52 protein-coding genes, 1 tRNA gene and 1 pseudogene are annotated in these 48631 nt (G+C 70.4%); 41 read left to right on the top strand and 13 right to left on the bottom strand.

All coding sequences use genetic code 11. The features are described from left to right. Positions 1-80 precede the first annotated feature (80 nt). On the top strand, positions 81-758 hold the full coding sequence (gene pdxH / locus ACFYYW_RS46580; protein WP_352322283.1) for a pyridoxamine 5'-phosphate oxidase: 678 nt from the start codon (positions 81-83) through the stop codon (positions 756-758). Between the two features lie 10 nt (positions 759-768). After that, positions 769-2055, top strand: coding sequence for an MFS transporter (locus tag ACFYYW_RS46585; protein WP_387660389.1), 1287 nt, complete (start codon positions 769-771; stop codon positions 2053-2055). Here ACFYYW_RS46585 and ACFYYW_RS46590 read toward each other — a convergent pair. Beyond that, positions 2001-2624, bottom strand: coding sequence for a UdgX family uracil-DNA binding protein (locus ACFYYW_RS46590; RefSeq protein ID WP_387660392.1), 624 nt, complete (start codon positions 2622-2624; stop codon positions 2001-2003). The two genes, ACFYYW_RS46585 and ACFYYW_RS46590, sit on opposite strands and share 55 nt — an antisense overlap. Positions 2625-2726: 102 nt before the next feature. Between ACFYYW_RS46590 and ACFYYW_RS46595 the strand changes: the two genes are divergently transcribed. The 3 genes from ACFYYW_RS46595 to ACFYYW_RS46605 all read left to right on the top strand — a co-directional run bounded on the left by ACFYYW_RS46595 (position 2727) and on the right by ACFYYW_RS46605 (position 6577). Continuing rightward, positions 2727-3431, top strand: a complete 705-nt coding sequence (locus ACFYYW_RS46595; RefSeq protein ID WP_352322278.1) for a metal-dependent transcriptional regulator — start codon at positions 2727-2729, stop codon at positions 3429-3431. Between the two features lie 123 nt (positions 3432-3554). Continuing rightward, positions 3555-5777, top strand: coding sequence for a SpoIIE family protein phosphatase (locus ACFYYW_RS46600; RefSeq protein WP_364413955.1), 2223 nt, complete (start codon positions 3555-3557; stop codon positions 5775-5777). Then, complete coding sequence (locus ACFYYW_RS46605) at positions 5774-6577, top strand: alpha/beta fold hydrolase (RefSeq protein WP_387660396.1); 804 nt, start codon at positions 5774-5776, stop codon at positions 6575-6577. The genes ACFYYW_RS46600 and ACFYYW_RS46605 overlap by 4 nt, the downstream gene beginning before the upstream one ends. Here the strand turns inward: ACFYYW_RS46605 and ACFYYW_RS46610 are convergent. Beyond that, positions 6574-6936, bottom strand: a complete 363-nt coding sequence (locus ACFYYW_RS46610; protein WP_387660399.1) for a MarR family winged helix-turn-helix transcriptional regulator — start codon at positions 6934-6936, stop codon at positions 6574-6576. The two genes, ACFYYW_RS46605 and ACFYYW_RS46610, sit on opposite strands and share 4 nt — an antisense overlap. A gap of 20 nt (positions 6937-6956) precedes the next feature. Here ACFYYW_RS46610 and ACFYYW_RS46615 point away from each other — a divergent pair, with 20 nt between their 5' ends. Then, a complete protein-coding gene (locus ACFYYW_RS46615) occupies positions 6957-7385 on the top strand; it encodes a MarR family winged helix-turn-helix transcriptional regulator (RefSeq protein ID WP_387660402.1) in 429 nt (142 codons plus the stop codon). A gap of 12 nt (positions 7386-7397) precedes the next feature. On the opposite strand, the gene ACFYYW_RS46620 is transcribed toward ACFYYW_RS46615, so the two are convergent. Then, a complete protein-coding gene (locus ACFYYW_RS46620; RefSeq protein WP_352355363.1) occupies positions 7398-7559 on the bottom strand; it encodes a hypothetical protein in 162 nt (53 codons plus the stop codon). A gap of 43 nt (positions 7560-7602) precedes the next feature. Next, complete coding sequence (locus tag ACFYYW_RS46625; protein WP_352322268.1) at positions 7603-8748, bottom strand: acyl-CoA dehydrogenase family protein; 1146 nt, start codon at positions 8746-8748, stop codon at positions 7603-7605. 211 nt (positions 8749-8959) lie between these two features. Between ACFYYW_RS46625 and ACFYYW_RS46630 the strand changes: the two genes are divergently transcribed. The 6 genes from ACFYYW_RS46630 (at position 8960) to ACFYYW_RS46655 (ending at position 15255) form a co-directional block, all read left to right on the top strand. Next, positions 8960-10384 (top strand): hypothetical protein, encoded by a 1425-nt coding sequence (locus tag ACFYYW_RS46630; protein ID WP_387660405.1) that lies wholly within the window; start codon positions 8960-8962, stop codon positions 10382-10384. Further along, the gene (locus tag ACFYYW_RS46635; RefSeq protein WP_352322264.1) at positions 10384-11163 is read left to right on the top strand and encodes a class F sortase; all 780 of its coding nucleotides are present in this window, start codon (positions 10384-10386) and stop codon (positions 11161-11163) included. The genes ACFYYW_RS46630 and ACFYYW_RS46635 overlap by 1 nt, the downstream gene beginning before the upstream one ends. A gap of 190 nt (positions 11164-11353) precedes the next feature. Next, entirely contained in the window at positions 11354-12616 is a 1263-nt protein-coding gene (locus ACFYYW_RS46640) for a hypothetical protein (protein WP_387660409.1), read from the top strand. Positions 12617-12621: 5 nt separating this feature from the next. After that, positions 12622-13362, top strand: coding sequence for a class F sortase (locus tag ACFYYW_RS46645; RefSeq protein ID WP_364413963.1), 741 nt, complete (start codon positions 12622-12624; stop codon positions 13360-13362). Between the two features lie 15 nt (positions 13363-13377). After that, positions 13378-14037 carry a hypothetical protein gene (locus tag ACFYYW_RS46650; protein WP_387660413.1) on the top strand — a complete coding sequence of 220 codons (660 nt, stop codon included), beginning with the start codon at positions 13378-13380 and terminating at the stop codon, positions 14035-14037. A gap of 72 nt (positions 14038-14109) precedes the next feature. Beyond that, the gene (locus ACFYYW_RS46655; RefSeq protein WP_364388276.1) at positions 14110-15255 is read left to right on the top strand and encodes an acetyl-CoA C-acetyltransferase; all 1146 of its coding nucleotides are present in this window, start codon (positions 14110-14112) and stop codon (positions 15253-15255) included. An 85-nt stretch (positions 15256-15340) separates the two neighbouring features. On the opposite strand, the gene ACFYYW_RS46660 is transcribed toward ACFYYW_RS46655, so the two are convergent. The 5 genes from ACFYYW_RS46660 to ACFYYW_RS46680 all read right to left on the bottom strand — a co-directional run bounded on the left by ACFYYW_RS46660 (position 15341) and on the right by ACFYYW_RS46680 (position 18726). Next, positions 15341-15472 carry a hypothetical protein gene (locus tag ACFYYW_RS46660; protein WP_352328612.1) on the bottom strand — a complete coding sequence of 44 codons (132 nt, stop codon included), beginning with the start codon at positions 15470-15472 and terminating at the stop codon, positions 15341-15343. Between the two features lie 240 nt (positions 15473-15712). Then, a complete protein-coding gene (locus ACFYYW_RS46665; protein ID WP_387660418.1) occupies positions 15713-16303 on the bottom strand; it encodes a TetR/AcrR family transcriptional regulator in 591 nt (196 codons plus the stop codon). Then, entirely contained in the window at positions 16300-16731 is a 432-nt protein-coding gene (locus tag ACFYYW_RS46670) for a hypothetical protein (RefSeq protein WP_387660421.1), read from the bottom strand. Before ACFYYW_RS46670 ends, ACFYYW_RS46665 begins: the two co-directional genes overlap by 4 nt. Further along, entirely contained in the window at positions 16728-18185 is a 1458-nt protein-coding gene (locus ACFYYW_RS46675; protein WP_387660424.1) for a serine hydrolase domain-containing protein, read from the bottom strand. The genes ACFYYW_RS46670 and ACFYYW_RS46675 overlap by 4 nt, the downstream gene beginning before the upstream one ends. Positions 18186-18255: 70 nt before the next feature. Beyond that, positions 18256-18726: an Lrp/AsnC family transcriptional regulator gene (locus ACFYYW_RS46680; RefSeq protein WP_352328604.1), complete on the bottom strand. Its 471-nt coding sequence runs from the start codon at positions 18724-18726 to the stop codon at positions 18256-18258. 80 nt (positions 18727-18806) lie between these two features. Between ACFYYW_RS46680 and ACFYYW_RS46685 the strand changes: the two genes are divergently transcribed. The 5 genes from ACFYYW_RS46685 (at position 18807) to ACFYYW_RS46705 (ending at position 25237) form a co-directional block, all read left to right on the top strand. After that, complete coding sequence (locus ACFYYW_RS46685; RefSeq protein WP_387660427.1) at positions 18807-20054, top strand: APC family permease; 1248 nt, start codon at positions 18807-18809, stop codon at positions 20052-20054. Next, positions 20047-21918, top strand: a complete 1872-nt coding sequence (locus ACFYYW_RS46690; protein WP_387660430.1) for an acyl-CoA dehydrogenase family protein — start codon at positions 20047-20049, stop codon at positions 21916-21918. Before ACFYYW_RS46685 ends, ACFYYW_RS46690 begins: the two co-directional genes overlap by 8 nt. A gap of 208 nt (positions 21919-22126) precedes the next feature. Then, entirely contained in the window at positions 22127-23395 is a 1269-nt protein-coding gene (locus tag ACFYYW_RS46695) for an extracellular solute-binding protein (protein ID WP_352328598.1), read from the top strand. Positions 23396-23468: 73 nt separating this feature from the next. After that, positions 23469-24353: a sugar ABC transporter permease gene (locus ACFYYW_RS46700; RefSeq protein ID WP_364413979.1), complete on the top strand. Its 885-nt coding sequence runs from the start codon at positions 23469-23471 to the stop codon at positions 24351-24353. Then, entirely contained in the window at positions 24353-25237 is an 885-nt protein-coding gene (locus ACFYYW_RS46705; RefSeq protein WP_387660435.1) for a carbohydrate ABC transporter permease, read from the top strand. Before ACFYYW_RS46700 ends, ACFYYW_RS46705 begins: the two co-directional genes overlap by 1 nt. Before the next feature lie 55 nt (positions 25238-25292). Here the strand turns inward: ACFYYW_RS46705 and ACFYYW_RS46710 are convergent, their stop codons facing one another. Beyond that, on the bottom strand, positions 25293-26030 hold the full coding sequence (locus ACFYYW_RS46710) for a methyltransferase domain-containing protein (RefSeq protein WP_352330011.1): 738 nt from the start codon (positions 26028-26030) through the stop codon (positions 25293-25295). Positions 26031-26146: 116 nt separating this feature from the next. Between ACFYYW_RS46710 and ACFYYW_RS46715 the strand changes: the two genes are divergently transcribed. After that, positions 26147-26692 carry an RNA polymerase sigma factor gene (locus ACFYYW_RS46715; RefSeq protein WP_387660438.1) on the top strand — a complete coding sequence of 182 codons (546 nt, stop codon included), beginning with the start codon at positions 26147-26149 and terminating at the stop codon, positions 26690-26692. Continuing rightward, complete coding sequence (locus tag ACFYYW_RS46720) at positions 26679-27419, top strand: hypothetical protein (protein WP_387660440.1); 741 nt, start codon at positions 26679-26681, stop codon at positions 27417-27419. The genes ACFYYW_RS46715 and ACFYYW_RS46720 overlap by 14 nt, the downstream gene beginning before the upstream one ends. On the opposite strand, the gene ACFYYW_RS46725 is transcribed toward ACFYYW_RS46720, so the two are convergent. Further along, a complete protein-coding gene (locus ACFYYW_RS46725; protein WP_352330006.1) occupies positions 27408-28430 on the bottom strand; it encodes an adenosine deaminase in 1023 nt (340 codons plus the stop codon). The two genes, ACFYYW_RS46720 and ACFYYW_RS46725, sit on opposite strands and share 12 nt — an antisense overlap. 106 nt (positions 28431-28536) lie before the next feature. Here ACFYYW_RS46725 and ACFYYW_RS46730 point away from each other — a divergent pair, with 106 nt between their 5' ends. Together ACFYYW_RS46730 and ACFYYW_RS46735 are read left to right on the top strand one after the other, a co-directional pair. After that, positions 28537-29121, top strand: coding sequence for a hypothetical protein (locus ACFYYW_RS46730; protein ID WP_387660443.1), 585 nt, complete (start codon positions 28537-28539; stop codon positions 29119-29121). A 41-nt stretch (positions 29122-29162) separates the two neighbouring features. After that, a complete protein-coding gene (locus ACFYYW_RS46735; RefSeq protein WP_387660445.1) occupies positions 29163-29681 on the top strand; it encodes a hypothetical protein in 519 nt (172 codons plus the stop codon). Between the two features lie 163 nt (positions 29682-29844). Here the strand turns inward: ACFYYW_RS46735 and ACFYYW_RS46740 are convergent, their stop codons facing one another. Beyond that, complete coding sequence (locus tag ACFYYW_RS46740) at positions 29845-31062, bottom strand: pyridoxal phosphate-dependent aminotransferase (protein WP_364413989.1); 1218 nt, start codon at positions 31060-31062, stop codon at positions 29845-29847. Positions 31063-31211: 149 nt separating this feature from the next. On the opposite strand from ACFYYW_RS46740, the gene ACFYYW_RS46745 reads away from it, so the two are divergent. The 8 genes from ACFYYW_RS46745 to rplL all read left to right on the top strand — a co-directional run bounded on the left by ACFYYW_RS46745 (position 31212) and on the right by rplL (position 36228). Further along, positions 31212-31284, top strand: a tRNA-Trp gene (locus ACFYYW_RS46745). A 77-nt stretch (positions 31285-31361) separates the two neighbouring features. Further along, the gene (gene secE / locus ACFYYW_RS46750) at positions 31362-31607 is read left to right on the top strand and encodes a preprotein translocase subunit SecE (RefSeq protein ID WP_125642950.1); all 246 of its coding nucleotides are present in this window, start codon (positions 31362-31364) and stop codon (positions 31605-31607) included. Between the two features lie 60 nt (positions 31608-31667). Beyond that, positions 31668-32480, top strand: a complete 813-nt coding sequence (gene nusG / locus ACFYYW_RS46755) for a transcription termination/antitermination protein NusG (protein ID WP_387660449.1) — start codon at positions 31668-31670, stop codon at positions 32478-32480. 117 nt (positions 32481-32597) lie between these two features. Continuing rightward, a complete protein-coding gene (gene rplK, locus ACFYYW_RS46760) occupies positions 32598-33029 on the top strand; it encodes a 50S ribosomal protein L11 (protein WP_125642947.1) in 432 nt (143 codons plus the stop codon). 61 nt (positions 33030-33090) lie between these two features. Beyond that, entirely contained in the window at positions 33091-33810 is a 720-nt protein-coding gene (gene rplA, locus ACFYYW_RS46765; protein WP_352325431.1) for a 50S ribosomal protein L1, read from the top strand. Positions 33811-34171: 361 nt separating this feature from the next. Then, positions 34172-34999, top strand: coding sequence for a DUF1396 domain-containing protein (locus tag ACFYYW_RS46770; protein ID WP_387660453.1), 828 nt, complete (start codon positions 34172-34174; stop codon positions 34997-34999). 239 nt (positions 35000-35238) lie between these two features. After that, complete coding sequence (gene rplJ / locus ACFYYW_RS46775; RefSeq protein ID WP_125642941.1) at positions 35239-35763, top strand: 50S ribosomal protein L10; 525 nt, start codon at positions 35239-35241, stop codon at positions 35761-35763. Between the two features lie 72 nt (positions 35764-35835). Further along, positions 35836-36228, top strand: a complete 393-nt coding sequence (rplL, locus tag ACFYYW_RS46780) for a 50S ribosomal protein L7/L12 (protein ID WP_352325429.1) — start codon at positions 35836-35838, stop codon at positions 36226-36228. 117 nt (positions 36229-36345) lie between these two features. Here rplL and ACFYYW_RS46785 read toward each other — a convergent pair whose 3' ends face one another. Then, positions 36346-36759 (bottom strand): nuclear transport factor 2 family protein, encoded by a 414-nt coding sequence (locus ACFYYW_RS46785; protein WP_352325428.1) that lies wholly within the window; start codon positions 36757-36759, stop codon positions 36346-36348. Positions 36760-36851: 92 nt separating this feature from the next. Between ACFYYW_RS46785 and ACFYYW_RS46790 the strand changes: the two genes are divergently transcribed. The 12 genes and pseudogenes from ACFYYW_RS46790 to ACFYYW_RS46845 form a co-directional block, all read left to right on the top strand. Continuing rightward, the gene (locus tag ACFYYW_RS46790; protein WP_387660457.1) at positions 36852-37415 is read left to right on the top strand and encodes a TetR/AcrR family transcriptional regulator; all 564 of its coding nucleotides are present in this window, start codon (positions 36852-36854) and stop codon (positions 37413-37415) included. 130 nt (positions 37416-37545) lie between these two features. Continuing rightward, positions 37546-38547 (top strand): ABC transporter ATP-binding protein, encoded by a 1002-nt coding sequence (locus tag ACFYYW_RS46795; RefSeq protein ID WP_352325426.1) that lies wholly within the window; start codon positions 37546-37548, stop codon positions 38545-38547. Positions 38548-38618: 71 nt separating this feature from the next. Beyond that, positions 38619-39365 (top strand): MlaE family ABC transporter permease, encoded by a 747-nt coding sequence (locus ACFYYW_RS46800; protein ID WP_387660460.1) that lies wholly within the window; start codon positions 38619-38621, stop codon positions 39363-39365. Continuing rightward, positions 39362-40144: an MlaE family ABC transporter permease gene (locus tag ACFYYW_RS46805; protein ID WP_387660463.1), complete on the top strand. Its 783-nt coding sequence runs from the start codon at positions 39362-39364 to the stop codon at positions 40142-40144. Before ACFYYW_RS46800 ends, ACFYYW_RS46805 begins: the two co-directional genes overlap by 4 nt. Further along, complete coding sequence (locus tag ACFYYW_RS46810; protein WP_387660465.1) at positions 40141-41196, top strand: MCE family protein; 1056 nt, start codon at positions 40141-40143, stop codon at positions 41194-41196. The genes ACFYYW_RS46805 and ACFYYW_RS46810 overlap by 4 nt, the downstream gene beginning before the upstream one ends. Next, positions 41193-42185 carry an MCE family protein gene (locus tag ACFYYW_RS46815; protein WP_387660468.1) on the top strand — a complete coding sequence of 331 codons (993 nt, stop codon included), beginning with the start codon at positions 41193-41195 and terminating at the stop codon, positions 42183-42185. The genes ACFYYW_RS46810 and ACFYYW_RS46815 overlap by 4 nt, the downstream gene beginning before the upstream one ends. After that, positions 42176-43165: an MCE family protein gene (locus ACFYYW_RS46820; protein WP_387660471.1), complete on the top strand. Its 990-nt coding sequence runs from the start codon at positions 42176-42178 to the stop codon at positions 43163-43165. Before ACFYYW_RS46815 ends, ACFYYW_RS46820 begins: the two co-directional genes overlap by 10 nt. Next, on the top strand, positions 43162-44142 hold the full coding sequence (locus tag ACFYYW_RS46825) for an MCE family protein (RefSeq protein WP_387660473.1): 981 nt from the start codon (positions 43162-43164) through the stop codon (positions 44140-44142). Before ACFYYW_RS46820 ends, ACFYYW_RS46825 begins: the two co-directional genes overlap by 4 nt. Continuing rightward, positions 44139-45299: an MlaD family protein gene (locus tag ACFYYW_RS46830; RefSeq protein ID WP_387660476.1), complete on the top strand. Its 1161-nt coding sequence runs from the start codon at positions 44139-44141 to the stop codon at positions 45297-45299. Before ACFYYW_RS46825 ends, ACFYYW_RS46830 begins: the two co-directional genes overlap by 4 nt. Positions 45300-45305: 6 nt before the next feature. Continuing rightward, positions 45306-45806, top strand: coding sequence for a hypothetical protein (locus ACFYYW_RS46835; RefSeq protein ID WP_387660478.1), 501 nt, complete (start codon positions 45306-45308; stop codon positions 45804-45806). Further along, positions 45803-46300, top strand: coding sequence for a hypothetical protein (locus tag ACFYYW_RS46840; protein ID WP_352325416.1), 498 nt, complete (start codon positions 45803-45805; stop codon positions 46298-46300). Before ACFYYW_RS46835 ends, ACFYYW_RS46840 begins: the two co-directional genes overlap by 4 nt. Positions 46301-46736: 436 nt before the next feature. After that, positions 46737-48631, top strand: a pseudogene (locus ACFYYW_RS46845) (DNA-directed RNA polymerase subunit beta); the annotation flags it as partial.

A 48631-nucleotide genomic window follows, 5' to 3' on the forward strand; every position in this document is an offset into this window, starting at 1 on the left:
CTGGTAGGGAGCCTGCTGTGGGCACGTGTCCCGCGACCTGCGTCAGGCCGCCGAACGCGCCCTAGCGTGGGATCTGCCACATGAGCGCGCAAGAATACCGTCTCGTGGATGCCACCCCGCGCCCGCCCCTGCTGGCGGCGCTACGCCGAACGTACGAGGGCGAGCCGTTGCTCGAGACCGACCTCGCGTCCGACCCCGTCGCGCAGTTCACCGTCTGGTTCCAGGACGCGCTCGACGCCGGCCTGCCCGAACCCAACGCCATGGTCCTCGCCACCGCCTCCGCGGGCGGCCGGCCGAGCGCCAGGACGGTCCTGCTCAAGGGCTACGACGAGAACGGCTTCGTCTTCTACACCAACTACGAGTCCCGCAAAGGCCGCGACCTGGCCGAGAACGGACGCGCCTCGCTGCTGTTCCCCTGGCACGCCATCCGCCGCCAGATCCGCATCGAGGGCACCGTCGCCCGCATCTCCCACCAGGAGTCGGCCGACTACTACAACTCCCGCCCGTACGGCTCCCGCATCGGGGCCTGGGCCTCGCGGCAGTCGGCGGTCGTGCGCTCGCGCGAGGAGCTCGACGAGCGCTACGAGGAGCTGGCCGCCCGCTGGCCGGAGGATCCGCCGGTGCCCGACTTCTGGGGAGGCTTCCGGGTGACCCCGACCGAGGTGGAGTTCTGGCAGGGACAGCTCGACCGGATGCACGACAGGCTGCGCTACCGGCGTACCCGACCCGGTTGGGCTTTGGAGAGACTTGCACCATAAATTGCCTTAGGTGGCATTCGGGGAACTGGTCAAACGTCATCTTGTGGACACCAGGCCGCTGGCCGTGCCCGCGTACCGGCGGATCTGGTCCGGCCAGGCCGTCTCGAACGTGGGCGTCGCCGTCACCGTCGTGGCGGTCGGCCAGCAGGTCTACGACCTGACCCACTCCTCGCTGTGGGTGGGCCTGCTCGGCATGGCCAACCTCGTCCCGCTGCTGGTCTTCGGGCTGTGGGGCGGGGCCGTGGCCGACGCCTTCGACCGGCGCAGGCTGCTCGTCATCGGCTCGCTCATCACCTGGGCGGCCACCCTGGTCATCCTGGCGCAGGCCCTGCTCGGGCTGGGCAACGTGTACCTGATCTTCGCGGCGACGGCGGTCAACGCGACCGGGTTCGCGATCACCGGCCCGACCAGGGGCTCGGTGATCCCGCGCATCCTCGACCCCGAGCTGGTCCCGGCCGCCAACGCGCTCAACTCGCTGGTCTACAGCCTCGGCGCGGTCGTCGGCCCGATGCTCGGCGGCGTGCTGCTGGCCACCGGCGGCGACCACCCGAACTACGCCGCCGCCTACGCGGTGGACGCCCTGCTGTTCAGCGGCGGCCTCTACGCGGCCCTCAGGCTGCCCGCCCTGCCCCCGCTGGGCGAGGTGACACGTCCGGGGGCCCGGGCGGTCTGGGAGGGGCTCAGCTTCATCGCCAGGAGCCCGGTGCTGCTGATGTCGTTCGTCGTGGACATCATCGCGATGGTGTTCGCCATGCCGCGCGCCCTCTACCCCGAACTGGCCGCCGATCGGTTCGGCGGCTCGATGACCGCGCTCGGCTGGGTGACCTCCGCCATGGCGATCGGCTCGGTCGCCGGCGCGCTGTTCTCCGGCTGGGTGGGCCGGATCTCGCGGCAGGGCGTCGCGCTCGTGCTGGCCATCGCCATGTGGGGGCTCGCCGTCGCCGCCGCGGGGCTGGTGCGCGAGTTGTGGCTGGTCGTGGCGTTCATGGCGGTCGGCGGCGTGGCCGACGTCATCTCGTCGGTGTGGCGGCAGTCGATCCTGCAGCTCTACGCCCCCGACGAGATGCGCGGGCGGATGCAGGGCGTGTTCATGGTGGTCGTGGCGGGCGGCCCGCGCCTCGGCGACCTGCGGGCCGGGGCGACCGCGACCGCCTTCGGGCTCACCGGCGCCTGGGTGGGCGGGGGACTGGCGTGCGCGGTCACCGTGCTCGTCGTCGGCCTGTCGGTGGCCGGGTTCCGCAATTACCGCTCCGACACCCGCGCCGCGGCCTTGAGGTCGGAGACGAAGCCCGCGTAGGCCGCGTCCCGGTCGGGCGCGCGCAGCACCGCCGAGGGGTGGATCGTGGCCACCGCGAGCGCGTCGCCGAGCGGCACCGGCTCGCCTCTGTGCTCGGTCAGCCGGAACGTCCTGCCCAGCAGCGACCTGGCCGCCGTCGCGCCGAGCACCACGACCACGTCGGGACGCACCAGCTCCAGCTCCGCGCCGAGCCACGGACGGCACGCCTCGATCTCGGCGACCGTCGGCTTCTGATGAATCCTTCTCTTCCCCCTGGGAGTGAAGGAGAAATGTTTGACGGCGTTCGTCAGATAAACCGCGTCCCGTTCGATTCCCGCTTCCTCCAGGCCCCGGTCCAGCACGCGCCCCGAAGGCCCCACGAACGGATGCCCCTCGCGGTCCTCGCGATCTCCCGGCTGCTCGCCCACCAGCATGAAACGGGCCTGCTCGGGGCCCTCGCCGAACACCGTCCGGGTGGCCTTCGCGTACAGGTCGCAGCCCTCGCAGCGGGCGGCCGCCGTCCGCAGGGAGCCGAGGTCGCGCCGGGCGGGAAGGAACTCGGCCGCTCCGTTGTTGCCGTCCTTAACCATCGTCGGTCGTTCTCCCAATAGGGTTCCTGAAGACTTCTGTGCCCGTAGCGGACGGGCTCAGTCCCCGCCACGACCGGCGTAGCATTTCAGTTGGGAGGAGCCTTGACCGCACACGGCCTGATCGACACGACGGAGATGTATCTCCGCACGATTTACGAGCTCGAAGAGGAGGGCATCGTCCCCCTTCGCGCCCGCATCGCGGAGCGCCTCCAGCAGAGCGGCCCCACCGTGAGCCAGACCGTCGCCCGCATGGAGCGCGACGGCCTCGTCCGCGTCGAGGGCGACCGGCACCTGTCGATGACCGACCTGGGCCGCACGCTGGCCACCCGGGTGATGCGCAAGCACCGCCTGGCCGAATGCCTGCTCACCCAGGTCATCGGCCTTCCCTGGGAAGAGGTGCACATCGAGGCGTGCCGGTGGGAGCACGTCATGTCCGAGTCGGTCGAGGCGCGGCTGGTGACGCTGCTCGACAACCCCACGGTCTGCCCGCACGGAAACCCCATCCCGGGGCTGGCCGAGCTGGGGGCGCAGGAGGTGACCGAGGGCGCGGCCAACGTCCTGACCTCGATGTCCGAGGCCGCCGGGCCGCGTGACATCCCGGTCGTGGTGCGCCGGATCAGCGAACAAGTGCAAAGCGATCCTGCTGTGATGCTTAAACTCAAGCAAGTTGGGATACAACCCGGACGCGAGGTGACGCTCGCGGCGAGCGACGACGGTGTGCGGGTGACAGGTGACGGTGACGCGAACGACACTCCCGCGGAGCTTCCGCGTGACGTTGCCGCGCACGTTTTTGTCTCCAAGCGCTGACGCGCGCGCAGCCACTTGGTTGAATCCCTCTCGGGAGGCCCTCCACTCTCCCCTGGCCAAGACAGTTGCAGGAGCACCCGTGGTCCGCTGTGCGCACAAGCCACCCCAAGGAGTGGTCTCCGGATGAAGCGATGGGGGGATCTGTCACAAGAAACGGCTGATCACCTTGGTGCCGGGTCCGTTTTGGACCATGCCGAAATGGCAGTGGTCGTGACAGACCGCTTCAGCAATCTCCTCTACTGGAATCCCTTCGCCGAGCAGCTGTTCGGCCGTCCCGGCAACGCGCCGGCGCGTGACGCGTCCGTCCTGTCCCTCGGGATCATGGAGAAGGACCACCCGCTGGCGATCGAGCTGGCCAAGCACGTGCTCAAGGGCGGCGTGTGGGAGGGCACGTTCGACGTCAGGCGCGGCGACGGCACGATCGTCTACGTCCGCGCCCAGGCCGTGCCGCTGCGCCACCCGTCCGGGTCGGTCACCGGCATCGTCATCCTGGCCCGCGAGGCCCTGCGCAGCAACGAACGCGAGAAAGACCGTTTCGGGCTCCTGGAACGCATCGGCGAGCGGCTGGCCGGCTCCCTCTACGTCGAGGAGACGCTCAAGCGCGTCGCCGAGATGCTCGTGCCGCAGTTCGCCGACCACTGCTTCATCGAGCTCATGGAGGGCGACCGGCTGGTCCGCCGGGTCTCGGAGCACGTCCAGGGCTGGACCCCGCCCGCGGGCACCTGGAAGCCGGTGGGCGCGGAGATCCGCTACCCCTCCGGCCACTACGCCGACACCGCCCTGCGCCGCCAGGAGACCATCCTGGTCGAGGACTTCTCCACCACCAGCTACCCGTCGCCGCACGAGGGCAGCGCGCGCCTGGCCGGCGAGATCGGCATGACCTCGGCCATCGTCGCCCCCCTGCTGGTGCGCGGCGAGACGCTGGGCCTGATGTACCTCGGCCTGTCCAACCTGACCGACCGGCGCAGCCCCCACTACGACGCCTTCGACCGCGACTTCGTGGGCGCCATCGCCACCCGCGTGGCCCTCGCGATCGACAACGCGCTGCTGTTCGAGGAGGAGCGCCACACCGCCGAGTCGTTCCAGAAGCACCTGCTGCCCAGGGCGCTGCCCCAGCTCGACGGCCTCGACATCGCGGTGCGCTACTACCCGGCGGCCCCGCTCGCCTCCCACGGCCAGGGCATCCAGACCCAGGTCGGCGGCGACTGGTACGACGTGATCCCGCTCTCGGCCGGCCGGGTCGGCATCGTGATCGGCGACGTCGAGGGCAGGGGCGCCAAGGCCGCGGCCATCATGGGCCAGCTCAGGGCGGCGCTGCGGGCCTTCGCACAAGACGACAAGTCGCCCGCCGACATCCTGGCCAGGCTCGACGAGTGGACCCGCATCATCGCCACCCCCGAGCAGGACGACAACGGCGCCGACGTCAGCATCCCGCCCATCGTCACCTGCCAGTACCTCGTCTACGACGCCTGGTCCCGGCAGCTGTCCTTCGCCAACGCCGGGCACGCGCCGCCGCTGCTGGTGGTCGACGGCCAGTGCCTGGAGATGGACATCGAGGAGGTCGGCCAGCCGCTCGGCGTCCGCGCCAAGGGCCTGCACGCCGACCTGGTCTACAAGGAGGAGACCCGCACCCTCCCGCCGGGCGCGGCGCTGCTGCTCTACACCGACGGCCTGGTCGACCGGCGTCCGGGCCGCGACGGCAGGATGCCGAGCGAGGAGGAGACGCTCGGCGTGCTGTGCGAGAAGCTCGCCAAGATGGCCGACGCCGACGTCGAGCGCATCGCCGACGCCGCCACCATCGCGGTGCCCGGCGAGATCGACGACGACATGGCGATCCTGGTCGTCCGCTCCAGCGACGTCGACCTCGACGTCGAGGAGCGCACCTTCCCGGCCCAGCCGATCATGGTCGGCGAGGCGCGCCGCATGGCTTCCGAGGCCTTCTCCGGCTGGAACGTGCCCGAGGAACGCGCCGAGCTGGCCTGCCTGCTGGTCTCCGAGGTCGTCACCAACGTGGTGCTGCACGCCTCCACCGCCAACTCCCCGCGCCGGGAGCTGGTCGTCGAGGGGCCGCCGCTGCCGTTCGAGGAGTCCTGGGACATGCCGGGCTTCGAGGAGGAGCCGGTCGGCGACAAGGAGTTCACGCTGCGGCTGCGCAGGGGCGAGGAGTCGGTCTGGGTCGAGGTGTTCGACCAGGATCTCCGCCTGCCCCGCATCCGCAGCGCCGGGGAGAACGACGAAGGCGGCCGCGGCCTCTACCTGGTCGACCAGCTGGCCAAGCGCTGGGGATCCCGTCCCACCAGGGAAGGCAAAGCGGTCTGGTTCGAGATTCCCACCCGGAGCAGGTGAGTGGTTCACTGGGCCGCATGGAGCTGGCCTTCGAACGCCGGGGCAGCGGCGAGCCGCTGATCCTCGTCCACGGCATCGGACACCACTGGCAGGCGTGGTTGCCGGTGATGGACCGGCTGGCCGCCGACCACACGGTGATCGCCGTCGACCTGCCCGGTTTCGGGGTGTCGCCGCGGCTGCCCGCGGGGACCCCGTACACCGCGGAGTCGCTGGCGGACGCGGTCGAGTCGTTCTGCGCGCTGCTCGGCATCCGGGAGCCGCACGTGGTGGGCAACTCGCTCGGCGGCTACATCGCGCTCGAACTGGCCTCGCGCGGCGTCGTGCGCGCGGCGACCGCGTTGTCGCCGGCCGGCTTCTGGTCGCGCTCCGAACTGCTCTACTGCCAGACGACGCTGAAGGCCCTGCGGAGCTCGGCGCGCGCGATGTCGCCAGAGCAGGCGGCCAGGGCGGCCGGCAACCCGTTCATGCGGGCGGTGTCCAGCGGGGTGCTGGTGGCCCGGCCGAGCCGGCTCGACCCCGCCGGGCTGGTCGCGGCCACGCAGGCGCTGGCGGGGGCGGCGGGCTTCGACGAGACGCTGGAGTCGTTCGGCGGCCTGATGCCGCCCGCCCCGCCGAAGTCGCCCATCACGATCGCCTGGGGTGAGCGCGACCGGTTGCTGCCGCGCCGCCAGGCCGTACGCGCGGCGCGCTGGTCGGGGCAGCGGGTCAGGCTGCTCAAGGGCTGCGGGCACGTGCCGATGAGCGACGATCCGGAGCTGGTCGCCCGGGTCGTGCTGGCGGCCGACCGCACGGCCTCCTAACGCTCGGCGTTGGCCGCCATGCGGCGCAGCACGTCGACGGCGGTCCGGTACTCCTGCGCGCTCACACCCTGCGTGACCTGCTGCCGGAACCGGGTGACGCGCTCGGAGACGGCCGTGTGCACGGCCCGGCCCTCGTCGGTCAGCCGCCCGTCCGCCAGCCATCCCCTCGACGTCAGGCTCTGTACGGCCTGCTCCACCCCCTCGAACGGCGCCAGCGCGGTGGCGCTCTCCCCTTGGGCGGTGGCGTGAAGAAGCTGCCACTCCCTGCGTGAGGCGCCGTACGCGGCCAGGGCTTGACCCATCGCGCTCTCCAGCAGGTTGTCGAGGTGCTTCACCCAATATCCGATAGGTCTGTCCATGCATGTATAATAGCAACTATATGTACGAAGACAAGGAAATTGCCGCGATCGAACGCGCGATGGTCGCGATCAGGCGCAGGCAGAGCAGGCGGGCGCTGGCCCGGCATCACGGCGCGGCGGGCCCCGAATACGAAGTGCTCGACGTGATCGAGGGCGCCGGCGGGCGGCTCACCGTGTCGGCGGTCGCCGAGGCGCTCAACGTCGACCAGCCGCGGGCGAGCCGGCTCGTGACGGCCGCCGTGACGGCGGGGCTGGTACGGCGGGAGGCCGACCAGGCCGACGGGCGGCGGGCGTGGCTCGTGCTGACGGACGCGGGCGCCGCCGCGCTCACGCAGGCCCGGCAGGCCCGGCAGGCGGCCTTCGCGTCGGCCACGGCCGACTGGTCGGCGGCCGAGCGGGCCGAGTTCGCCCGGCTGCTGACCAGGTTCGTGCAGGGGATGCTGGGGTGAGCCTCCCGGCGCTCAGCGCATCGTCTGGCCCCAGACGAGCAGCATGGCGATGACGAACACGATCATCACGCCCGCGTAGCCGACCGGGCCGAGCCGGAACGCCCTGCGCACGCGGTTGAGCCCCCAGGCGAACAGTAATGCCAGGAAAACGAGGAGGATCAGGCCGCCGTCCATGCTGACAGTATGCGGCGCGGCCCGGCCGGGCGCGCGCCCGCCGTCAGAATCCGAAGGACCGGCCGATGATCTCCTTCATGATCTCGGTGGTGCCGCCGTAGATGGTCTGGACGCGGCTGTCCAGCCACGCCTTGGCGACCGGGTACTCCATCATGTAGCCGTAGCCGCCGTGGAGCTGGAGGCAGCGGTCGATGACCTTGTTCTGCAGCTCGGTCGTCCACCACTTGGCCTTGGCGGCGTCCACGACCGTGAGCTGCCGGGCGTTGAGCGCCAGGATGCACTTGTCCACGTAGTGGCGGGCGATCTCCGTCTCGGTGGCCAGCTCGGCCAGGACGAAGCGGGTGTTCTGGAACGAACCGATGTTGCGGCCGAACGCCTGGCGGGTCTTGCAGTACTCGATCGTCTGCTCCAGCACCGTCTCGGCCGCGGCCACCGCCGCCACGGCGATCGACAGACGTTCCTGGGGCAGATTGTTCATCAGGTGGAAGAAGCCCTCGCCCTCGTTCGGGCCGAGGCGGTTGGCGACGGGCACGCGCACGTTCTCGAAGAACAGCTCGGCGGTGTCCTGGGCCTTCATGCCGACCTTGTCCAGGTTCCGGCCGCGGTTGAAGCCCTCCATGCCGCGCTCGACCACGATCAGCGTCGTGCCCCTGGCCCCCGCCTCCGGGTCGGTCTTGGCGACCACGACCACGAGGTCGGCGTTGACGCCGTTCGTGATGAACGTCTTCTGGCCGTTGACCACGTAGTGGTCGCCCTCGCGGACGGCGGTGGTCCTGATGCCCTGCAGGTCGCTGCCGGCGCCCGGCTCGGTCATCGCGATCGCGGTGATGAGCTCGCCGGAGGCGAATCCGGGCAGCCAGCGCTGCTTCTGCTCGTCGTCGGTGAGCTCGACGACGTACGGGGCCATGACGTCGTTGTGCAGCGAGAAGCCCAGGCCGGAGGCGCCGGTTCTGATGATCTCCTCGACGATCACCGCGTTGTAGCGGAAGTCGGTGATGCCGGATCCGCCGTACTCCTCGGGGACGCCGAAGCCGAACATGCCGATCTCGCCGGCCTTCTTCCAGACCTCGCGGGGCACGATGCCGTCCTTCTCCCACTGGGCGTGGTGCGGCACGACCTCGCGGGCCATGAACTCGCGCACGGTTTCCCTGAAGAGCAGGTGCTCCTCGTCGAAGAGGTCTCGCTGCATCGATTCGCCTCCCAGCAGGTGTCGTGCACGACAGAATACGATTCTGTTACCCGGAGGTATACCCGCTTTCGCGGTGGGTGAGGCGGCAGGGGGCACGGCAGGGGACACGGCTTCATCACAAGTGCTGGAACTTGGGGGAAACCGCCTGCGTTGCGGGTGTTTTCGACTCTAAGATCTACCCTCGGTCTATTTGTGATGATCGGAGTGTCCCGTGAGTCGGTGGCGCAAGTCGTTGCTCGCCGCGTCGATCGCATCGGTGGCGGCCGTCGGGGTCGTCGCGTTGCCCGGCGTCCCGGCCTCGGCCGCACCGGCCGACCTGGACGTGCAGTACGAATGCGTTCCCTCCGGGGCCGACAGCATCGTGCGGCACGGGCCGGTACGTCTGAACACCCATCTCACCTTCGCCACCGACCTGGTGGTCGGCGACCCGCTCAACTTCACCTGGAAGCTCGACTACGCCGACCACGGACGGCTCCAGTCGCCCGGCTACTTCGCCCCGGGCGCCAACGTGCACGCCACCGGCAACGTCGAGCTGACCAGCAGCTGGCAGGGCATCCTGCAGCCGAAGGGCTCGGTCGAGCAGAAGGGCAAGCTGCGCCCCGACGGCGAACTGTCGCTGCCCGAGTCCCTGAACGACCCCGGCCTGATCGACAAGGTCGGGACCATCAAGGTCACGCCCAAGGACATCGAGCTCGACTTCACCCCGCCGGACGGCACGGTCGTCGCCAACGACGGCAACGAGAGCGACAACCCGACCGACATGAAGGTCAACTACGGCCCCGGCTGGACCTCGATCGACGACCGTCCGGGCTCCGAGAACCACGTGCACAACGACCTGCACGAGACCAACGACCTCGGCGCCTGGGCCGAGCTGAGCTTCACGGGCACCGGCGTGGAGTACATCGGGCCGCACGACAAGGACGCCGGCCCGGTGGACATCTACATCGACGGCAGCAAGGTGGCCACGGAGGACCCCTCGCGCTCCGACGACGACCTGCCCGTCAACGACGACCTCGACGGCGGCTTCACGATCTGGAAGTCGCCGGAGCTGAAGTACGGCAAGCACACCATCAGGATCGTGAACGCCTCCAGCAAGCCTGCCTGGCTCGACGCGTTCAAGGTGTCCACCAACACCGCCAAGATCCCGACGGGCTACCACGGCGCGAAGTGCAAGCTCGTCGGCGGGCCGGTCTCGGTGACGGTGACCGTACGGGACAAGTCGGGACCGACGAACAGCCAGACCCCCACCACCCCCGACCCGTCGAAGACCCCCACCACGAGCTCCACGCCGACGCGGACCCCGACCGGCACGTCCACCGCCACCAGCACCCCCACGCGTCACCACTCCCAGCCCACGCCGACCAACGGGCTCGGGCACGTGGTCGTGGTGCCGGCGGTCACGGGGACGAGCACGAGCACGGCCACGCCCACCGCGACCGGCCCGACGGCGACCGCGTACGTCAGGGCGCAGGTGGCCAAGATCCCCAAGGGCGGGGTGGACACCGGTGAGGCGCCCGACGAGCCGGACCGGCCGTACGGGCTGATGGCCAGTGGGGCGATGTTGCTCATGGGCAGCGCGGGCGGCGGGCTCGTCCTGCGCCGCCGCCGGGCCGCGCACGCGGGAGGAACGAAGTGATGGCCGAGCAGAAGACTCCGATGCAGCGGGCGATGCCCGGGCTGCTGATCGCCGGTTCGCTGGCCGGCGTCGGCGCGATCATGGTGGGCCTGCTCTCCGTGGCGCCCAAGGTGGACGACGGCTCCGGCACGCTGGCCGCCGCCGACCGGCCGACCGCCGTGCAGATCGAGAACGCGGGCGCGTTCGTGCTGCCCGCGACCGTCGGACCGGGCGGCAAGGGCGCGACGCTGACCCCGGCCCGGCCGGACGCGCCGCCGCCGCTGGCCGCGGCTCCGACCGTGCCGCCGATCCCCAAGGCCAGGACGAAGGCCGCCAAGGCCAAGGCGAAGCCCAGCCGGATCAAGATTCCCAAGATCAAGGTGAACGCCCCCATCGGCGGCGTCACCGTGGACATCAAGGGCAACCTGGGCACCCCGCCGCTGACCCGGCCGAACCAGACCGGCTGGTACCGCTTCTCGCCGGTGCCGGGCGAGCTCGGGCCCGCGATCATCAACGGCCACGTCAGCACCCGCAAGGGCCCCGCCGTCTTCGACCGTCTGCGCGAGCTGGCCAAGGGCGACCAGATCTACGTGTACCGGTCGGACGGGAAGGTCACCCGGTTCACGGTGAGCGGGATCGAGCAGGTCAGCAAGTCGGCGTTCCCGACGTCCCGGGTGTACGGGAACACCAAGGACTCGCAGCTCCGGCTGATCACGTGTGGTGGCGTCTTCAACAAGGAGGCGCACAGCTACACGGACAACATCGTGGTGTACGCGACGTTGTCGAAGAAGAAGGGCTGATGGGGTTTTTGGGACGGATTTTGGGTTTTACGGGAAGTTGACAGGGACAGTTCGTAGGATCTCAACCGAACCGTGACCATCGGCTGGAATTCTGGCACGACTGTTGACACTGCGCTGAAACGGAGATGGACCCGTGCTTACGTCCCAGGCGTGGCGCCGCCTCGCCCACAAGACCTCCGCCTTGGGATTGATGGGCACACTCGCCGCCTTCTCCGGCTCGGTCTTCGCCCTGTCGACCGCGACCGCGGCTTCGGCGACGGTCTCGGCGGCTGTGCCCAAGCAGTTCGCCTACACGTGCGCCCCTGGTGGCCCCTTCAGCAACACGTCGATCAGCATCGGGTTGAGCGGTCCTGACTCGGTGACCGCAGGCGGCACCTTCGACGTGTCGGTGAGCATCCCCGCGCTGACCCTCACGACCGCACCCACACAGGCGACGACCGTGCAGGTGACCGCCACGCTGACGCCGACGGGCGGCACGGTCAGCGACGCGGGGGCGAAGTCCGGCGCCGCAGTGTCCGCCACCTCCACCGCCGTGCCGGCAGGCGAGGTGAAGTACAAGGTGTCGGTGCCCACCACCACGACGACCAAGGTGAGCATCAAGCCCGGCGAGGTGAAGCTCGCTCTGGCCAGCGGGTCCACCGGCGCGACGACCTGCACGACGGTCTCCACCGAAGTCCTCGACATCCCCATCGGGACCGGCGGTGGCGGCACCGGGACCGATGTGGTCAAGTACAAGTGTGACCTGGTGGACACGACGATCAACGATCCGGCCTATCCGGCCGACGTGGACATCAAGATCACCCCTGGCACCCTGCCCACCAACGCCAAGGCGAACGAGGAAGTCAGCATCTCGTGGACCAGCACCATCGATACCGGCAGCCTTGACACGCTGAAGGCCCCCACCGGCTTCCCCACGAGCGGCGGCAAGTACTTCCTCAACGTGAAGGCGTCCGGTGCGGGGGTCACCCAGCCCGCGGCGGCCGAGGGCGCGCTGACCAACGTCGTCGTCGGGCAGGACATCACCACGCTGCCCAGCGTCACCCTCAAGGTGAAGCCCACCACGACCGGCACGGTGACGCTCACCCCCGGCGACCTGGTCCTCGGCACCTCGGCCACGGCGACCACCGGCAGCGCGATCAAGTGCGTGGCTCCCACGACGGGCGTCAAGAACCACACCTTCCAGGTGGCCGCGGGCTCGGGAACGACCCCCACGCCGACGCCTACGCCGACCCCCACGCCGACCCCCACCCCCAAGCCGACCAAGACCAGCACCGCCACCGTGACCGTCACCCCGCCCGACAAGTCCAAGACGCCCAAGGCGGGGGCCGACACCGGGGCCGGGGGTATGGCGGGGCCCGACGGGCGGCTGTTCGTTCTCACCGGTGCCGTTCTGATCGCGGCCGCGGCGGCCGGTGGGCTGGTGCTGCGCCGGCGTACCGCGGGCAGGGGCTGACCGGCGTGGCCGGGCAGTATCCGTACGGCGGCCCGCCACCGCGGGACCGGGGGAGCACCGCGCTCAGGACCGTGCTGATCGGCGCGGCCATCGCCGGGGTCGTCACGGTCGTGGCGGGAATGCTGATCGTGCTGCAGTCGCCCGAGGAGTACGGCATGGACAGGGACGCCCTGCCCGTGGCCGTGCAGTCGCAGGCGTCCGGGCAGCCGCAGCAGGCGTTGTTCCAGGCGCCGCCGGACCAGCCGCCGCCGCTGCCGGAGATCAAGCCGGCGCCGCCGATGCTGCCCTCGACGCCGATCCGGATCGTGATCAAGCGGCTCGGCGTCAACGCGCCGATCAAGTCCGTGGGGCTGGCCAAGGACGGGACGATCGAGGTGCCGCCGTCGGACAATCCCAACCTGGTCGGGTGGTACCGGAACATGTCCACGCCGGGTCAGGAGGGCCCGGCGGTGCTGCTCGGGCACAAGGACACCCGGACGCGCAGCGCCGTGTTCAGCCGCCTCGGCGAGCTCAAGCACGGCGACACCATCGAGGTCAAGCGCCAGGACAGGACGACCGCCGTGTTCACGGTCGGCGGCGTGGAGCAGGCGAGCAAGAAGACGTTCCCGACCGAGCGCGTCTACGGGAGCCGGGAGAACGCCCAGCTCCACCTCATCACCTGCGGTGGCGCCTACGATCGCACCATCGGTCACTACAACGACAACATCATCGTCTACGCGACGATGACGAGCTCCTATCGAAGCTGATTGGCGGAGGCGGGCATGGGCTGGCTGGCGAAGCGGAAACTGCGTACTGGCCCGACGGCGGCCCTGCCCGCCAGACCGGACCCCGCCGAGTTGTTGCGGATCGTCCGGCTGGCCGATCCCGGCGCGCGGCGCGAGGGCGACGACATCGTGGGGGCCGACGTGCGGGTGTGCGCGCCGGTCGAGGCGGACGCCGAGCTGACCGGCGGGCTGCTGGAGAAGGCGTGGGCCTGCCGGGTCACCGCCGAGGGGCCGCTGCCGTTCGACTTCTTCGACCGTTACCTGGCCGAGGGGCTGGCCTTCCGGCTCAAGGGGCTCGCGGTGTGCCGGGGCGAGGTGAGCGATCCGGCCGACGGCGAGGAGGGCGGTCCCGCTGTCATCCTGCCCGTACGCCCGTCCGCCGACGACCTGGCGCCGCTGCTGGAGCAGGGGGAGGACGAGTTCACGTACACGTCGGGCGACATCCGGGCCGCGCTGGTGCCGCAGAAGGGGCAGCCGCCGGCGGTGGGGGAGCTGCTGCCGTTCGCCACCGAGCTGACCGCGATCGAGCTGCGCGGCGAGGAGCCCGTCAAGCTCGGAAGTCTGGCGCTGGAGCTGGCAGAATCGCTGAACGGCCTGGTGGTGGACCGGTGGCGGTTCAGGATCGACGCCGCGGAGGACCTTCTGCCCCCGGAGTGACGAGCCACAGAACGTCGTTCTGTTGTAGTCTCTCCTCAATAACCGAATAATGCTCGGTTTCCAGGAGGCACTGTGGCAGAGGCGTACATCGTCGGAGCGGTCCGTACTCCGGTCGGCAAGAAGAAGGGCGGGCTTTCCACCGTCCATCCCACCGACCTGGCCGCCCACACGCTGAAGGCGCTCATCGACCGCACCGGCGTCGATCCGGCGGCGGTCGAGGACGTCATCATGGGCTGCGTCATGCAGTTCGGCCCCCAGAGCATGGACATCGCGCGGAACGCCTGGTTGTCGGCGGGGCTGCCGGAGACGACGGCCGGCGTCACGATCGACCGGCAGTGCGGGTCGTCCCAGCAGTCGATCCACTTCGCCGCCCAGGGCGTCCTGTCGGGCACCCAGGACCTGGTGGTGGCCGCGGGCGTGGAGTCGATGAGCATCGTCCCGATGGGCGCGTCGATCACCGCCGCGCTGGAGAAGGGCATGCCGTTCCCGTTCGGCGACAAGTGGGTCGAGCGCTACGGCAAGCAGGAGATCTCGCAGTTCCGTGGCGCCGAGCTGATGTGCGAGAAGTGGGGCCTCCAGCGTGACGTGCTGGAGCAGTTCGCCTACGAGTCCCACCAGCGGGCCGCCAAGGCCGTCGCGAACGGCTACTTCAAGGACCAGATCGCCCCGATCAACGGCGTCGAGGACGACGAGGGCCCGCGGCCCGACACGACGCTGGAGAAGATGGCCGGGCTCAAGACCCTGAAGGAGGGCGGCCGGATCACCGCGGCCACCTCCTCGCAGATCTCCGACGGCTCCGGCGCCGTGCTGATCGCCTCCGAGCAGGCCGTGCGTGAGCACAACCTGACCCCGCGGGCCCGCATCCACCAGCTCGCGCTCATGGGCGACGACCCGGTCTACATGCTGACCGCGCCGATCCCGGCCACGCAGCGAGCGCTGCGCAAGGCGGGCATGTCGATCGACGAGATCGACGTCGTGGAGATCAACGAGGCGTTCGCCCCGGTGCCGCTGGCCTGGATCAAGGAGCTGGACGCCGACCCGGCCAAGGTCAACCCCAACGGCGGCGCCATCGCGCTCGGCCACCCGCTGGGCGGCACGGGAGCGATTCTGATGACCAAGCTGCTGCACGAGCTGGAGCGCACGGGCGGCCGCTACGGCCTGCAGACGATGTGCGAGGGCGGCGGCCAGGCCAACGTCACCATCATCGAGCGGCTCTAGCGGAACCGAAGCGGAAAAGGGTGAGCGCCGCCTCCCGGGCGTACGAGGGGAGGCGGCGCTCGTTAACTACCATCCCGGTAGTTGTCTAGCGGCCCTTGGGCGGGATGATCCGCCGGGGCGGCACGACCGGGCGCTGCGGCGTCTTGGGCAGTTGCCGGGGCGGCACGGGCGTGACGGTCTTCTTCTTGGCTGAGTGAATGGCTGAGCGAACTCGCATGCGAAGCTCCTTTACGCGAACTCAGGACGCGGCTCGGTGAGGGCCGGGCGTCGACGAGCACAGCGTGGCCGCGTCTGTCGGACGATGGACTGAGGTGGCTGCTGTCACAGGTAAAGGCGCATGACCGACAAGCTATGGCCTGTCCGCAACGCCGGGCAACCGAATTAACGCCTCGCCGCGAGCCGCTGCACGAGCCACCTGATCAACGCGTCGCCGCGAGCCGCTGCACGGGCAACTGAATCAACGCGGCGCCGCGAGGTGCTGCTCGAAGCCCGACACCATGGCCCGCAGGCCGGCGTCGAACCACTGGTCGTAGAAGCGCAGCGCGGCCGGGTCGTGGGTCTCGGCGGTCGAGCCGACCTGGGCCAGGGCGTGGCCGAGCACGTAGACGGCCACCGACTGCACCGCGTTGACGGTGTCGCCCGGGGGCACCCCGGCCGCCTCGAAGCGGGCCAGCAGGCCGGACATCAGCTCGGTGCCGAGCCGTACGTCCACCGGGTGGGTGGCCAGCAGCGGGACGGCGCGCGGGTGGGCGAGCAGGAAGCGGCGGTAGGCCACGGCGAACCCGGTCAGCGCCCGCGGCCAGTCGGGGACCGGCGTGTAACCGGCCATGGCCTCGGCGAACAGCCGGTCGACGACCAGGGACACGAGCGCGTCCCGGTTGGGCACGTGGCGGTAGAGCGACATGGCGGCCACGCCGAGGTCGGCGCCCAGGCGGCGCATGGTCAGCGCGTCGGGGCCCTCGGCGTCGAGGATGCCGACGGCCGCGGCCACGATGCGCTCGACGGTGAGCACGGCCGGTCGCCCCGCCCGCCTGGGTGCCTGAGTCATGCGGTCAGCGTAACGACGATCGTGGCCGCCAGCATGAGCAGGGACAGCAGCCCCACCACCATGTGCTGGACGTCGATGACCACGGCGTGGCCCGCGGCCGGCAGGATCTTCCAGGTGCGGCTGTACTCGCGCAGGTAGAGCTCGCGCTGCTCGGCCGTGGCGAATCCGAAGTAGGGCAGCCACCAGCTCCGTACGTGCCCGGCCATGACCAGCACGCACAGGACGGTCGCGGCGGTGAGCGACCACGTGCGGTGCAGCGCGACGCCGGCCGCGATGAGCAGCGGGAACGGGTAGTTGATCGCGGCGGCCAGGGCCCGGCCCCTGACGTTCGCGCCGTTGAGGTCGTTGAGCGGGAACATGGGCACCCAGTCGGTGACGACGAGCCAGGCGAGCCATACGAGCGGGACGGCGACGGCGACCGCGGTCATCGGGATCTCCTCGAATTTGCGTACCTTGTAAGCTTACATAGTACACAAATCCGGACGGCGGCCGTCAAAAGCCCGGCGAGAGCCGCGGCGAGCAGGGTGAGCGACAACGACGCCGGGAAGTAGGTGAGCTGCTCCCACGTCACGTACCGCCCGTTGAGCAGCACGGAGACCCAATTCGGGTAGAACGCGAACACCAGGACGGGCAGCAGCACCGGCGCCAGCCGCAGCGCGATCCGCCACCACGGCCGCCCCGACCGCCGGGACGCCCACCGCCGCGCCCGCAGCACGCCCATGACCCCGAGCCCGGCCGCCACGACGGCGAGCAGCCCCAGCACCAGGTCGTAGAGCTGCCGGTCGCCGCCCAGGGCCGCCGGCACGCGGCCCTCGCTCATCGCGGCCAGGCCGCGCATGATGTCGTAGGTGGGGTCGTAGAGCGAGGCGCCGTTGGTCATGACGGCGAAGCCGTAGCCGGTCTTCGGCGAGACGGCCTCGACGGCGTTGTAGGTGAACAGGTTGCCCGAGTGCACGAGCAGGCCGGACTCCTCCTCCAGGCTCCAGCCCATGCCGTAACCGTGCGGGCCGGGCTTGTGCATGGTCTCCATGCTCTGCTTCTTGACCAGCGGGCGGCCGGCGCCGTTCTGGGCGGTCAGCCACTTGCCCATGTCCGCGGCCGTCGTGATGACCGCGCCCGAGCCGCTGCCGTCGAGGAACCCGGACGCCTCCGGCCGGGGCAGCCACATCCCGTAGACCGAGACGAAACCGTCCGCCGGTCGGACGGCCTGGGCGCTCACGGCGCTGCTCGTCATGCCGAGCGGGCCGAAGACGCGGTCCTTCATGTAGGCGTCGAAGGGGCGGCCGCTCGCGGTCTCGACCAGGCGGGCGGCCAGGTCGTAGTTGACGTTGCAGTAGGCGTACCGGCTGCCCGGGTCGGCGGCCAGGCGGCCCTTGGCCAGGCGGGCGGTGTAGTCGGCCAGCGAGCTCGCGGACTCCAGGTCGCCGATGTCCAGCGAGCTGTCGGACAGCCCGGAGGTCTGGTTCAGCAACTGGCGCACGGTGATCTCGGCGAAGCGCGGGTCGGCCATCCGGAAACCCGGCAACTGCCCGGCCACCGGCTCGTCCAGCGCGATCTTCCCCTGCTCCACCAGGGTCATCACGGCCATCGCGGTGAACGACTTGCTCACCGAGGCCACCCGCATCGGCGTGGCCGCGGTGACCGGACGCCCTTCGGAGTCGTTGCCGTACCCGGCGGCGTGCACGACCTTGTCGCCGCGGGTCACCACGACCGACAGGCCCGGCACGCCGGTGGCCTCCAGCGCCTCGCGCAGGTAGGCGTCCACGGCGGCGGGGGTCGGCTCGACGGGGGCCGAGGCCCGGGCAGAGGCCAGGGCCGGGGCCGCAGCGGGGGTGAGGGACAGGGCCGCGGCCAGCCCGGCGAGGGCGATCTTCAAGCTCATGCAGGCAAACGTACGGAGAACGCCCCCACCGCCGGATCTGCCGACCGTCCAGAAGCACCCCTGACGAAAGTCAGGTCTCCGTGGGCGACGGCAGCCGCTCCGGCACCGCGTCGTGCACCTGCTGGAAGATCACCGAGGTGCGGAAGCCGACGATCTCCTTGCGCTTGCTGAGCCGGTCGAGCAGGAAGGAGTGGAGGTGGTCGAGGTCCTGGACCGCGACGTGCAGCAGGAAGTCGTCGCCGCCGGCCAGCACGAACACGCTCAGCACCTCGGGCATTCCGGCGGCCGACTGCTTGAAGGCGTTGATCACGGCCCGGCTCAGCGGGCGCACCTGGACCGAGACCATCGCCTGCGTGCTCCGGTTGAGCGCGGCGGGGTCGATGTCGGCGTGGTAGCCGCGGATCACGCCGCGCCGGGTGAGCGCCCTGACCCGTTCCAGGCAGGTCGAGGGGGCGATGCCGAGCCGGCGGGCCAGCTCCCGGTTGGACTGCCGCGCATCTGTTTGGAGCAGGCGGATGATCGCCGAATCAAGTTCGTCCATGACCTGATTCTGCATCCATCTCCGATCGTTCGTTCGGTGGAGCGGTGGCAGGGCCGAACGATCGGGCTACTTTCGCGGGCATGACTGAACACGGCCGGATGGGTGCGGGGCAGGGCGCGGCGTTGCTGGTGGGCGCAGTGCTGGGGCCGGGGATGCTGGTGCTGCCGCAGCTCGCCGCCGCGGCGGCGGGGCCGGCCTCCGTGCTGGCCTGGGCGGGGCTGCTCGCGCTGAGCGTGCCGGTGGCGCTGACGTTCGCGGCGCTCGGCGTCCGGCATCCCGGCGGGGGCGGGGTGGCGAGCTTCGCGGGGCTGGCCTTCGGGCCGCGGGCCGCCGCCGTGGTGGGCTGGTGGTTCTACGGGGCCGTGCCGGTCGGGACCGTCGCGGGCGCGCTGGTGGGCGGCCGGTACGTCGAGGCGTCCCTGGGCGTGGACGGCACCTTGGCCGGCGTGCTGATCCTGGCCGCGGCGTTCGCCGCCAACGCCGCCGGGCTGCGTACCTCGGGGCGGTTGCAGCTCGTCTCCGTGGCGCTGCTCGTCGCGCTGCTGGCCGTCGCCGTGATCACCGCCGCCCCGCGGGCCGACCTCGACCGCTTCACCCCCTTCGCCCCGTACGGGCTCGCCGGGGTGGCCGGCGCGGCCGGGGTGCTCATGTTCGCCTTCGTGGGCTGGGAGGCGGCCAGCCACCTGTCGGCCGAGTTCGCCACCGGCCAGCGCGGGCTGACGAGAGCCACGACAATCACCCTCGTCGTGGTCGGCGTCTTGTACCTGGGCGTCAGCGTCACCTCGGTCGGCGTGCTCGGCGCGGACATGCCGGGCGTGCCGCTGAACGCGCTGCTGGAGACCGGCCTCGGGGGAGTGGCGCGGCCGGTGACCGGGGTGCTGGCGGTGCTGCTGACGTTCGGGGCGGTCAACACGTACCTGGCGGGGGCGGCGCGGCTGGGGGTGGCGCTGGCCAGGGACGGGGCCATGCCCGCCTGGCTCGCCGGAGGACGGGGGCCGTACCGGAGCCTCGGGGCGCTGGCCGTGCTGACGGTGCCGGTCGTGGTGTGGGCGGTGGACCTGGACCTGCTGATGCGGGCCACCTCGGCGTGCCTGGCGGCCGTCACGGCGGCGGGCGTGGCGGCGGCGGTGCGGGTGCTGCCCGCCGGCCGGCCGCGGGTCACCGCCGTCGTGGCGACCGGCATGTCGATGGTCGCGCTGGCCTGCTGCGGAGCCTTCCTGGCGGTGCCCGCCGTGCTGGCCGTCGTCGCGCTGGGCGTGCTTAAAGCCGCCAGGCGGGCAGTACTCCCAGCACATGACGGCGCACCGTCGGGAGGGTGCCATGAGTGAGCAGACGACGTACGCGGAGAGCAGGCAGGTCGGCGAGCAGGCCAGGGAGCGCGAATGGCGGCTCCCCAGCTTCGCCAAGCAGCTGTTCCTCGGCGATCTCCGGCTGGACCTGGTGCATCCGGCGCCCAGCCTGCCGGCCGAGGCCGCCGAGCGGGGTGAGGAGTTCGTCCGGGCGGTGCGGCGCTTCCTGGAGGCCCACGTCGACCCGGCCCTCATCGAGCGCACCGCGCAGGTGCCCGACGAGGTGGTCAAGGGCCTGGCCGCCCTCGGGGCGTTCGGCATCACGATCGGCACCGAGTACGGCGGTCTGGGCCTGCCCTACCTGTACTACTGCCGCACCCTCACGCTGGTCGGCTCCTACTGCCCCGCCCTGGCCACGCTGCTGTCTGCGCACCAGTCGATCGGCGTGCCGCAGCCGCTCAAGCAGTTCGGCACCGAGGAGCAGAAGCGGGAGTTCCTGCCCCGGTGCGCGGCCGGCGAGATCTCGGCCTTCCTGCTCACCGAGCCGGACGTGGGCTCCGACCCCGCCCGCCTGTCCACGACCGCCGTGCGCGACGGCGACGACTACGTGCTGAACGGCGTCAAGCTCTGGACGACGAACGGCGTCGTCGCCGACCTGCTGGTGGTCATGGCCAGGACCGGCGAGAAGATCAGCGCGTTCGTGGTCGAGGGGAACAGCCCGGGCATCACGGTCAGGCGCCGCAACAGCTTCATGGGCCTGCGCGGCATCGAGAACGGCGTTACCGAGTTCTCCCAGGTCAGAGTGCCCGCCAAGAACCTGATCGGGAAGGAGGGCCAAGGGCTGCGGATCGCGCTCACCACCCTCAACACCGGCCGCCTGTCCCTCCCGGCGACCTGCGCGGGCAGCGTCAAGTGGGCCGTGAAGATCGCCCGCGAGTGGGGCAACGCCCGCGAGCAGTGGGGACGCAAGGTGGGCCGGCACGAGGCCGTGGCGACCAAGATCGCCTTCATCGCGGCCACCGCGTACGCGCTGGAGGCCGTCAGTGAGCTCACCGCCCGCCTGGCCGACGACCGGCGCAACGACATCAGGATCGAGGCCGCCCTCGCCAAGCTGTACGCCACCGAGCTGTCGTACCGGGCGCTGGACGAACTGGTCCAGATCAGGGGCGGCCGCGGCTACGAGACCGCCGAGTCGCTGGCGGCCCGCGGCGAGCGCGGCGTGCCCGCCGAGCAGATGCTGCGCGACGCCCGCATCAACCGCATCTTCGAGGGCTCCTCCGAGATCATGCACCTGATGATCACCCGCGAGGCCGTGGACGCGCACCTGACCGCGGCCGGCGAGCTGATCAACCCCGAGGCGTCCCCCCAGGAACGCGCCCGCGCGCTGGGCCGGGCGAGCCGCTTCTACGCCGGGTGGCTGCCCACCCTGGTGGCCGGCTCGGGCAGCCTGCCCACGGGCTACGCCGCCTTCGGCCCGCTGGCCCAGCACTTGCGGTTCGTGGAGCGGACCAGCAGGAAGCTGGCCCGGTCCACCTTCTACGGCATGTCCCGGTGGCAGGGGAGGCTGGAGCACAAGCAGTCCTTCCTCGGGCGGATCGTCGACATCGGGGCCGAGCTGTTCGCCATGACGGCCGTCTGCGTGAAGGCCGAGGAGGACGCCGACGACCTCGGGCGCAGGCCGTACGAGCTGGCCGACACCTTCTGCCACCAGGCCCGGCGCCGCATCCGCACGCTGTTCGACGAGCTCTGGGACAACAGCGACGAGCAGGACGTGCGCCTGGCCCGGTACGTGCTCGACGGCCGCTACGAGTTCCTGGAGGAGGGCATCCTCGACCCGTCCATCGAGGGCCCGTGGATCGGCACCCCGGACGGCGGCGAGAACGTGCGGAGAAAGATCCTGTGACGCCCGGTCTAGACCGGTTGTGAGCTTTTTCTGCCCTGAGTGTTTTCAAACCGATACCAGCCGGTATAGACCGGCTGCTGAACACGGGCTTACTCTGGCGCAAACGCGTTGAGCTGTGGCTCTCGCACCCCTCATCCCTTTGGACGGGGTCAGGTGGCTGGTACGGACCAGCGACCCGTCCGACGAGAAGGCGGTATCACCAGTGAACATGAAGCTTGTGGGCGGCGCCGCTCTCGGCCTTGCCACGATGCTGGTCCTGTCCAGCTGCGGCTCCGACGGCGGTTCGGGTGGCGGTGGGAACAACACCCAGGCCTCGGGCGGCGGCCAGGTCACCCTCAAGATGGTCGCCGCCGACTACGGCGACGGCCCCGGCAAGCCGAACTCGGGCGAGACGTTCTGGAAGGGCGTCGTGGACCAGTTCCAGGCGGCCAACCCCAACATCAAGGTCGACGTCCAGGTCATCAACTGGAACGACATCGACAAGCAGGTCGCCACCATGGTCCAGAACGGCCAGGTGCCCGACATCCTGCAGACCGGCGACTACTCCGGCTTCGTCAAGGACGGCCTGCTCTACAAGGTCGACGAGGTCCTGTCCCCGAACGTCTCCGGCGACATGCTGCAGAAGTTCGCCGACTTCGGCAAGGTGGACGGCACCGGCTACGGCATCCCGTTCGTCTCCTCCGCCCGCGCGCTGTTCTACAACAAGGACCTGTTCACCAAGGCCGGCATCGCCGAGCCGCCCAAGACCTGGGACGAGCTCAAGGCCGCCGCGGAGAAGCTGAAGAAGGCCGGCGTGAGCCAGCCGTTCGGCCTCCCGCTGGGCCAGGAGGAGGCCCAGGGCGAGTCGTTCCTGTGGATGCTGGGCAACGGCGGCGGCTACAAGGACGCCTCCGGCAAGTGGGCCATCAACTCGCCGCAGAACATCGAGACCTTCACCTACATGAAGGGCCTGGTCGACGCCGGCCTCACCACCCCGAACCCGGGCACCAAGGACCGCAAGACGGTCTGGGAGGACTTCGGCGCGGGCAAGGTCGGCATGGTCAACGGCGGACCCATGTCCATCCCGATCTTCGACGCGGCCGGCCTGAAGAACTACGGCGTCACGGCGATCCCCGGCAAGTCCGGCCCGCTCGACACCACCCTCGGCGTCATGGACTGGATCATGGCGTTCAACAAGAACGGCCACGCCGCCGAGATCAAGAAGTTCTTCGACTTCTTCTACACCGGCGACGCGGCGCAGAAGATCTCCGACACCTACAAGCTGCTGCCCGTCACCAACGGCGGCATCAAGAAGCTGTCGGGTGACGAGAAGCTCAAGCCGTTCCTGGACGCGCTGCCCAACGCCAGCTTCTACCCGTTCCAGGACCCGAAGTGGGCCGAGGTGAACCCGGCGATCAAGCAGACCATCGGCGGCGCCGTCAAGGACGACCCGGCCAAGGTCCTCGGCGAGCTGCAGAAGACCGCCGAAGCCAGCTGATCCAGCGGGGGTCTGTGGAGCCGGCGCGCGGGTCGCGTCCCCGCGCCGGCTCCACCGTCATGGAAGGTTCCTCATGAGAAGGTTGCGCGCCCTCGAACCCCTGGCCTGGATCGGGCCGGCCGTGGTGCTGATCGCGCTGGTCGTGCTCTGGCCCGTGATCGAGATGATCCGGTCGTCGTTTCTCAAGATCAGCCGGTTCGGAGTGGTCCAGGGAAACAACTTCCCGGCCAACTACACGAAGCTGTTCGGCGAGAAGGACTTCGCCGACATCATGATCCGCAGCGTGATCTGGGTGGTCGCGGTCGTCGCGCTCACCGTGCTGATCTCGCTCGCCCTCGCCCAGCTGTTCAACCAGCGCTTCCCCGGCCGCAAGATCGCCCGCTGGGCGCTCATCGCGCCCTGGGCGGCCTCGGTGCTGATGACGGCGATCATCTTCAAGTGGATGCTCGACCCCGAGGTCGGCGTGATCAACCAGATCAGGGTCAAGCTCGGGTTCATCGACGCGATGGGCGGCGCCTCCGCCGACCAGCTCGGTGACGCCTCCAGCGCGATGCCGTGGCTGGTGTTCGTGGCGGTCTTCGTCTCGGTGCCGTTCACGACGTACGCGCTGCTGGCCGGGCTCGCGACCATCCCCGCCGACGTCTACGAGGCGGCCAAGATGGACGGCGCCACCAAGTTCCGGACGTACTGGTCGATCACGCTGCCGCTGCTGCGCCCCGCGCTCACCGTCGCCGCGCTGATCAACGTGATGAACGTCTTCAACAGCTTCCCGATCATCTGGGCGATGACCCACGGGCAGCCGGGGTACTCGACGGCCACCTCGACCATCCTCATGTTCATCCTCAAGGGCTCGAACATCGGTGAGTCGGCCGCGATGTCCGTCGTGAACTTCGGCATGGTCATCGTGCTGACCGCGCTCTTCCTGAAGGTGTCGCGCTGGAACAAGGAGGTGGCGTGATGGCCGTGCAGACCATGCCCAAGGCCGGTACCCGCCACCAGTCCGGACACCGCGGACGGGCGCAGCGCCGCATGCCCAGGCTCAAGACCGTGATCGTGGCGGCCGCGGCCTACATCGTCGCGTTCGTCTTCCTGTTCCCGTACCTCGTCATGCTGCTGACCTCGCTGCGGTCGCAGGAGTCGCTGCGCGAGGTGACGTTCTGGCCCGACGAGTGGGTGTGGTCGAACCTCGCCAACTTCTGGACCAGCGGCCTGGCCGGGAACCTGTGGGTGACGCTCAAGGTCGCCGGCGGCTCGACGATCCTGGTGCTGCTCGTGGCCCTGCCGGCCGCCTACTACTCGGCCCGGCACAAGTTCCGCGGACGCACCGCGTTCCTGATCCTGGTGCTGATCACCCAGATGTTCCAGCCCACGGCCATGCTCGTCGGCATCTACCGCGAGTTCTACCAGTTCGGCCTGGTGGACTCGATCTGGTCGCTGATCCTGGTCAACGGCGGCTTCAACCTGGCGTTCGCGGTGTGGATCCTGAACGCCTACTTCGCCTCGATCCCGCGTGAGCTGGAGGAGGCCGCCTTCATCGACGGCAACGGCCGCTTCGGCGCGCTGTTCCGGATCACGCTGCCGCTGGCCATGCCGGGCGTGATCACCGCGCTGATCTTCACGTTCATCGCGGCGTGGAACGAGTTCGTGGTCGCCCTGACCTTGACCACGACCCCGGCCAACCAGCCGCTCACGGTCGCGCTGAACTCGTTCATCGGCCAGTACCAGGTGGACTGGCAGAACCTCTTCGCGGGCTCGGTGATCGCCACCATCCCGGTGATCATCCTGTTCGCGCTGATCGAGCGGAAGGTTGTCGGCGGACTGACCGCCGGCTCGATCAAGTAGAAAACGTCCGGCCGCCACCAACCCACCGGGTGGCGGCCGGGCCCACTTCCGCGGGCTACTTCTGCGGGACGCGGGCCACGCAGAACACCGTCTGGCCGAACGGCGGGGTGATGAACCGCTCGATCAGCCGCGTGGCCGGGACCACCGTGCGGTCGTAGATCTTGACCAGGCGCGGGTCGGGGTAGCCCACGCCGCCCCGCCGGACCGCCGCCCACCAGGCGATGCCGCCCAGGAAGTTGATCGGCTTGAGCACGTCGATGTCGAGCCCCGCCCTGGCCACCGTGGCGCGCAGGGTCTTGGGCGTGTAGCGCTGGACGTGCCCGACCTTGCGGTCGAAGTCTCCGTAAAGCTGCATGTAGCCGGGCACCCAGATGATGATCCGGCCGCCGGGCAGCGTGACGCGGGCCAGCGAGCGCAGCGCCTCGGCGTCGTCCTCGATGTGCTCCAGCACGTTCATCATGACGACGGTGTCGACCTTGTCCTTCAGCGGGATCTCGGTCGGCAGGCCGAACTGCAGGACGTCGATGTCGTCGCGACCCTCGAAGCGCTTCTCCAGCTGCTCGACGCAGTAGGGGTCGAAGTCGCTGACGACCAGGCGGTCGAGCCGCGGCAGGAACTGCTCGGCGAAGTGGCCCAGCCCGGAGCCGATCTCCAGCATCGAACGGCCGACGTGCGGGGCGACCATGTCGAACTCGTACTGCCGATAGTTCTTGGCCTCGTCCCCACCCAGGTGGTTCTCCAGGGCCTCGTCACCGGCCGCCGGTTGCACTACACGGTCATACCCAGAAGACATAGTCCCGTTCCTTTGAGGGGCAGACGGATTGCACGAGTCTAATGCCCCCGAGGATGACCTGATGCGTGAAACACCCTTCCCCGGGCGCGGGCCGATGCGATGGAATCTGACACGCCATGGACGACGACGAGGCGATCGCCCGCTCGCTCGACGGTGACCTGGGGGCCTACGAGGTCCTGGTCGCCAGGTACAGCGCGCTCGCCCACCGCACCGCCGCCCTGCTCGGCGCGGGCGACGAGGCCGAGGACGTCGTGCAGGAGGCGTTCGTCAAGGCTTTCCGTCATCTGTCCAAGTTCCGGCGGGACGCGCCTTTCCGTCCCTGGTTGTTGCGGATCGTGGCCAACGAGACGCACAACCTCACCCGGGCCCGCGGGCGCCGCTCCGACCTCGCCGTACGGCTCACCGCCGCAGAGCCCGCCGGTGCGGTGGCCCCCGACGACCCGGCGGGCGCGGCCGTCGCCACCGACCGGCGGGCCCGGCTGCTGGCGGCCGTACGCAGGCTGCCCGAGCGGGAACGCCAGGCGGTCGTGTGCCGGTACTTCCTGCAACTGTCGGAGGCGGAGACGGCCCAGGTGCTCGGCTGGCCGGTCGGTACCGTCAAGTCCAGCACCCATCGGGGGTTGGCCCGGCTGAGGGAGGAGGTGGGCGGTGAACTCGCATGACCCCTTCGACGACCTGGAAGCCGAACTGACCGCCCTCGGCCCCCTCCTCGACGCCCCGTCCCCGCCGCCGGACGACGTCGCCGCCGCCGTGCGCGCCCGCCTGGAGCTCCAGCCTCAGAAGCACAGGCGGCGGACACGGCGGACACGGCGGGCGCGGTGGCGGATCGTGGCTGCCGTCGTGCTGGCCGTCGTCGCCGTCACGGCCGCCACCCCGCAGGGCCGCGCCGCCGTGGCCCGGGTCCTCCGCCTGGCCGGCGTCGAACTGCAGCTCGGCGACACACCACCCACCCCGGTACGGACCACCGCGAACCTCCCCGGCGAGCACCCGGTGGCGCCGGACGACCTGCCCGACCTGGTGAGGTTCCACGTCAGAACCCCGGCCGAGCTCGGGCCCCCCGCCCGCGCCACCGTCGCCGACCAGGGCCGGCTGGTGTCGATGTTCTGGCCGGACGGCGTCCGGCTCGACCAGTTCCAGGGCGGCGTTGACCCGTTCTTCTTCAAGAAGCTCGGCCCGCCCTGGCCCGACTACGTCGAGATGGCCGGGACCACGGCCTGGTGGATCCCCGGCGCGCACCCGCTCGGCTACATCCGCCGCCAGGACGGCACCGAGATCCCCCTGCGCCAGGCCGCCCCCACCCTCGTCTGGCAGCGGGACGCGCTCACCTACCGCCTGGAGGGCGCCGGCACCAGGGAACGGGCGGTGCGGATCGCCGGGTCACTCCGGTGAGCCGGTCAGCCAGTCGTCCACGCCCTTGAGCAGCTCCTTGCGCACCGTCTCCGGCGCGGTCGAGGACCGGATCGACTGCCGGGCCAGCTCGGCGATCTCCGCGTCGGAGAACCCGTAGACCTCCCTGGCCAGCTCGTACTGGCGCAGCAGCCGGGTGCCGAACAGCAGCGGGTCGTCGGCGCCCAGCGCGATCGGCACCCCGGCGTCGAACAGCCGCCGCAGCGGCACGTCCGCCGCCCGCTCGGCCACCCCCAGCCCCACGTTGGACGTTGGGCACACCTCGCAGCAGATCTGCCGGTCGGCCAGCCGCTGCATCAGCCACGGGTCCTCGGCCGCCCGCACGCCGTGCCCGACCCGGTCGGCGCCCAGGTCGTCGATGCACTGGCTCACGCTGCGCGGCCCGAGCAGCTCGCCGCCGTGCGGCACGGCCAGCAGCCCGCCGCGCTTGGCGATGCGGAAGGCCCGCTCGAAGTCGCGCGCCGCGCCGCGCCGCTCGTCGTTGGACAGGCCGAAGCCCACCACGCCCCGGCCGGCGTACTGGGTGGCGAGCCTGGCCAGGGTGTTCGCGTCGAGCGGATGCCTGGTCCTGTTGGCCGCCACGATCACCGGCATGTGCACCCCGGCGTGCTCGGCGGCCTGCCGCGCCGCGTCGAGCATCAGCTCCAGCGTGGCCGTGAGCCCGCCGAACCGCGCGGCGAACCCGGACGGGTCCACCTGGATCTCCAGCCACCGGGAACCGGCCGCCGCCTCGTCCTCGGCCGTCTCGCGCAGCAGCCGGTAGACGTGCTCGGGACGGCTCAGCACGGACCTGGCGATGTCGTACAGCCGCTGGAACCTGAACCAGCCGCGCTCATCGGTGGCCCGCAGCCGCGGCGGCCAGTCCTGCTCCAGCGCGTCGGGCAGGTGCAGCCCCTGCTCCCTGGCCAGCTCGATCAGCGTCGAGTGCCGCATGGAGCCGGTGAAGTGCAGGTGGAGATGGGCTTTGGGCAGCGTGTGCAGGGGCCGGTGCATTTCCATATTTTGCCACTGGCCCCAGGTGCGGACTCGCATGTCGCCCAAGGCTGCGGGACCGGCATCGGCACGGTAGAGATCGCCCGGATCGGGGGATCAACCGTCCATGATCCCTGAGGGTGCCGGCGTCGCGGGGCAGGGCCGACGCGCGCTGCTCGCCGGACTGGCGTTCGCGGTGACCGCCTTCGCCATCTACGCCCTGTTCCACTCGGGTTTCGGCCGTCCGCACCCGCCTTCGGCGGGCTCGTCGTACGTGCCCCCGCCGCCCCTGAAGGCGCCGTCCCGCCCCGGCGCGGCGGCGGCGCGGGCCGAGCCCCCGCTGGCGGTCGTCTCCGACGACCTCTGGCTCACCTACCTGCCCCGCGGCCTGCGCCGCAGCGGCGGCGGCCCGGTCGTCCCCGACGGCGTCCGGGCCAGGTACGGCACCGCCAAGCGCTACGTGGAGGCCCAGGTCGAGCACGGCACGATGGCCGCCGACTGGGACACCTACCGCGCGCACGCCGGCGTGCTGGACCCCGCCGAGACCACGATCAGGGGCCGGCCCGCGGTCGTCGGCGCGCATCCGGGCGGCGGCAGGGTGATCGCCTGGCTGGAACGCCCGGGCACGGGCGCCTGGATCCGGGTGAGCGACTCCCTCGGCGGCGAGCTGCTGCCTATTGCCGCCTCGGCCCGCGCTCCTGTAGGAGACTAGGAGCCTTTACCCTGGTTGATCCCACGAGTCATGGGGGGACGATGCGGCGCCCGGCAGCGGTGTTCATCACGTTCGCGCTGGCCGCAGGCACGGGCGGGTGCGGCGGCGACCCGCCGCGACCGCCCAGCACCACCCCGCCGCCGCCGTCGGCGAGCGAGCCGGCGACCGGGAAGCCCGTCAGGCTGGCCTGCGGGTCGACCAGGCTGGAGATCCCCGGCGCGCCCCCGCCGCTGGCCCGCGCCGGCACCTTCGGCCGCCTGGGCGGGCTCGCCAGGCGGCTCACGGTCAAGGGCGTGATGTGGCGCGACGACGAGGACGAGCAACTGCGGGTGGGCGTGGTGTGCGGCGTGCGGACGGCCGAGCAGTTCGCCACGCTGGTGGCCCGCTCGACCCTGACCGCCTACCGCGGCAAACCCGCGCTGCGCTGGACGAGCCGCGACGGCCTGCGCAACTTCATGTGGCTGGAGAGCCCCGGCACGGCCGTCTACCTCGCCGCCACGCCCGGCATGACCGCCCAGCTCCGCCAGACCGCCGCCGCCGTCAGACCCGCCGCCTCCTGACCTGTTCCCGAGCCGTTCCCAAGCCGTTCTCTGAGCCGCTCCCGAGCCGTTTTCCGACCCGTTTCCTGAGCCGCTTCCTGAGCCGCTTCCTGAGCCGCTTCCTGAGCCGGCGTCGGCGCCCCGCCGTGGCCCCGGAAGGCCGGCAGGGCGCCGCGTAGGCCGCTCAGCGAGCCTCGGACAGCAGCTTGGCCATCCGGCTGACGCCCTCGACCAGGTCGTCGTCACCGAGGGCGTAGGACAGCCGGAAGTAGCCGGGGGTGCCGAACGCCTCGCCCGGCACGACCGCCACCTCGGCCTCCTCCAGGATCAGCTCGGCCAGCTCCGCCGACGACCCGGGCCGCCGGCCGCGCAGCTCCTTGCCCAGCAGCCCCTTGACCGACGGGTACGCGTAGAACGCCCCCTTCGGTTCCGGGCAGAACACGCCCGGGATCTCGTTGAGCATCCGCACCATGGTCTGGCGCCGCCGGTCGAAGGCCGACCGCATCTCGGCCACGGCCGACAGGTCGCCGGAGACCGCGGCCAGCGCGGCCCTCTGCGACACGTTGGCCACGTTGGAGGTGGCGTGCGACTGCAGGTTGGAGGCGGCCTTGACCACGTCGGACGGGCCGATCAGCCAGCCCACCCGCCAGCCGGTCATCGCGTACGTCTTGGCCACGCCGTTGAGGATCACGACCCGGTCGCCCAGCTCGGGCACGGCCGTGGCGATGCTGGTGAACTCCGCGCCGCCGTAGACCAGGTGCTCGTAGATCTCGTCGGTGATCACCCACAGCCCGTGCTCGGCCGCCCACCGGCCGATCGCCACGGTCTCCTCGCGCGAGTAGACCGCGCCCGTCGGGTTGGACGGCGAGACGAACAGCAGCGCCTTCGTGCGCTCGGTGCGGGCCGCCTCGAGCTGCTCGACGCTCGCCAGGTAGCCCGTGGACTCGTCGGTCACCACGTCGACCTGCACGCCCCCGGCCAGCTTGATCGCCTCGGGGTAGGTCGTCCAGTAGGGGGCGACCACGACGACCTCGTCGCCCGGGTCGAGCAGCGTGGCGAACGCCTCGTAGACGGCCTGCTTGCCGCCGTTGGTGACGAGCACCTGGGACGGCTCGACGGAGTAGCCGGAGTCGCGCCGCGTCTTGTCGGCGATGGCCTGCTTCAGCTCGGGAAGGCCGCCCGCCGGCGTGTACTTGTGGTTGCGCGGGTCGCGGGCCGCCTCGACCGCCGCCTCGACGATGTAGCCGGGCGTCGGGAAGTCGGGCTCGCCGGCGCCGAAGCCGATGACCGGACGGCCGGCCGCCTTCATCGCCTTCGCCTTGGCGTCCACCGCGAGCGTGGCGGACTCGGAAATCGCGGAGATTCTTGCGGAGATACGGGGTCGCGTGGACATGCCTCCCATGCTCCCACGCGGGCGTGACCTGGGCGATCAGGTTTGGGTTCGACGTACCGGGCAATCCCCCGTATGCTTTCGCCTGGTCCTTCCGCCGCATGTCGGCGAGCGGTTCGGTCCAGGCAGTGAGTCAATCAGGGTAGTGTGGTTGACGACATAGGGCACTGGCGCAATTGGTAGCGCACCGGTCTCCAAAACCGGCGGTTGGGGGTTCGAGTCCCTCGTGCCCTGCGAGTGCGGTCCGCGCAATAATGGCGTGTAAGCGCGCCGCAAAACTGCGTTGGATACGACAGATTCAGGTGAGGACTGTGGCGATCGACACGCGCGGCGAGACCGCAGGCAAGCCCAGTGGCGAGAAGAAGACACGCACTTCACCTGCCCTTTTCTACCGGCAGGTCGTCAACGAGCTCCGCAAGGTCATCTGGCCGACACGCAAGGATCTCATCACCTACACCACGGTCGTTCTGGTATTCGTTCTGATCATGGTGGCGATCGTTTATGGGCTCGACGCCGCTCTGGGCTGGGCCGTCCTCCGCGTCTTCGGCGGGGAGTGATCCCGCCTAGCTCGACACCGTGTGGTGTCGGCTGACGGCGACACCATTCGATTCGAGGAAATGAGGAAAGGTCACGTGTCCGAGTCTTCTGTTCCGGCCGAGGAACCCCGCGACGAGCGGGGCGACGACGAGCTGGGAGAGGCCACCGACGAATGGGGCGACGAGCTGGGTGAGGCTCGCGACGAAGGCGTCGAGGCGGCTCTCCAGGAGGCCGACGAGACCGACGAGGTCGAAGAGTCGGAGGAGGCCCCCGCCGACGCGGAGGCCGAGATCCTGCCCGACGTCGACCCGGTCGAGGAGTTCAAGAGCTCCCTGCGCGGGCTCCCCGGCGAGTGGTACGTGATCCACTCCTACGCCGGCTACGAGAACCGCGTGAAGTCCAACATCGAGAGCCGCAACGTGTCGCTCAACATGGAGGACTACATCTACCAGGTCGAGGTGCCCACGCACACCGTCCAGGAGTTCAAGAGCGGCAAGAAGGTCCCGGTCAAGGAGCGCGTGCTGCCCGGCTACGTCCTGGTGCGCATGGAGCTGACCGACGAGTCCTGGGCCGCCGTGCGCAACACGCCCGGCGTGACCGGTTTCGTCGGCCTGTCCAACAAGCCGAGCCCGCTCAGCCTCGACGAGGTCGCCAAGCTGCTGGCGCCCGAGCCGTCCGAGGAGAGCAAGAAGGCCACCACCAAGGCGGCCTCCGGCCCCACGGTCGAGTTCGAGATCGGCGAGTCCGTCACGGTCATGGACGGCCCCTTCGCCACTCTGCCCGCCTCGGTCAGCGAGATCAGCCCCGAGTCGCAGAAGCTCAAGGTGCTCGTCTCGATCTTCGGTCGTGAGACCCCGGTCGAGCTCTCGTTCAACCAGGTCTCGAAGATCTAAGACGATCACCTACACTTAGACGTTCGGTCGGCCGCCTTTCGCGAAGGGTGGCCTTCCGACATGTCCGGGCGCATCCGCGTCCGGACGGCATCACGATCAGGACCCGGAGAAGGACTCATGCCTCCGAAGAAGAAGATCGCGGCGCTCGTCAAGGTCCAGCTCCCCGCTGGCCAGGCCACGCCCGCTCCGCCGGTCGGTACCGCCCTCGGTCCCCACGGCGTCAACATCATGGACTTCGTCAAGCAGTACAACGCTGCGACGGAGTCCCAGCGGGGCAACATCATCCCCGTTGAGATCACCATTTTCGAAGACCGCAGCTTCACCTTCATCACGAAGACGCCCCCGGCGCCTGAGCTGATCAAGAAGGCCCTGGGTCTCGACAAGGGCAGCGCCGTCCCCCACAAGGACAAGGTCGGCCGGCTGACGCGCGAGCAGCTGCGCAGCATCGCCGAGACCAAGATGCCCGACCTCAACGCCAACGACGTCGAGGCTGCAGAGAAGATCATCGCCGGCACCGCCCGGTCGATGGGCATCACGATCGCCGACTAAGACCTTTTCCCAGATCCGTGGGAGGGCCGGGTCCCGGCCCGCGTACCACAAGGAGACAGACATGAAGCGCAGCAAGGCGCACAAGGACGCGGCGGCCAAGGTCGACCGCGACAAGCTCTACACGCCCGCCGACGCCGCGAAGCTGGCCAAGGAGACGTCGACCACCAAGTTCGACGCCACCGTGGAAGTGGCGCTGCGGCTGGGTGTCGACCCTCGCAAGGCCGACCAGATCGTGCGCGGCACGGTCAACCTCCCGCACGGCACCGGTAAGACCGCCCGGGTCCTGGTCTTCGCGACCGGTGACCGTGCCGAGGCAGCCCGCGAGGCGGGCGCCGACATCGTCGGCGCCGACGAGCTGATCGACGAGATCGCCAAGGGCAACCGGCTCAACGAGTTCGACGCCGTGGTCGCCACCCCCGACCTCATGGGCAAGGTCGGCCGTCTGGGCCGCGTGCTCGGCCCGCGCGGTCTCATGCCCAACCCCAAGACCGGCACCGTGACGCCCGACGTCGCCAAGGCCGTGACGGAGATCAAGGGCGGCAAGATCGAGTTCCGCACCGACCGGCAGGCCAACCTGCACTTCATCATCGGCAAGACGTCGTTCCCCGAGCGTCAGCTCATCGAGAACTACGCCGCCGCCCTTGACGAGGTGCTGCGTCTCAAGCCGTCGGCGGCCAAGGGGCGTTACCTGAAGAAGGTCACCTTCTCCACCACCATGGGCCCCGGCGTCCCCGTCGACCCCAACCTCACCCGTGGCCTGACCGCCGAGCTCGACGCGTAACGGCCGCACGTTCTTCGAAAGGCCCCCGCCTGTCCCAGGCGGGGGCCTTTCGCTTTGCCCGGGTGCCGCCGAGCGTCGGGTCCCGGTTCGCCCGGGTGCCGCCGAGCGTCGGCTTCTGGTTCGCCCGGGTGCCGCCGAGCGTCGGGTTCCGGTTCGCCCGGGTGCCGCCGAGCGGCGGCTTCTGGTTCGCCTGCGTGCCGACGAGCGTCGGGTCGAGCCCGAGTTCTCGGCGGGGATGATCTCTCCAGGTGAGCGGGGATGTGCAGAAATCGTGCACAGCCTGTGGGGGAGAACCCTGGGTTTTCCCCGAATTATGCGGGGAAGTCGCCACGATGGGACAAGCCAACCGTAGGGTCAAAACATGCTGAAGCGCAGGATAAGTCTCGCCACCGCCGTGGCCGGAGCTGCTCTCGTCGCGGCCTCGGTCGCCGGGTGCGGTACGAACGTGCAGCCCATCCAGGTCAACCTGGCCGCCTCAGAGGTGCTCGCGCAGGCCGCGCAGAAGACCGCAGAGGTCACCAGCTACACGGTGGACGCCGTCGCGAACGTGACGCACCCCCAAGAAGGCAACGGCAAGGTGCAGGGACGCATGCTCTACCAGAGCAAGCCCCAGCTCGCCGTCGACCTGACCCTCGACACCGTCGACATGGGCGGCCGGAACCTGCCGGGCGGCGTGCGCGCCGTCCTGCAGGGTGACACCGTCTATGTGAAGGTCGAGGCCCTCAAGCAGCTCGTCGGCGCCACCAAGCCGTGGATCAAGGTCGCGCTCAACGAAGTGGGCGACCAGAACCAGGTCAACCAGTACCTCAGCCAGATCCAGCAGTTCGACCTCGCCAACGTGACCAAGCTGGTCACCGTGTCCAAGGACGTGAAGCAGGTCGGCACCGAGAGCGTCAACGGCGCGGACACCACCCACTACAGCGGCACGTTCCCCGTGGACGCCGCCGTCGGCCAGCTGCCCGCCGACAAGCAGCAGCAGGCCAGGACGAACCTCGCCGAGCTCAAGGACGTCAAGTTCGACATCTGGGTGGCCGGCGACGGCCTGCCCCGCAAGCTCACCCTGAACGGCTCCAAGGAGGGCGCCACGCTGGACGCCACCCTGCTGTTCAAGGGCTTCAACGAGCCCGTCAAGGTCGAGGCCCCGCCCGCGGACCAGGTCGGTGAGCTGCCGAAGACGACCGTCAACTGAGAACCGATTTGGAAACTCGGCGACCAGCACGTACTCTGGTCGTTGCCGAAGACCGCCGGTCGTCGTCAGGTGCATCAGTCCTGGCGACCGAAGGATCCACGTTCTGTGGACGGCCCGCGCAGGTGTGATGCGAGTTTCCCATATGGTGCAGTTCCATATGTGAGCCCCGTGCGCCCCTGCGCCCGGGGCTGTTCTCATTTCCAGGGGCCTTCGCCGGCGGCACACCTGGAAGGAGGCCCATGGCGAGGGCGGATAAGGCGACAGCCGTTGCCGAGCTCAAGAGCGAGTTCGAAGGCAGCAGCGCCGCCGTTCTGACCGAGTACCGCGGTCTCACCGTCGCTCAGCTCAAGCAGCTGCGCGTTGCTCTTGGTGAGAATGCGAAGTTCGCCGTGGCGAAGAACACCCTGACCAAGATCGCGGCTAACGAGGCCGGTCTGTCGTTCCCCGACGACCTGCTCACGGGCCCGACCGCGATCGCCTTCGTCAACGGCGACGTTGTCGAGGCGGCCAAGGGTCTGCGTGACTTCGCCAAGGCCAATCCCCTTCTGGTGATCAAGGGTGGTGTGCTCGACGGTAAGACGCTCGACGCCACCGAGATCACCAAGCTCGCCGACCTCGAGTCCCGCGAGGTCCTCCTCGCTAAGCTCGCCGGTGCTCTCAAGGCGAAGCAGAGCGCTGCCGCCGCGGTTTTCGCCGCGCTGCCCACGCAGATGGCTCAGCTGGCCGACGCCCTTCGTGCCAAGCGCGAAGAAGCGGGCGAGTAACACGGGGGTTGCCGCAACTTCCGCGGTCCCGTTCCTAGTTTTCTGCAAGTCCTAAACGTAAGGAAAAGCATCATGGCGAAGCTCAGCACCGACGAGCTGCTCGACGCGTTCAAGGAGATGACCCTCCTCGAGCTGTCCGAGTTCGTTAAGCACTTCGAAGAGGTCTTCGACGTCAAGGCCGCCGCCCCCGTCGCGGTCGCCGCCGCCCCCGCCGCCGCTGGTGGTGGCGAGGCCGCCGCCGTTGAGGAGCAGGACGAGTTCGACGTCATCCTCGAGGCCGCCGGCGACAAGAAGATCCAGGTCATCAAGGAGATCCGCGCCCTCACGTCCCTGGGCCTCAAGGAGGCCAAGGACCTGGTGGACGGCGCTCCCAAGCCGGTCTTCGACGGCAAGGTCAACAAGGAGCAGGCGGAGAAGGCCAAGGCTGCCCTCGAGGGCGCCGGCGCCACCGTGACCGTGAAGTAACTTCCCACTTCACACAGCTCTTCGGAAGAGGCGGACACACCCTGGTGCCGGGTGTGACCGCCTCTTTTCGCATGTACGGGGACGGCGCCGACCCCACGCGGGACCCCCTTGGCGGCATCACCCGGAAGTGGCTCCGGCTTCGCGGGCCGCCTCCCGGACCCTGGCGATGGCGCTCGCGTCCATGAAGTCCTTGCAGTGGACGATCCGCCCGCCCCTGATCCGCAGCATCAGCAGCCCCGGGACGGTGATCGCCCGCTCGCCCACCTTGACGTGCGCGTTCTGCTCGACGACCACCACCTCGGGATCGTCCGTACGGTGCAACGCGATCCGCTCCACCTTCTGCGGCACGGCGGGGGAGACGCCCCAGGACGCCCGGTACCCGGCCCGCACCGCCTCCCGCCCCTCGTACGGCGGCAGCCCGCCGAACGGGAACTCGTGCCTGCCGTCCTCCGCGTACAGGTCGGCCAGTTCGTCGGCCGACTTGCGCAGCATCGCGCCGTGGAAGGCGCCGACGATCTCCTCGACGGTCATGACCACCACTCCTCACATCTCGCTCAACATCCGTTGACTCAACGAGCGTAGAGCGAATCCGGACGAACGGTCAACACAGGTAGAGTCGGACCGTGAGCGAGCGAGTGCTTCCCCGTGCCGAACGACGGCGCAGAACCGAGGGAAGGATCCTCGACGCAGCCAGGGCGCTGTTCGCCGAAGTCGGCTACGAGCGCGCCACCATCAGGGCGGTCGCGAAGTCCGCCGCGGTCGACCCGGCCCTGGTCATGCAGTACTTCGGCAACAAGCAGGAGCTCTTCAGGGCCGCCGTGCGCGCCACGCCCGCCCCCGAGGCCGCCACCACCCCCGAGGAGCTGGTCGAGCACCTCCTCGGCACCCTCGACGTGAAGATGGGCGAGCTGCCCCAGGGGTCGCTGGCGATGATGCGTTCGATGCTCACCCACCCCGAGGCGGGCACGGCGGCCCGCGAGGCGCTCGCCCGGCAGGTCGACAGGCTCGCCGCGTCGATCCCCGGCGAGGACGCCCGCCTGCGCGCGGCGCTGATGACCACGATCCTGCTCGGCGTGACCGTCGGCCACCAGCTGCTCGAACTGCCCGAACTGCGCGACGTCCCGCCGGAGCGCATCGCCCGGCTGCTGCGCCCGAGCCTGCGCGGTCTTACTGGACCGGACGTCTGATAACCGCCGGGTAACAAGTTATTGGAACCGGTTCCAATTCCTCGGTTCGCCGCTACCGTGAGGGCATTCTGGAAGTAAAGTGTGCGGCACGTTATCCCCTGAGTGCTCCCTGTGATCGGGAAGGTGGCCAGTGGGCGTCGAGGTCGTGGTCGAGGGGTTGACCAAGTCGTTCGGTCGGCAGGTCATCTGGGAGGATGTCTCGCTCACGCTGCCCGCGGGTGAGATCTCGGTGCTGCTCGGCCCGTCGGGCACCGGCAAGTCCGTCTTCCTCAAGACACTGGTCGGCCTGCTGCGTCCCGACCGCGGCCACATCTGGATCGACGGCCACGACCTGGCGAGCTGCCCCGAGCGCACGCTCTACGAGCTGCGCCGGCTGTTCGGCGTGCTGTTCCAGGACGGCGCCCTGTTCGGCTCGCTCAACCTCTACGACAACATCGCCTTCCCGCTGCGCGAGCACACCAGGAAGACCGAGGCCGAGATCCGCCGGATCGTGATGGACAAGATCGACCTGGTCGGGCTGGTCGGCGCCGAGGGCAAGCTGCCCGGTGAGATCTCCGGCGGCATGCGCAAACGGGCCGGCCTGGCCAGGGCGTTGGTGCTCGATCCCGAGATCATCCTGTTCGACGAGCCCGACTCCGGCCTCGACCCGGTCCGCACCGCCTTCCTCAACCAGACGATCGTCGACATCAACGCCGACATCGAGGCCACGTTCCTGATCGTCACCCACGACATCAACACCGCCCGCACGGTCCCCGACAACATCGGGCTGCTGTTCCGCCGCGAGCTGGTCATGTTCGGGCCGCGCGAGATGCTGCTGTCCAGCGACGAGCCGGTGGTGCGGCAGTTCCTCAACGCCCGCAGGCACGGCCCGATCGGCATGTCGGAGGAGAAGGACATCTCCGAGCTGGAGGCCGAGGCCCAGATGGGCCACGACCCCGGCGGGCTGCCGCCGATCCCGCCGCAGCTCATGCCGAGCGGCAACGTGCTGCGCCGCTCGCAGCAGCCGCCCGGCCGGTGGCTGGCGGCCCATGGCGTGATCCCGCCGCAGGGCTCGTTCGTGGACGAACGCGGCCGCAACTGGCTGGAGGAGTACCCCCGGCTGATCGACGCCCACGCCGACGGCGTCGCCTAGACCATGAATCCGACCGAGAAGTGCCTCCTCGCGGCCTGCGAGCGTTACCGTAAGCATCCGATCGGCCGCACATGGTGACGGCGGAGGTCGGGCGGTTCGTCGCCATGTCGCTCGACACCGCCAGGGCCGCCGCGCGACGGCCGTTCCAGGTGCGCGAGCTCGTCCGGCAGGCGTGGTTCATCGTCAGCGTGAGCGCCCTGCCCACCGCGCTGGTCGCCATCCCCTTCGGGGCCGTGCTCGCCATGCAGACCGGCAACCTCATCCGCCAGTTCGGCGCCCAGTCCTTCACCGGGGCCACCGCCGTGCTCGGCATCGTCCGCGAGGCGGGCCCGGTGGTGACCGCGCTGATGATCGCGGGCGCGGCCGGCAGCGCGATCTGCGCCGACCTCGGCGCGCGCCGGATCAGGGACGAGATCGACGCCATGGAGGTGCTCGCGGTCGACCCGCTCCACCGGCTCGTCGTGCCCAGGGTCGCCGCGTGCGCGCTGGTCGCGCCGCTGCTCAACGGCCTGGTCGTCACGGTCGGGCTGGTCGCCGGCTACCTGTTCAACGTGGTCGTCCAGGGCGGCTCGCCCGGCGCGTACCTGCAGTCGTTCAACGCCCTGGCCGAGGTCTCCGACCTGTGGGTCTCGGAGGGCAAGGCGCTGGTCTTCGGGGTCACGACGGGGCTCGTCGCCGCGTACAAGGGGCTGGGCGCGGCGGGCGGGCCCAAGGGCGTGGGGGAGGCGGTCAACCAGGCCGTGGTGTTCGCCGCCCTGCTGCTGTTCGCCGAGAACTTCCTGATCAGCGCGGTCCACAACGAGCTGGTGCGGTCATGAGGGCGCTCGACCGGCAGGGCGCGTTCTACGCCAGGGCGATCAGGGCCCTTCCGGCCGGCGCGCGCTACCGCCGGGAGGTGCTCAGGCTGCTGGCCGAGGTCGGGCTGGGCAGCGGCGGCCTGGCGGTGATCGGCGGCACGATGACGATCGTCGCCTTCATGACCTTCTTCACCGGCACCGAGGTCGGCCTGCAGGGCTACACCGGCCTCGACCGCATCGGCGGCTCGGCCTTCACCGGCTTCCTGTCCAGCTACGTCAACACCCGCGAGATCGCCCCGCTGGTGGCCGCCATCGGCCTGTCGGCCACCGTGGGCTGCGGGTTCACCGCCCATCTCGGCGCGATGCGGGTCGGCGAGGAGATCGACGCGCTGGAGGTCATGGCGGTCCCGCCGGTGCCGTTCCTGGTCACCACGCGGCTGATCGCCGGCTTCGCCGCCGTCATGCCGCTGTACGTGCTCGGCCTGCTCGCCTCCTACGTCGCCACCCGCCTGATCGTGACGGTGCTGCACGACCAGTCCACGGGCACCTACGACCACTACTTCGAGCTGTTCCTGTCGCCCTACGACGTGTTGTGGTCCTTCGGCAAGGCGATGGTCTTCGCCGTCCTGGTGATCCTCATCCACTGCTACCACGGCTTCCACGCCACCGGCGGGCCGGCCGGGGTCGGGGTGGCGGTCGGGCGGGCCGTGCGCGCGGTGCTGGTGACGGTCAACGTCGCCAACCTCCTGCTCGGCCTGGCCATCTGGGGCACGACCACGACGGTGAGGCTGGCCGGATGAGACACGGCGCCGCGCTCCTGGCGATCATCGCCGCCTTCACGGCCCTGACGCTGGCCGTCTACTCGAAGGCGTTCTCCACCGCCCGGCACGTCACGCTGCTGCTGCCCGCCGCCGGGCTGCAGCTTGACCGCCGGGCCGACGTCAAGGTCAACGGGGTCGTGGTCGGCGAGGTGACCGACCTGGCGCCCGCCGACCACGGCGCCCGCCTCACCCTGGCCCTCGACCACGACGTCGACCGCGCCTCCACCGCCGAGCTGCGCGCCAAGACCCTGTTCGGCGAGAAGTACGTCGCCCTGATCCCGCCCGCCTCGCCGCGCGGCCCGCTGCGCGACGGCGACGTGATCAGGGCCTCGTCCGCCGCCGTCGAGATCACCGAGATCCTCGACCGCCTGCTGGCCCACCTGCGCGCCGTCCACCCCGAACGCCTGAACGCCGTCCTGAACGCCCTGGCCACCGCTCTTGACGGCCGCGGCGCCCGGCTCGGCACGACCCTGGACAGGACCGACGCCTACCTGCGCCGCCTCCAGCCCCACCTGCCCGCGCTGAAACGGGACATCGCCAAGCTCGCCGACGTCACCGCCCGGTACGGCCAGGCCGCCCCCGACCTGCTGCGTACCCTGGCCAACAGCGCCGCGATCGGCCGCACCCTCACCGCTGCCCCCATCGGCCCGGCCACCGCGGCCGTCACCCGGGCCGCCACCGCCGCCGACCGCCTGCTGCGCACGGACGAGCCCGGGATCGCCGGCCTGCCGCACGTCGTCCGGCCGGCCCTCGACGTGGCCGCCCACCACGCGCCCGTCATCCCGTGCGTCCTGCGCGGCCTCGACCGCCTGCGGCCGTTGCTGGACAACGCCTTCGGCCACGGCAGCGCGAAGGCGGTGCTGGAGATCGTCCGGCCGGCGCACCCGTACGAACCGGGCAAGGACACCCCGCGTTACGCCGACCGCAGAGGCCCGGCCTGCTACGGCCTTCCCGACCACGCGCCCGTGCCCTTCCCGGGGGTGCGCTTCGACGACGGCACCGCCGACCTGGCGCGGCTGATGCTGCGATGACCACGCTCGGGCCGGCGCTCAAGCTGGCCGTCTTCGCCCTCGTCACCACCCTGTGCGTGGCCACCCTCGCGATCACGATCTCGGGCGCCCGCTTCACCGCCGCGGTCGTCTACCACGCCCTGTTCACCGACGCCTCCGGGCTGCGCGAGGGCGACGAGGTGCGCATCGCCGGCGTGCGGGTCGGCCGGGTCGAGAGCGTCACGCTGGCGGGCGTCCAGGCCGAGGTCGCCTTCTCCGTGCGGCGCACCACCGCGCTGCCCCGCGGGGTCGTGGCCGCCGTCCGCTGGCGCAACCTCGTCGGCGACCGCTACCTGACGCTGTCCACCGGCCCGGGCGGTCCCGGCCTGCTCCCGCCGGGCGCCCGGGTGACCGACACCCGCCCGGCCCTCGACGTGACGGCCCTGTTCAACGGCTTCAGGCCGCTGCTCAACGCCATCCGCCCCCAGGACGTCAACAAGCTGAGCTGGCAGATCGTCCAGGTGCTGCAGGGCGAGGGCGGCACGGTCGAGGCCCTGCTCGGCCACATCGCCTCCCTCACCGGCACGCTCGCCGACCGCGACGCCGTGATCGGCCGCGTGATCACCAACCTCGGCGCGGTGCTCGGCGAGATCGCCGGCCGGGAGCACGACTACGACCGCCTGCTGATCGACCTGCGCGCCCTGATCGGCGGCCTGGCCGGCGACCGCGAGGCCATCGGCGACTCGCTGGCCACCCTCGACCGCCTCACCGCCGTCACCGGCGATCTCGTCCGCAGGGCCCGGCCCGACCTGCGGGCGAGCGTCCGGCACGCGGACGGGCTGCTCAAGGCGCTCAACGCCAGGAGCGCCCTGGTCGAGGACACCCTCGCCCGCGCGCCCGACCGTCTCGGCCGGCTCGTCCGGGCCTCCTCCTACGGGTCGTGGTTCAACTTCTACCTCTGCTCGCTCACGGTCAGGAGCGGCGGCGTGCGCACTCCGAAGATCGTCAACGGGAGCCCGCGATGCCGCTGACCCCCTTCAGGAGACACGATCCCGTGCCGCTGGGCGTCGGCGGCATCGTCGTGGCCGTCGCGCTGGTCGTGGCGGCCCTGGCGGTCGGCGGCCTGCCGCGCGGCAGCACGTACTCGGCCGCGTTCGCCGACTCGGCGGGCCTGCGCGAGCACGACGACGTGATGATCGCCGGGGTCAAGGTCGGGGAGGTCACCGGCGTCGATCTCGAAGGCGACCACGTCCGCGTCGATCTGCGGGTGGCCGACGACGTCCGGCTCGGCTCGCTGACCAGGGCCGACATCCGGATCAGGACCTTGCTCGGCGCCCACTTCGTCATGCTCGTCCCCGAGGGCGGCGGCCGGCTCCGGGGGCAGATCCCGCTGTCGCGCACGAGCGTCCCCTACGAGGTCGCGCCCGCCGTCGCGGACCTGGGCGCGGCCGCGGGACGCGTCGACGAGCGGGCCCTGGCCAAGGCCATGACCGTGTTGTCGCAGACCATGGAAGGCTCCTCGACGGAGATCAGGGCCTCCCTCCGGGGGCTCGGCAGGCTCTCGCGTACCGTCGCCGCCCGCGACGCCCGCCTGCACGACCTGGTCAGCCACGCCCGTACCGTCACCGGCCTGCTGGCCCGCCGCAACGCCGACCTGCACGGCCTGGTCACCGACGGCGACCTGCTGCTGCGCGAGGTCTCCGCGCGGCGGGCCGTCGTCCACGGGCTGCTGGTCAACACGGTGGCGCTGGCCGGGCAGGTCGACGGGCTGGTCGCCGACAACAGGACCACGTTGAGGCCCGCACTCGAACGGCTGCGCTCGTTCGTCGCCGTGCTGCGCCGCCAGGAGGAGAGCCTCGACCGGTCGCTGGCCCTGCTCGGGCCGTTCGCCCGCCAGCTCGCCGACGCGACCGGCAACGGACGCTGGTTCGACACGATCATCCAGAACCTGGTCCCGCTGCCCGCCTCCGTCCAGCCGCCCGACCCCCTGCCGGAAGGACCCGTGCGATGAGAGGCCCGCTCGTCCTGGCGCTGCTGCTTTCGACCCTGGTCGGCTGCGGCTTCGAGGGGGTGGCCTCGCTGCCGCTGCCCGGCGGCGCCGACCTGGGCGAGCGGCCGTACGCGGTGACCATCCGGTTCGCCGACGCGCTCGACCTGGTGCCGCGCTCGCCGTGCAAGGTCGACGACGTCACCGTGGGCGAGGTCACCGGCGTGGAGCTGGGCGACGACTGGCGGGCCGACGTCGTCTGCGAGGTGCGCGGCGACGTCGCCCTGCCCGACCGCACGTCGGCGGCGATCTCCCAGACGAGCCTGCTGGGCGAGAAGTTCGTCAAGCTGCTGCCCGCCGGGCGCGGGCGGCTCAGCGGCCCGATCCCGGCGGCCAGGACGAGCACGACGGCCGAGGTCGAGGAGGTGTTGTCGGCCGCGTCGCTGCTGGTCGACGGCGGCGGCCTCGACCAGCTCGCGACCGTCAACCGGGAGCTGGCCGCCGTGCTCGACGGCCGCTCGGCCCGGCTGAAGGACCTGCTGCGCAGGCTCGGCGCGTTCGCCGCGGGGCTCGACGGCTCCAAGAAGCAGATCGTCCGGCTGATCGACGCCCTCGACGGCCTCACCGGCACCCTGGCCGCCCAGCGCGCCACGATCAGGGCCACCGCCACCGAGATCGGCCCGGCCGTCACCCTGCTCAAGGACCAGCGCGCCGGCCTGACCGCCATGCTCGCCGCCCTCGACCGGCTCGGCCGCACCGCCACCCGCGTCGTCGAGCGTTCCCAGGCCGACACTCTGGCCGACCTGCGCCACCTGCGCGCGCTCCTGCTCAACCTCGACCGGGCGCGCGACAGCGTCGCGTCGGGGCTGGCGACAGCGATCACGTTCCCGTTCCCGGGGTCGGCCTCGTCCATGCTGCGCGGCGACTACGCCAACACCGACCTGACCGTCGACGCCTCGCCCGGCGCCACGCTGCGCAACCTGCTCGGCGGTGCGCGATGACCGTCAGGCTGCTGGCGTTCGCGCTGATCGGGGTGGTGGCGGTGGCGTACACGCTGGTCAGGTACGCCCGGGTGGGCGCCGACCTGTTCGACCCCGCCTACCGGGTCACCGTCGAGCTGGCCGACGCGGGCGGGCTGTTCGACGGCTCGGAGGTGACCTACCGAGGGGTGCCGATCGGCCGGGTGGAGTCGCTGGCGGTGGCGGGCGACGGCGCGCGGGCCGTGGTCAGGCTCGGGTCCGGCGACCCCGTCCCGGCCCGCGGCCTGCTGGCGGTGGTGGCCAACCGGTCGGGCGTGGGGGAGCAGTACCTGGACCTGCGGCCCGCCGGGGGCGCGGGGCCGTACCTGCGGGAAGGGGACGTGATCGACCGCGCGCACACGCGGCTGCCGGTCCCCTCGGCCCGGCTGCTCGGCGACACCGACCGGCTGCTGGCCTCGGTCGACCCGCGCGACCTGGAGACGGTCGTGACCGAGCTGGACAAGGGGCTCGGCGGCAACGGGCCCGCCCTGCGACGGCTGGCCGACGCGGGCGAGAAGCTGCTCGGACAGGCCGAGAGCGTGCTTCCCGAGACGGTCGCGGTCCTGCACGACGGGGAGACCGTGCTCGACGCTCAGCGGGCCTCTGGGGGCCATCTGAAGGCATTTGCCGGGAATCTGGCGAGCTTGACCGATTCGCTCCGCGACGGTCGCGGCGACCTCGCCCACCTGATCGGCCGCGCCCCGCGCGCGGCCGAGTCGCTCGAACGGCTGACCGCCGGCGTCGCGCCGCACCTGCGCCCGCTGCTGACCCACCTGCTGATCGGCGGCCGTACGGTCTCCGCCCGGGTCACCGCCCTCCGGCAGCTCCTGATCGGCTACCCGGCCGCCGTCGCGGGCGCCTTCTCCGTGGTCGACCGGGACGGCCTGCACTTCGGCCTCGACCTCGACCTCAACGTGCCCAGGCCGTGCACCCGCGGCTACGAGGGCGTACGCAGGCGACAGCCCCACGACGTCAGCACCCGGCCGCCCGACCCGAAGGCGTTCTGCAGGGAGCCGCGCGGCAGCGCGACCGGCGTGCGCGGCGCCCGCAACGCCCCCGCTCCCCAACCCCCTCCGTCGATTCCAGGGCTTGAAGACTGGCTCGCGGGTTATGATCCGGCGACCGGCCGGAAGGGGTGAGCACAGGTGGGAGCACTTCCCGCGCGCCCGGCACGCATCCTGGTGGCCGCCCTCAGCGTGACGCTGGCGGCGCTCGTCGCCGCCGGCGTGTGGATCTCCCTCCAGGCGCGTGACGCGCAGGCCCTGGCCGACGACCGGCAGGCCGCGCTGCTCGCGGCCGGCACCCACGCCAAGAACCTGATCTCGCTCGACTACAAGACCGTCGACGCCGACGTGCAGCGCATCCTCGACACCTGCACGGGCGGGGCCAGAACCGGCTACCAGGCCATCGCGGGCAAGCTCAAGAGCACCACGGTCGCCAACAAGGTCGTCCAGCACGGCGTCCTGCGCGCCACCGGCCTGGTGTCGATGTCCGGCGGCACGGCGAAGGTGCTGGTGGTGGCCGACGCCGAGATCCGCTGGGACGGCTCCAAGAGCCCGCCCCAGGAGCGCTTCTACCGCTGGACGATGGACGTGACCAAGGTCGGCGGCGTGTGGCTGGTGTCGAAGGTGGTGCAGGTGGTGTGAGAACCGTCACTGTGGTGCTGCTCGGCGTCCTGGTGATCGTCGCGGGCGTGCTGGTGCCCAGGATGTGGTTCGACCTGCGTGACCTGCGGGGGGCCGAAGGAGCCGGGGCCGAGGCGATGGCGACGGCCCGCCAGGTCGCCCCCGACATGTTCTCCTACGACTACCGCTCGGTGGAGGCCGACCTCGCCCGGGCCGGGGCGTACACGACGGGCGAGCTGACCAGGCATTACAAGGAGCTCACCACGTCGCTGGTGTCCAAGGCCAAGGCCGAGAAGACCGTCCGCACCGCGGCCGTGGTGGACGCCGGCGTCGAGCGCGCCACGCCGGACAGGGTCGAGGTCCTGTTGTTCGTGAACATGGTTACGGTAAAAGTAGTGCCGAACCAGGACAGGCCTCAGCAACAGGTGACCCAGAACCGGGCCCGGTTCGTCATGGTCAGGCAAGACGGGCGATGGCTGGTCGAGGGGCTGTCCACGCTGCTGGGAACGGCCTGAGCCGCCGGGCGTGCCGCTACCTTCAATTGTTACCAAAAATCAGGTTTGGCGAAGCCCTTGATAGGGGTACTCCAGTCACAGCTACATCGGTGGTCGGCATGGGTTCGACCCCCGGGGTGACGGAGCGTTAACCGCCCACGATCGCGGGTATCGTCTTGGGCCTGGCGGTAGGCGCCCGATCACACTGGGGAGAAAACCCAGCGTCCGGGCCTCTAGGCGGCTAAAAGTCGGGCTTGCGGGCTTGACGTTTGCGGCTGAACGGGCGATGCTGCGACCAACGTGGAGCATGCAGCGAGAGCGAAGTGGACAGGCGTGTGCCGTTCGGCTACACTGCCCCTTTGCGCTGCCCTTTGACGACCCGTGATGCTTGCTCACGTTGCGAGGTTGTCTGGCGTGCGTGTAGTCAGTCCGCCGCGAGCCCTCGGAAGGACATCTGTTGGCAGCCTCGCGCAACGCCTCCGCCGTACCCGCTGGTCCCCGTCGCGTCTCTTTCGCGCGCATCCAGGAGCCCCTCGAAGTTCCTGACCTCCTCGCCCTGCAGACCGAGTCGTTCGACTGGTTGCTGGGCAACGAGAAGTGGAAGGGCCGGGTAGAGGCGGCTCGTCAGGCCGGGCGCAGGGACGTCCCGACCCAGTCGGGCCTCGAAGAGATCTTCGAAGAGATCAGTCCCATCGAGGACTTCTCGGGGACCATGTCCTTGTCGTTCCGCGACCACCGGTTCGAGCCGCCCAAGTACTCAGTCGATGAGTGCAAAGACAAGGACATGACCTTCTCCGCCCCGATGTTCGTCACGGCGGAGTTCATCAATAACACCACCGGTGAGATCAAGAGCCAGACGGTGTTCATGGGCGATTTCCCGCTCATGACGCCGAAGGGCACGTTCATCATCAACGGCACCGAGCGTGTCGTGGTCTCGCAGCTGGTCCGTTCGCCCGGTGTCTACTTCGAACGTAACGTCGACAAGACCTCGGACAAGGACCTGTACGGCTGCAAGGTCATCCCGTCGCGGGGTGCCTGGCTGGAGTTCGAGATCGACAAGCGCGACAGCGTCGGTGTGCGCATCGACCGTAAGCGCAAGCAGGCCGTCACCGTGCTTCTCAAGGCACTGGGATGGACCAACGACCAGATCCTCGAGCGGTTCGGCCAGTACGAGTCGATGCGCGCGACGCTGGAGAAGGACCACACGGCCGGCCAGGACGACGCCCTGCTCGACATCTACCGCAAGCTGCGGCCGGGTGAGCCGCCGACCAAGGAGTCGGCGCAGACCCTGCTGGAGAACCTGTACTTCAACCCCAAGCGGTACGACCTGGCCAAGGTGGGCCGCTACAAGATCAACAAGAAGCTCGGGGTCGACTCCGAGATCACGCAGGGCACGCTGACCGAAGAGGACATCGTCGCCACCATCGAGTACATCGTCCGCCTGCACGCGGGCGAGGAGTCGATGCCGGGCGCCAACGGTGAGGTGATCGTCGAGATCGACGACATCGACCACTTCGGCAACCGCCGCCTGCGCAGCGTCGGCGAGCTCATCCAGAACCAGGTCCGCCTGGGCCTGGCCCGCATGGAGCGCGTCGTCCGCGAGCGGATGACCACCCAGGACGTCGAGGCGATCACGCCGCAGACCCTGATCAACATCCGTCCCGTCGTGGCCTCCATCAAGGAGTTCTTCGGCACCTCGCAGCTGTCGCAGTTCATGGACCAGACCAACCCGCTGGCCGGCCTGACGCACAAGCGGCGTCTGTCCGCGCTCGGCCCCGGTGGTCTGTCCCGTGAGCGGGCCGGCTTCGAGGTCCGTGACGTGCACCCGTCCCACTACGGCCGGATGTGCCCGATCGAGACCCCTGAAGGCCCGAACATCGGTCTGATCGGCTCGCTGGCCTCCTACGGCCGCATCAACGCCTTCGGCTTCGTCGAGACGCCTTACCGCAAGGTCGTCGACGGCCGGGTGACCGACCAGATCGACTACCTGACGGCCGACGAGGAAGACCGCTACGTCAAGGCGCAGGCCAACACGACGCTCAACCCCGACGGGTCGTTCGCCGAGTCCCGCGTCCTGGTCCGCACCAAGGGCGGCGAGACCGAGCTCGCCCGTGCCGAGGAAGTCGACTACATCGACGTGTCGCCGCGCCAGATGGTGTCGGTCGCCACCGCGATGATCCCGTTCCTCGAGCACGACGACGCCAACCGCGCGCTCATGGGCTCCAACATGCAGCGCCAGTCGGTGCCGCTGCTCAAGAGCGAGGCGCCGCTGGTCGGCACCGGCATGGAGTACCGTGCCGCGACCGACGCCGGCGACGTCATCAGCGCCGAGAAGGCCGGCGTGGTCGAGGA

Source organism: Nonomuraea sp. NPDC001831 (genome assembly GCF_042892035.1).
In the GTDB taxonomy this organism is placed as follows: Bacteria; Actinomycetota; Actinomycetes; order Streptosporangiales; family Streptosporangiaceae; genus Nonomuraea.

Coding starts and splice junctions, on each gene's coding strand:
- pdxH (WP_352322283.1), top strand. CDS start 81: ATGAGCGCGCAAGAATACCGTCTCGTGGATGCCACCCCGCGCCCGCCC.
- ACFYYW_RS46590 (WP_387660392.1), bottom strand. CDS start 2,624: ATGGTTAAGGACGGCAACAACGGAGCGGCCGAGTTCCTTCCCGCCCGG.
- ACFYYW_RS46600 (WP_364413955.1), top strand. CDS start 3,555: ATGAAGCGATGGGGGGATCTGTCACAAGAAACGGCTGATCACCTTGGT.
- ACFYYW_RS46610 (WP_387660399.1), bottom strand. CDS start 6,936: ATGGACAGACCTATCGGATATTGGGTGAAGCACCTCGACAACCTGCTG.
- ACFYYW_RS46615 (WP_387660402.1), top strand. CDS start 6,957: ATGTACGAAGACAAGGAAATTGCCGCGATCGAACGCGCGATGGTCGCG.
- ACFYYW_RS46620 (WP_352355363.1), bottom strand. CDS start 7,559: ATGGACGGCGGCCTGATCCTCCTCGTTTTCCTGGCATTACTGTTCGCC.
- ACFYYW_RS46625 (WP_352322268.1), bottom strand. CDS start 8,748: ATGCAGCGAGACCTCTTCGACGAGGAGCACCTGCTCTTCAGGGAAACC.
- ACFYYW_RS46635 (WP_352322264.1), top strand. CDS start 10,384: ATGGCCGAGCAGAAGACTCCGATGCAGCGGGCGATGCCCGGGCTGCTG.
- ACFYYW_RS46640 (WP_387660409.1), top strand. CDS start 11,354: ATGGGCACACTCGCCGCCTTCTCCGGCTCGGTCTTCGCCCTGTCGACC.
- ACFYYW_RS46650 (WP_387660413.1), top strand. CDS start 13,378: ATGGGCTGGCTGGCGAAGCGGAAACTGCGTACTGGCCCGACGGCGGCC.
- ACFYYW_RS46660 (WP_352328612.1), bottom strand. CDS start 15,472: ATGCGAGTTCGCTCAGCCATTCACTCAGCCAAGAAGAAGACCGTCACG.
- ACFYYW_RS46665 (WP_387660418.1), bottom strand. CDS start 16,303: ATGACTCAGGCACCCAGGCGGGCGGGGCGACCGGCCGTGCTCACCGTC.
- ACFYYW_RS46670 (WP_387660421.1), bottom strand. CDS start 16,731: ATGACCGCGGTCGCCGTCGCCGTCCCGCTCGTATGGCTCGCCTGGCTC.
- ACFYYW_RS46675 (WP_387660424.1), bottom strand. CDS start 18,185: ATGAGCTTGAAGATCGCCCTCGCCGGGCTGGCCGCGGCCCTGTCCCTC.
- ACFYYW_RS46680 (WP_352328604.1), bottom strand. CDS start 18,726: ATGGACGAACTTGATTCGGCGATCATCCGCCTGCTCCAAACAGATGCG.
- ACFYYW_RS46685 (WP_387660427.1), top strand. CDS start 18,807: ATGACTGAACACGGCCGGATGGGTGCGGGGCAGGGCGCGGCGTTGCTG.
- ACFYYW_RS46690 (WP_387660430.1), top strand. CDS start 20,047: ATGAGTGAGCAGACGACGTACGCGGAGAGCAGGCAGGTCGGCGAGCAG.
- ACFYYW_RS46695 (WP_352328598.1), top strand. CDS start 22,127: ATGAAGCTTGTGGGCGGCGCCGCTCTCGGCCTTGCCACGATGCTGGTC.
- ACFYYW_RS46700 (WP_364413979.1), top strand. CDS start 23,469: ATGAGAAGGTTGCGCGCCCTCGAACCCCTGGCCTGGATCGGGCCGGCC.
- ACFYYW_RS46705 (WP_387660435.1), top strand. CDS start 24,353: ATGGCCGTGCAGACCATGCCCAAGGCCGGTACCCGCCACCAGTCCGGA.
- ACFYYW_RS46710 (WP_352330011.1), bottom strand. CDS start 26,030: ATGTCTTCTGGGTATGACCGTGTAGTGCAACCGGCGGCCGGTGACGAG.
- ACFYYW_RS46715 (WP_387660438.1), top strand. CDS start 26,147: ATGGACGACGACGAGGCGATCGCCCGCTCGCTCGACGGTGACCTGGGG.
- ACFYYW_RS46725 (WP_352330006.1), bottom strand. CDS start 28,430: ATGCACCGGCCCCTGCACACGCTGCCCAAAGCCCATCTCCACCTGCAC.
- ACFYYW_RS46730 (WP_387660443.1), top strand. CDS start 28,537: ATGATCCCTGAGGGTGCCGGCGTCGCGGGGCAGGGCCGACGCGCGCTG.
- ACFYYW_RS46735 (WP_387660445.1), top strand. CDS start 29,163: ATGCGGCGCCCGGCAGCGGTGTTCATCACGTTCGCGCTGGCCGCAGGC.
- ACFYYW_RS46740 (WP_364413989.1), bottom strand. CDS start 31,062: ATGGGAGGCATGTCCACGCGACCCCGTATCTCCGCAAGAATCTCCGCG.
- nusG (WP_387660449.1), top strand. CDS start 31,668: ATGAGGAAAGGTCACGTGTCCGAGTCTTCTGTTCCGGCCGAGGAACCC.
- rplK (WP_125642947.1), top strand. CDS start 32,598: ATGCCTCCGAAGAAGAAGATCGCGGCGCTCGTCAAGGTCCAGCTCCCC.
- rplA (WP_352325431.1), top strand. CDS start 33,091: ATGAAGCGCAGCAAGGCGCACAAGGACGCGGCGGCCAAGGTCGACCGC.
- ACFYYW_RS46770 (WP_387660453.1), top strand. CDS start 34,172: ATGCTGAAGCGCAGGATAAGTCTCGCCACCGCCGTGGCCGGAGCTGCT.
- rplJ (WP_125642941.1), top strand. CDS start 35,239: ATGGCGAGGGCGGATAAGGCGACAGCCGTTGCCGAGCTCAAGAGCGAG.
- rplL (WP_352325429.1), top strand. CDS start 35,836: ATGGCGAAGCTCAGCACCGACGAGCTGCTCGACGCGTTCAAGGAGATG.
- ACFYYW_RS46785 (WP_352325428.1), bottom strand. CDS start 36,759: ATGACCGTCGAGGAGATCGTCGGCGCCTTCCACGGCGCGATGCTGCGC.
- ACFYYW_RS46800 (WP_387660460.1), top strand. CDS start 38,619: ATGGTGACGGCGGAGGTCGGGCGGTTCGTCGCCATGTCGCTCGACACC.
- ACFYYW_RS46805 (WP_387660463.1), top strand. CDS start 39,362: ATGAGGGCGCTCGACCGGCAGGGCGCGTTCTACGCCAGGGCGATCAGG.
- ACFYYW_RS46810 (WP_387660465.1), top strand. CDS start 40,141: ATGAGACACGGCGCCGCGCTCCTGGCGATCATCGCCGCCTTCACGGCC.
- ACFYYW_RS46815 (WP_387660468.1), top strand. CDS start 41,193: ATGACCACGCTCGGGCCGGCGCTCAAGCTGGCCGTCTTCGCCCTCGTC.
- ACFYYW_RS46820 (WP_387660471.1), top strand. CDS start 42,176: ATGCCGCTGACCCCCTTCAGGAGACACGATCCCGTGCCGCTGGGCGTC.
- ACFYYW_RS46825 (WP_387660473.1), top strand. CDS start 43,162: ATGAGAGGCCCGCTCGTCCTGGCGCTGCTGCTTTCGACCCTGGTCGGC.
- ACFYYW_RS46830 (WP_387660476.1), top strand. CDS start 44,139: ATGACCGTCAGGCTGCTGGCGTTCGCGCTGATCGGGGTGGTGGCGGTG.